Origin of the sequence: Agromyces agglutinans (assembly GCF_009647605.1) — a bacterium.
In the GTDB taxonomy this organism is placed as follows: Bacteria; Actinomycetota; Actinomycetes; order Actinomycetales; family Microbacteriaceae; genus Agromyces; species Agromyces agglutinans.
This window is the reverse complement of sequence record NZ_WJIF01000011.1, coordinates 1-55710: the sequence shown is the minus strand read 5'-3', so window position 1 is coordinate 55710 and position 55710 is coordinate 1. Positions and strand designations below refer to the sequence as shown.

The window sequence follows — 55710 nt, the reverse complement described above, 5'->3', positions numbered from 1 at the left end:
GGTGTTCAACTACCGGGTCGAGCGGCGCAGTCCCGCGGTCAAGCCCGGGCTCGTCGTGGCGATCGAGCCGATGCTCGTCGCCGGCTCGATCGACACGTTCGTCCGCGACGACGAGTGGACGGTCACGACCTCAGACGGCGCCGACGCCGCGCACGTCGAGCACTCGGTCGCCGTGCACGCCGACGGCATCTGGGTGCTCACCGCCGAAGACGGGGGAGCCGCCGCGCTCGCCCCGTACGGCGTCGTCCCGGTGCCGATCGCCTGACCCCGCGGGCTCCGACGGGGAGCGACTCGCCCCGCCCGCTCATTCGAGGTCGGCCGCCTGCATGAGCCGGGCCAGTTCTGCGACGAGCCCGGCGTGATCCTGCGCGCCGCGCACGAGTCGCAGCACGTTCTCGCGCTCGGAGAACGTCTCGACGAACTGGTCGAACAGTTCCTGGAACTCCGCTCGCCCGCTGTCCGCGAAGGCGATCAGGGCGACCAGGTGCACCGGGGTGCCGGCCCAGTCCACCGCGACCTCGTCGACGCCGATCGCGATCGCCGTGCGGGCCGCCGACATGGACATGGCGTGCGGAACGGCGATATGGTCGGCGAACGCCGTCGACGACATCCGCTCGCGCTCGACTGCGCCCTCGACGTACGCCCGGTCGATGACGCCGCCTTCGACGAGTCGTGCCCCGAGCATCCGGATGATGCCCTCGCGGTCCTGCCCGCGGAGGCCGCGCACGAAGAATCCGGGCTCGATGGTCTCCGCGAGCCGGGCCGCCAGGCGCGCGGTGCGCCGCGCCCGGCGCAGGCGCAGCACCTCGCCGCGCACGCGTTCGATCTCCGTGTCGGTCGGCAGCGGCGAGACGAGCACGAGGCGGTGCACGCTCGACGATGGCGGCACGACCGCGACGACGAGATCGGCGGTCGCGATGTCGCCGTCGCCCGACGCTGCGACCGTCGCCCAGTCTCCGACCGCGTGCTCGATGCGAGCACGGAGCGCCGTGCCCAGGTCGTGGTACTCGGGCGCGACGATCGCGATCCGGACGCGATCCGCGTCGGGACGTCGCCGGTCGAGGTGGGCCCCGAGATGCATCGCGAGGTAGGCGATCTCGTCGTCGTTCACGGTGATGCCCTCCTCGCGAGCGAGTTCGCTCGCGACGTAGACGCCGAGTTCGTAGATCAGCGGATAGGCCGCCTTGATCTGCGCGGTCAGCGGATTCCGTGAGAACGAGCGGTCGGCCGAGCGGGCCGCGAGGTTGTCGACGTGGAGCGCGAGCCGTTCGACGATGTCGTCGTCGTCCAGGTCGACCAGGTATTCGGATGCCGCCCGCCGGACGATCTCGCGGACCAGCGCCGTCCGCGGCGACCGCAGGTGATCGGCTTCGATCGCGTCGGGCCGGAGGGTGGCCGCGCGAGTACGGAGCAGGCGGGCGAGGTGGGCGGCGTCGGCGGGCGGCAGCCGCACCTGCAGGTGCGACTCGACCAGGCCGGCGAGCAGCGCCTCCAACGCGTCGGACCCCGACGCGCGAGCCGCGTCGCCGATCGTCCGGTCGCGACGCACGCGATCCGCGGCGATCGCGATGTGCAGGAGCACGTCGTCCAGCGCGTATTCGTTCGGCGCGTAGCCCGCCTCAGCGAGGCCCTCGATGAGGGCGGCCCGGAAGGCGCCGAGCTCGGGCAGGCGCCGACGCAGGGCGTCGACCGCGATCCGTCCGCGCGCGGTCTCCTCGCGCAGCAGGTCGCCGAGCATGCGGCGCTTGGCCGCCTCCGGGCCGACGAGGCGGATGGTCGGACCACGGCGTTCGATCGAGAGCGGCGTCCCCTCGAGCCGGGCGCGCACGCGGGCCAGGTCCGCCTCGAGCGTCGACTCGCTGACGTGCACGCGTGCGGCCAGTTCGTGGAGGTCGAAGCCGTCGTCGTCGCCCCGCTCGGCGTCGAGGTCGTCGACCAGGAGCCGGATGATCCGCACTGCGCGTCGTTCCGGGCGATCGGCGGGTGCGGAGTCGGCACCGACGGACCGGTCGGGGTCGGCGAGCTGCGCCAGGTCGACCCGGTATCCGCCCGGGCCGGAGCGGACGAGCGGGCCATCGGCGTTGGCGCGGGCGACCCAGCTGCGCACCGTGCGCGTCGTCACCCCGAGCCGGCCCGCGAGTTCGGAGGCCGTGGTCCAGCCGTCGGCGCGCGCGAGTTCGTCGAGGAGTCGCTGCCATTGCTCGGCCACAGGCCCAGTCAACCACCGAGGACGTGCTGCGGTCGCGGCCCCGCCGCGTTCTTCCTACCGGCCGGAAGCGAATCGGGTGGCATCCGCCCGTGCGAAGGGCGCAGGATCGGATGCAGCGGCGAGCGCCGCCGACGATCGACGAGGACACGACGGCGAGGAGGCCGACATGCGCATCATCGTGGTCTGCGGCGCCGGCGCCTCGAGCACCTTCGTAGCCCATCGCCTCCGCGCCCGCGCCGGTGAGCGCGGGCTCCGGGTCGAGGCGCGCGCGGCGACCGAGCCGGGGCTCCCCGACGCGCTCGACGGTGCCGACGTGCTCCTCGTCGGCGCCCACCTCGCATCGCGGATCGACGAGATCCGGAGGGTCGCCGACGCGGCATCCGTGCCCGTCGCGATCCTGCCCGAATCCGCAGCCGCGGACGACGGAGCAGCAGCCCTCGACCTCGCCATCGCCGTCGCTGGGGCGGGGTCGTGAACGGCCCGCGCGCGGTCGTGCCGAGCGTCGCGCTCGCGGGCTATGGTGAACACGGGGACGGACACCAGCGACGAGAACCGGGGTCATCGTGGAACGCACAGTTCGCATCGGGTCGACGCATGGACTTCATGCGCGGCCGGCAAAGCTCTTCACCCAGGCCGTCGTCGCTTCGGGGTCGGGGGTCACCATCGCCAAGGGCGACGGCGCACCCGTCAACGCTGCGAGCATCCTCGCGGTCATCGCTCAGGGCATCGATCACGGCGACGAGGTCACGCTCGTCGTCGACGGCGGCGACGAGGCGGCAGTCCTCGACGAGCTGGTCGAGCTCCTCGGCACCGACCACGACGGGTAGTCGGCGTCCGTCTCCCGGCATCGAGATCGGGAGGAACGCGTGAAGGAGATCCAGGGCACGGGCATCGGGCAGGGGGTCGCGGTCGGTCCGGTCGTACGGATGGCCGACCGGCTGCCGGAACCCGTCGACCGGCCGAGCCACCTCGACGCCGAACGCGAGGAGGAGCGGGCCCGCGCATCGCTCGCCGTCGTCGCCGACGACCTGCAGCGCCGGGGCGCGCGCGCCGGCGGTGCGGCGAAGGACGTGCTCGAGGCGCAGGCGATGATGGCCGAAGACCCGACGCTCGTCGAGGACATCGCGAAGCGGCTCGCGCAGGGCAAGACCGCCGAGCGCGCGGTGTTCGAGGCCTTCGCGTCGTTCCGCGAGATGCTCTCCGCCATGGGGGGTTACCTGGGCGAGCGCGCAGCAGACCTCGACGACGTCTCGCAGCGCGTGGTCGCCCACCTCCTCAAGCTCCCCGCGCCCGGGGTCCCCGATCCGGGGCATCCGTTCGTGCTGGTCGCGCGCGATCTCGCGCCGGCCGACACCGCGACGCTCGACCTCGACCGGGTGCTCGGCCTCGTGACGATCGACGGCGGACCGACCTCGCACACCGCGATCCTCGCCAGGGAGAAGTCGATCGTCGCGGTCGTGGGTGCGGCGGGTGCGGCGGAACTCGCCGACGGCGACTCCGTGATCGTCGACGCCGAACGCGACCTCGTCGTCGCGGACCCCACGATCGTGCAGGTGGGCGAGGCGCGCGAGCGGATCGCCGAACGCACCCGGGCCGCGACCGCGCCGGTGACGCCCGGCCGCCTGGCCGACGGCACGCCGGTGCCGCTGCTCGCGAACCTCGGCTCAGCGGCTGCCGCGGCCGAGGCGATCGCCCTCGGCGCCGAAGGCGTGGGCCTGTTCCGCACCGAGTTCCTCTTCCTCGACGCCGATCGCGCGCCCGGCATCACCGAGCAGCAGGCCCAGTACGAGAAGCTGCTCGCCGCGTTCCCGGGGCGCAAGGTCGTGGTGCGGGTGCTCGACGCGGGCGCGGACAAGCCGCTCTCGTTCCTGAACGACGCCGCCGAGGAGAACCCCGCACTCGGTCTGCGCGGCATCCGGGCGCTGCGCCGCACCGAGGCGATCCTGCGCGAACAGCTGACCGCGTTGGCGGCGGCCGATGCGGTGACGAACGCCGATCTGCAGGTCATGGCGCCGATGATCGCCACGGTCGAGGAGACCAGGTACTTCACCGCGCTCGCGAACGAACTCGGCGTGAAGACCGCCGGGGTGATGATCGAGGTCCCCTCGGCGGCGCTGCTCGCCGAGCGGGTGCTGGGCGCCTGCGACTTCGCATCCATCGGCACCAACGACCTGACGCAGTACACGATGGCGGCCGATCGCCTGCTCGGCACGGTCGCGAACCTGCAGGACCCGTGGCATCCCGCGGTCCTGCAGCTCATCGCCGAGGTCGGCCGGGCCGGCCGTGCGACGGGCAAGCCGGTCGGGATCTGCGGCGAAGCCGCCGCCGACCCGCTGCTGGCCGTGGTCCTCGTCGGCCTCGGCGCCACGAGCCTGTCGATGTCGCCATCGGCACTCGCCGACGTCCGCGCCTCCCTCGCGCGGTACGGCCCGGACGACGCGCACGCGATCGCCCGGGCGGCCCTGGCCGCCGAGGGAGCGGCCGAGGCCAAGCAGGCGGCCCGCGCGGTCGCCGAGTCCGCCATCACGGCCCGGCCACCGGCGCCCTGACCCCTTCCCACGAGAGGCACCTGCCATGACAACGACGTCCGACACGGCGAAGCGACCCGGGGGAGCCCGCGTCGCCGTCCAGCGGTTCGGCACCTTCCTCAGCGGCATGATCATGCCCAACATCGCGGCGTTCATCGCCTGGGGCTTCATCACCGCGCTGTTCATCGAGGCGGGACCGTTCCCGGTTCCCGCGCTCGGCGGATTCCCGAGCCCGGACGGCACCGAGAACGTCGGGCTCGTCGGGCCGATGATCACCTACCTGCTGCCACTGCTCATCGCCAACCAGGGCGGACGGATGGTCTACGACACGCGAGGCGGCGTCGTCGGCACGATCGCGACGATGGGCGTCATCGTCGGCGCCGGCATCCCGATGTTCATCGGCGCGATGATCATGGGACCGCTCGCCGCCTGGCTGATGAAGCAGGTCGACCGCATCTGGGAGGGCAAGGTCAAGGCGGGCTTCGAGATGCTCGTCAACAACTTCTCGGCCGGCATCCTCGGCCTGCTGCTCGCGCTCGCCGGCTTCTACGCGTTCGCGCCGGCCGTGGAGTTCGTGAGCAACGGGCTCGAGGCCGCGGTGAACTGGCTCGTGCTCGCGGGGCTCCTCCCGCTCGTCTCGATCCTGGTGGAGCCGGGCAAGATCCTCTTCCTGAACAACGCGATCAACCACGGCGTGTTCACCCCGCTCGGCGTCCAGCAGTCCGAGGAGACCGGCAAGTCGATCCTGTTCCTCATCGAGGCGAACCCGGGGCCGGGTCTCGGTATCCTGCTCGCGTTCGCGATCTTCGGCGTGGGCATGGCCCGGGCGAGCGCCCCCGGCGCGATCATCATCCAGTTCTTCGGCGGCATCCACGAGATCTACTTCCCCTACGTGCTCATGAAGCCGTTGCTCGTGTTCGCGGCGATCGCCGGCGGCATGGCCGGCGTCGCCACGAACGTGCTGTTCCAGTCGGGCCTGCGCGCACCGGCGGCACCGGGGTCGATCATCGCGGTGCTCCTGCAGACGGCGAACGACAGCTACGTCGGCGTCATCCTCTCGGTCGTGATCGCGGCGACGGTCTCGTTCGTGATCTCGGCGATCATCCTGCGGGCGAGCCGCAAGCGCGATCTCGCGAAGGAGGATGCGGGCGATCTCTCGGCCGCGATCGCGCGGACGGAGGCGAACAAGGGCAAGGAGAGCGGCGTGCTGCAGGGTCTCCAGGCCGAGGGCGTGGCCGGCGGCGCCGGGCTCGTCGCCGAGGGCGAGCAGGCCCCGTTCGAGCACCAGCCGATCCACTCGATCGTCTTCGCGTGCGACGCAGGCATGGGCTCGAGCGCCATGGGTGCCACGGTCCTGCGGAACAAGATCAAGAAGGCGGGCATCGATTCGGTCACCGTCACGAACGCCGCGATCGCGAACCTCCGCGACGACATCGACCTCGTCGTGACGCATCGCGACCTCACCGATCGCGCGAAGCAGCAGTCGCCGAACGCGCTGCACATCTCGGTGGAGAACTTCATGAACTCGCCCAAGTACGACGAGATCATCCACCTGCTCGAGTCCGAGGGAGTGCGCTAGCCATGACCGACCAGATCCTCGCCCCGGGCGACGTGCGCACGAGGCCGAGCGCGGCGTCGCGCGATGACGCGATCCGCGAAGCGGGGGGCATCCTCGTCGCCGCCGGAGCCGTGCGCCCCGAGTACGTGGACGCCATGCTCGAACGCGAGCAGTCGGTCTCCACGTTCATGGGCAACGGGCTCGCGATCCCGCACGGGACCAACGAGGCGAAGGACGCGATCGAGCGGTCGGCGCTCTCGTTCGTGCGGTACGACGAGCCCGTCGACTGGGGCGGCGGCGACCGGGCGCACTTCGTCGTCGGCATCGCCGGCATCGGCGACGAGCACTTGGAGATCCTCTCGAGGATCGCGATCGTCTTCTCCGACGAGGACGAGGTGCAGCGCCTCCTCGATGCGCCGTCGGCCGAGGCGATCGCCGAGCTGCTCGCGGAGGTCAACGGCTGATGAAGGCCGTGCACTTCGGCGCCGGCAACATCGGTCGCGGGTTCGTCGGGCTGCTGCTGCACGAAGCGGGCTACGAGGTGGTCTTCGCCGACGTCGATCGAGCGCTCATCGATCGCCTGTCGGCCGCCGACCGCTACACGGTGCACGAGGTCGGCCCAGGGGCTCGCGATCACGTCGTCACGCGCTTCCGCGCGATCGACAGCGGGTCGGATGCCGCGGGCCTCGTCGACGAACTCGCGACGGCCGACCTCGTGACCACCGCGGTCGGCCCGCGCGTGCTGCGCTTCATCGCGCCGCACGTGCTCGAGGCGCTCCGCCTGCGGCCCGCCGGCCTGCCGCCGCTCGGAGTCATGGCGTGCGAGAACGCGATCAACGCGACGGACGTGCTGCGCGACGAGGCGGCCGCGCTCACGACTCCCGACGAGTGGCGTGAGCTCAGCGGCCGCGCGGTCTTCGCGAACACGGCCGTCGACCGCATCGTGCCGGGGCAACCCGAGGGGGCGGGACTCGACGTCACCGTCGAGACGTTCTTCGAGTGGGCGATCGAGCTGCCGCCGTTCGGCGCGCATGCGCCGGAGATCCCCGGAGCCCACTTCGTCGACGAGCTCGCGCCGTACATCGAGCGCAAGCTGTTCACGGTGAACACGGGGCACGCCTCGGTCGCGTACCTCGGGTTCCTCGCCGGGCACGAGCGCATCAGCGACGCGCTCGCCGATCCCGCCGTCGGCGACGTCGTGCGGCGCGTGCTCGAGGAGACGTCGGCGCTCGTCGTCGCCGACCACGGCTTCGGCGCCGACGAGCAGGCGGCCTACCGGGCGCGCATCCTCGAGCGCTTCCGCAACCCCGAGCTGCCGGACACGGTCGAACGCGTGGGACGGCAGCCGATGCGCAAGCTCTCGCGCCGCGAGCGGTTCATCGAGCCGGCGGCGCGACTCGCCGAACGCGGCCAGCCCGTCGACGCGCTCCTCGAGGCGATCGGCGCCGCGCTGCGCTTCGACGTGCCGGCCGACCCCGAGAGCGCCGAGCTGCGACACCTGCTGGCGACCGAGGCCACGCCCGAGATCGTGCGGGGGGTCACGGGCATCGAGGCGGGGCATCCGCTCTTCGACCGCCTCGTCGCGGTCGTCGACGCAGTTCGCGACCTGACCTGACGGGCCGGTGCCGCCGCGTGCGCGCACAGGGGGGCCGACTGGCGATCGGCGACGGAATCGCCTATAGTAGACCCTTGGTGCTCTGCACGCTCGGTTCGGCATGCCCGACGGGTGTCCCGAGGCGCGCGCAGCATCATCGCACGACTGATCATCCCGCACCCTAAGCGATAGTGAGGCTATGGCCAAGAAAGACGGTGTCATCGAGATCGAAGGTTCGGTCATCGAAGCGCTCCCGAACGCCATGTTCCGGGTCGAGCTGACGAACGGACACAAGGTCCTCGCCCACATCTCGGGCAAGATGCGCCAGCACTACATCCGCATCCTCCCCGAGGACCGCGTGATCGTGGAGCTGAGCCCCTACGACCTCACCCGCGGTCGCATCGTCTATCGCTACAAGTAACGGCTGACCGGAAAGTAACGGCCCGCGGCATCCCGCGGGTACGAGGACAGCGAACGAAGGAACCACGACTGTGAAGGTCAACCCCAGCGTCAAGCCCATCTGCGATCACTGCAAGGTGATCCGCCGCCACGGCCGCGTCATGGTCATCTGCAAGTCGAACCCGCGCCACAAGCAGCGCCAGGGTTGAGCGGCAGGTTGACGCCGCGAAGCGGCCTCAACCGAAGGCTCGAGGTCGAGTAAGGCGCCGCGGCGCCGCATCAAGACCCTCGACGACGAGCAGGCTTCACCACGAGCCATCCGCTCGCACAACTGAACACGAGATCGGCAACGCCAGAACCCTCGCATCCACGGATGCCAGGGGGACACCTCGGGAGGAGGCCTGGGCACCGGCGTTGCTCCACACCTCCACTCACTCACAGGAGAAGCCAACATGGCACGTCTGGCAGGAGTCGACATCCCGCGCGAGAAGCGCGTGGAGATCGCACTGACCTACATCTACGGCGTCGGCCGCACTCGTGCGCTGCAGACGCTCGCGGAGACCGGCATCGACGGGAACATCCGCGTCAAGGACCTCACCGACGACCAGCTCGTCGCCCTCCGCGACTACATCGAGGGCAGCTACAAGGTCGAGGGCGACCTCCGCCGCGAGGTGGCCGCCGACATCCGCCGCAAGGTCGAGATCGGCTCGTACGAGGGCATCCGCCACCGCAAGGGCCTGCCCGTGCGCGGCCAGCGCACCAAGACGAACGCTCGTACCCGCAAGGGCCCGAAGCGCACCGTCGCGGGCAAGAAGAAGCCCGGCCGCAAGTAACCGCTCGTTCGCCAGTCTCAGGAGATTTCAACAATGGCAGCACCCAAGGCGGCTACTCGCAAGCCGCGCAAGAAGGAAAAGAAGAACATCGCCGTGGGCCAGGCCCACATCAAGTCGACGTTCAACAACACCATCGTGTCGATCACCGACACGACCGGTGCCGTGATCAGCTGGGCCTCGTCCGGCGGCGTCGGCTTCAAGGGCTCGCGCAAGTCGACCCCGTTCGCCGCGCAGCTCGCGGCCGAGTCGGCGGCGCGTCAGGCGCAGGAGCACGGCATGAAGAAGGTCGACGTCTTCGTCAAGGGCCCGGGCTCGGGCCGCGAGACCGCGATCCGTTCGCTCCAGGCCGCGGGCCTCGAGGTGGGCAGCATCACCGACGTGACGCCGCAGGCGCACAACGGCGTTCGCCCGCCGAAGCGCCGCCGCGTCTAGTTCTCCGACGCCAGTCGCCTGCCGGCGCCCGTGAGGGTGCCGGCCAGGCGGCCGGCGAGCGTTCTCTCCAACTCAAGATCCTCTGACTCGCGAGGCGTCATATAGCGGACGCCCTGCCGAAAGGAATCACACCGTGCTGATCGCACAGCGCCCGACGCTCACCGAAGAGAACATCTCGGAGTTCCGTTCGCGGTTCGTGATCGAACCCCTCGAGCCGGGCTTCGGTTACACCCTGGGCAACTCGCTCCGTCGCACCCTCCTCTCCTCGATCCCCGGCGCAGCCGTGACGAGCATCCGCATCGACGGCGTGCTCCACGAGTTCTCGACCGTCCCGGGCGTCCGTGAGGACGTCACGGAGATCATCCTCAACATCAAGAACCTGGTCGTCTCCAGCGAGCACGACGAGCCGATCACCGCCTACCTGCGCAAGCAGGGCGCCGGCGAGGTCACCGCCGCCGACATCTCCGCTCCGGCGGGCGTCGAGGTGCACAACCCCGAGCTGGTCATCGCGACGCTCAACGACTCGGCGAAGTTCGAGCTCGAGCTCACGATCGAGCGCGGCCGCGGCTACGTCTCGGCCAGCCAGAACCGCAACGAGTACTCCGAGGCCGGCCAGATCCCGGTCGACTCGATCTACTCGCCGGTCCTGAAGGTCACCTACCGCGTCGAGGCCACCCGTGCCGGCGAGCGCACCGACTTCGACCGCCTCGTGGTCGACGTCGAGACGAAGCCGGCGATCTCGCCGCGCGACGCCATCGCCTCGGCCGGTCGCACCCTCGTCGAGCTGTTCGGCCTCGCCCGCGAGCTGAACACCGCGGCCGAGGGCATCGAGATCGGCCCGGCGCCGGTCGACGCCGTCCTCTCGAGCGAGCTCTCGATCCCGATCGAAGACCTCGACCTCTCGGTGCGCAGCTACAACTGCCTCAAGCGCGAGGGCATCAACACGGTGTCCGAGCTCGTCGCCCTGTCGGAGTCGCAGCTGATGAACATCCGCAACTTCGGCCAGAAGTCGGTCGACGAGGTCAAGGACAAGCTCACCGAGATGGGCCTGTCGCTCAAGGACTCGGTCCCCGGCTTCGACGGCGCCCACTTCTACACGGGCTTCGACGACGAGAACTAGGCCCTGAAGGCCCGCACCAACCCCCACTACCTGGAGACACAACATGCCGAAGCCCACCAAGGGCCCCCGCCTCGGAGGCGGACCCGCGCACGAGCGGCTGATGCTCGCGAACCTCGCTGCCGCGCTCTACACGCACAAGCGCATCACCACCACCGAGACGAAGGCCAAGCGGCTCCGCCCGCTCGCCGAGCGCCTCATCACCTTCGCGAAGCGCGGCGACCTGCACGCGCGCCGTCGCGTGCTCGCCGTGATCGGCGACAAGGCGGTCGTCCACGAGCTCTTCGCCGTGATCGCGCCGCAGGTCGCCGACCGTGAGGGCGGCTACACCCGCATCACGAAGATCGGCAACCGCAAGGGCGACAACGCGCCCATGGCGGTCATCGAGCTCGTGCTCGAGCCCGTGGTCAAGAAGGAGCGCGCGGCCAAGCCCGCCGCCGAGACCGCCCCGGTCGCCGACGAGGCGCCGGCCGAGGTCGTCGAGGATGCCCCCGAGGCCGAGGCCGAGGTCGTCACCGAGTCCGAGGCCGCGGTCGATGAGGCCGCCGGCGCCGAGGCATCCGAGGAGTCCGCCGAGGCGGAGGCCAAGTAACCTCTCCGAACGCTCGAAGGGCCCCGACCGCGCATCGCGCGATCGGGGCCTTCGCCGTTCGTGGCGCATCGCGCCGAGCGGCGACGGGCGCCGCCGCGCCGCGCCTCCGGCGCGCCGGTTCGAGCGGCAGCGCGCCACTTCTCGTGGCGCGACACCCGCGAACCGGCGCGGAGCGGAGTGTGCGAAGGTGGTCGGATGAGTGAGATGAAGGGGGATGCCTCGGGCCCGGCATCGGACGCCGTGCGCGTGCTGCCCGCGGCCGAGGTCGTGCGGATTCGGCTCGGCATCGCGTACGACGGCACCGACTTCCGCGGCTGGAGCACCCAGCCCGGGCTGCGCACCGTGCAGGGCGTGCTCGAGGAGGCCCTCGGCACGCTCTTCCGCCGCGAGGGCGTCGCGCCCCGCCTGACGGTCGCCGGGCGCACCGATGCGGGCGTGCACGCCCTCGGACAGGTCGCGCATGTCGACCTGCCGGCATCCGCACTCGACGGCGTCACCCGCCCGCGGCGGGGCGACGCCCTTCGTGGGCTCGACGCCGAACCGGCCGCGGCGCTCCTCCGCCGGCTCACCGGCATCCTCGGCGCTTCGGAGAATGATGTGGTCGTCACCCGCGCGACCATCGCGCCGCGCGGGTTCGACGCCCGGTTCTCGGCCGTGTGGCGGCGCTACGAGTACCGCATCGCCGATGCCGGGGCGCTGCGCGACCCGCTGGCCCGACACCGTACCGTGTGGTTTCCGCGCGAACTCGATGTCGCCGCGATGGATGCGGCGGCCGGGTCGCTGACGGGGCTGCACGACTTCGCGGCGTACTGCAAACCGCGGGTGGAGGCGACGACGATCCGCACGCTGCAGTCCTATCGATGGACGCGACGGTCCGACGGCGTGCTCGAGGCCTCCATCCAGGCCGACGCGTTCTGCCACTCGATGGTGCGCGCCCTGGTCGGCGCGTGCGTCGCGGTCGGCGAGGGCCGGCTCGACGCGGGCGACCCGTTCGCGCTGCTCGAAGCCGCCGAGCGCACGAGCGCGTTCAAGGTGATGCCGGCGAAGGGACTCGTCTTGACCGAGGTCGGATACCCGCCCGACGGCGAACTCGCCGCGCGCGCCGAGCAGACTCGGGCGCGCCGCGAACTGCTCGCGGCGCCCGTCGACGACCCCTCTGCCTGGACCACCTGACCGCCATCCGGTTCGGTCAGCTGATCGCGGACGCGAAGTCGAGGACCTCACGGGCGAAGGCGTTCGGCCGGGTCATCGGCAGGTAGTGTCCGCCCCTGAGCACGACGAGCGCCGCGTCCTCGGCGGCCGCCGAGAACCGGCGTTCCTCGACGCGGAGATGGTCATGCCGTCCGTTCACGAACCGAACCGGCCCCGGATACGCGGCGAGGTCGTCGAGCGGGCGGGACGAACGGAGTGCAGCGACCGCGTCCGGGATCACCTCCGACGCGATGCCGGCCCGAGCGACCGCATCGGCTGTCCTCCGAGGCAGGACCGCCCGAAGGATGCGGGCGCTGACCCGTTCGCCACCGTCGGCGAAGGTCGAGAGCAGCCGGTGCGCGGCGAGGAATGGCTGGGTCGCGCCGCTGGTGGGTGCGCACGTGGCACCGGCCACCACGAGTCCCGCGACCCGATCCGGCTCCCGCGAGCTGAAGGCCATCGCCGCGTAGCCGCCGAGCGAGTGGCCGACGAGGATGGCGCGACCGCCGGCACGATCGATCGCATCCCGCACGACGGCCCGGGCCGCCTCGAACGAGAACCGCTCGCCGCGACGTGAGCCGTGGCCGGGGAGATCGACTGCCGCCGCCATGTACTCCCGCGGAACCTGGGGGAGCACCTCGACCCAGCACGCGGCATTCAGCCGAATCCCGTGGATGAAGACGATCGGCAGTCGCGACATGGGTACCTCCGGAGAAGGGTGAGTGCGTCGCCATGACAGCAACGCAACGGTGCGTTGCACGTTAGCAAGCCGGCGAGGCGCGACGCAACGCAACGTCGCGTTCTAGGATGGGAACGATGCAGACGAACGAGCTCCGCCGCGGCCCGCGGATGGCGCAGGCGATCCACGACGCGGCCCTCCGCCTCCTCGTCGAACGGGGATACGACGGACTCACGATCGAGGGCATCGCGAGCCGTTCGGGCGTGAACAAGACGACCATCTACCGATGGTGGCCGTCGAAGGATGCCGTGCTCGCCGCCGCGCTCACCGCGAGCGACGCACTCGCGCTCGCCATACCCGACACCGGCTCGCTGCGCGGCGACCTGCGGGCGCTCGCCCGGCGGATCGCCGAGCTGGTGACCGACCCGGCGACCGCGCCGATCGCCGGGGCGCTGCTCGCCGCCGGTGCCGATCGGCCGCAGCTCGCCGTCGTCGCGCGCGAGTTCTTCGCCGATCGCCTGCTGCAGGAACGGGCGATGCTCGACCGCGCGTCGGAGCGGGGGGAGGTGGCCGCCGCGGTCGACCCGCGCTCGCTCATGGATCTCCTCGCCGGAGCGATCTGGTTCCGCGTGTTCGTCCGGGGTGAGGCGCCGACCGAGGCCGACCTCGATGCCGTCGTCGACACCGTGCTGTATGGATTGGACGGGCGGGCGGAGGTCGGCTAAGCTTGCTCTTTGGTGCCGTCACTGCGCGGCACCCGAAGTTGAGCCCTCCACCGGCGACGTTCGTTCCGCATCGCGGACGAACACCCATCGGAGTGGGATTCACGAACCCCTCACTCGATCAGAAAGCAGCACTACTGTGACGCGCACGTACACCCCGAAGGCGAATGAGATCCAGCGCGACTGGGTCGTCATCGACGCCACCGACATCGTCCTCGGCCGCCTCGCGAGCCACTCCGCAGCCCTGCTGCGCGGCAAGCACAAGCCGATCTTCGCGAACCACGTCGACACCGGCGACTTCGTGATCATCGTCAACGCCGACAAGGTGGCCCTCACCGGCCAGAAGCTCGAGCAGAAGAAGGCGTACCGCCACTCGGGTTACCCGGGCGGCCTCAAGGCCGTCGGCTACGCAGAGCTCCTCGAGAAGAACCCCGTCCGCGCCGTCGAGAAGGCGATCCGCGGCATGCTCCCGAAGAACTCGCTCGGTCGCCAGCAGCTGAAGAAGCTGAAGGTCTACGCCGGCCCGGAGCACCCGCACCAGGCTCAGCAGCCGAAGTCGTACACCCTCACCCAGGTCGCCCAGTAGCCCGGCGCCGACGCGAAAAAGGATTCAGACACCACCATGGCGAAGATCGCAGACCAGATCGACCAGGCTCCCGAGAGCTACACGACCGAGACCCCGGCCTCGGAGGCCGCCTCGGCTCCCCGCCCCGTGCTGAACGTGTCGGGCGCGGCCGTCGGCCGCCGCAAGGAGGCCATCGCGCGCGTGCGCGTCACGCCCGGCTCGGGCAGCATCACGGTCAACGGCCGTGAGCTCGCGGCCTACTTCCCGAACAAGCTGCACCAGCAGCTCATCACCGACCCGTTCACCGTCCTCGAGCTCGTCGGCTCGTACGACGTCGTGGCGCGCATCACCGGCGGCGGCCCCTCGGGTCAGGCCGGCGCGCTGCGCCTCGCGATCGCGCGTGCGCTCAACGAGATCGACCGCGAGAACAACCGGGCCACCCTGAAGAAGGCCGGCTTCCTCACGCGCGACGCCCGCGTCATCGAGCGCAAGAAGGCCGGTCTCAAGAAGGCCCGCAAGGCGCCGCAGTTCTCGAAGCGCTAATCGGCTTCGGGTAACCCGCTTCCATGCCTCGGCTCTTCGGAACCGACGGGGTCCGGGGCCTGGCCAACCGTGAACTCACGGCTGACCTGGCCCTGGGCCTCGCCCAGGCGGCTGCCGCCGTCCTCACGCAGGGGCGGCACGCCGACGCGATCCGCGCGGCAGGCCGCCGGCCCGTGGCCGTCGTGGCCCGCGATCCGCGGGTCTCGGGTGAGTTCATCGCCGCCGCCGTTGCGGCCGGCCTCGCCTCGTCGGGCGTCGACGTGCTCGACGCCGGCGTCATCCCGACCCCGGCGACGGCTTTCCTGATCGACAGCATCCGCGCCGACTTCGGCGTCATGGTGTCGGCCTCGCACAATCCCGCGCCCGACAACGGCATCAAGTTCTTCTCCTTCGGCGGCACCAAGCTGCCCGACGAGGTCGAGGACCGCATCGAGAGCTTCCTCGGGCGGCAGAAGCTCGCACCGATCGGCGACGGCGTCGGTCGCATCCGCCGCTTCGCCGACGCCGAGGACCGCTACGTGGTCCATCTGCTCGGCACCCTGCCGCACCGACTCGACGGCCTGAAGGTCGTGCTCGACTGCGCGCACGGCGCCGCTGCCGGCGTCTCGCCCGACACCTTCGCCGACGCGGGCGCCGAGGTCGTCGTGATCGGCGCCGATCCCGACGGCATCAACATCAATGACGGCGTCGGCTCGACCCACCTCGAGGGCCTCCAGCGCGCCGTCGTCGAGCACGGCGCCGACCTCGGCATCGCGCACGACGGCGACGCCGATCGCTGCCTCGCCGTCGACGCCGACGGCAACGTCGTCGACGGCGACATGATCATGGCGATCCTCGCGCTCTCGATGAAGGAGCGCGGCACCCTCACCGACGACACGCTCGTCGTCACGGTCATGTCGAACCTCGGCCTGAAGAAGGCGATGGCCGAGCACGGCATCCGCGTGGTGGAGACCAAGGTCGGCGACCGCTACGTGCTCGAGGCGCTCGCCGAGCACCGCCTCGCCCTCGGCGGCGAGCAGTCGGGCCACGTCATCATGAGCGAGTTCGCGACGACCGGCGACGGCGTGCTCACGGGCCTCCACCTGGCCGCCGAGATGGCGCGTACCGGCCGATCGCTGGCCGAGCTCGCGTCCGTCATGACGGTGTACCCGCAGGTGCTCGTGAACGTGCGAGGCGTCGACCACCACGCCCTCGGCGACGATTCGACGATCGCCGAGGCGGTCGCGGCCGCCGAGGCGGAACTCGGCGACTCCGGACGCGTGCTGCTGCGCCCGTCGGGTACCGAGCCGATGGTTCGGGTCATGGTCGAGGCATCCGACCAGGCGACCGCCGATCGGCACGCGAACGCCCTCGCCGACGTCGTCCGCGAGCGCCTCGCGATCTGACGCACGCGTCGCGACCTCGCGACCTGCCCCACCCGCCGGGGACCCTTCGGCTGCGACGGACGCCCTCCGCGGGGTCAGAGCTTGCGCAGGAGGACGCTCGACACCGTGTGGTCGGCGCCCTTGCGCAGCACGAGGCTCGCGCGCGAGCGCGTCGGCCGGATGTTCTGGAGCAGGTTCGGCTCGTTGATCGACCGCCAGATCTCCCGTGCGCGCGTGCGCGCCTCGTCCTCGGAGAGCGACGCGTACCGGTGGAAGTACGACTTGGGGTTCGCGAAGGCGCCGCGCTGGAGCTTGAGGAACCGGTCCTCGTACCACCGCGCGATGTCGGTCGTGCGCGCGTCGACGTAGATCGTGAAGTCGAACAGGTCGCTGACCGCGAGCCGATGCCCGGGAGCGGGCGGCTGCAGCACGTTCAGTCCCTCGACGATCAGCACGTCGGGCCGGCGCACCGTGATCTGCGCGTCGGGCACGATGTCGTACGCGAGGTGCGAGTAGAAGGGCGAACGCACCTCGGCCGCCCCCGCCTTGACCTCGCTGACGAAGCGCAGCAGGGCGCGGCGGTCGTACGACTCGGGGAAGCCCTTGCGGGTCATCAGGCCGCGCCGCTCGAGCTCGGCGTTGGGGAAGAGGAAGCCGTCGGTGGTGACGAGCTCGACCCGGGGCGTGTGCTCCCAGCGGACCAGCAGTTCGCGCAGGAGGCGCGCGATCGTCGACTTGCCGACGGCGACGGAGCCCGCGACGCCGATGACGAACGGCGTCGACTCGGTGCGTTCGCGCAGGAACTCGCTCGTCACTCGGTGCAGCGCCTTCGTGCCGCCGACGTAGAGGTTCAGCAGCCGCGAGAGCGGCAGGTACACCTCGGCGACCTCGCGGAGGTCGAGCGGCTCGCCGAGCCCGCGCAACTGCACGATCTCGTGCTCGGTGAGCGGTGCCGGGATGGACGGGGCGAGGTCGGACCAGTCGGCGCGATCGAGTTCGATGAACGGCGACAGCTGCCCGGCGGGTGACCCGTTGCGTTCCAGCACCTCGACAGTTTAGTGGCGGGCGGAGGCGCCGCCGGCGGGGCGCCCGGCCGATCGGCCGAATGCCCAGCATCGCCCGCCTAGAATCGAGCCCATGTGTGGAATCGTCGGATACGTCGGTGGCCGTGAGAGCCTCGACGTCCTCATGGGCGGCCTTCGCCGCCTCGAATACCGTGGCTACGACTCGGCGGGCGTCGCCGTCATCGACGACGGGGGGAACCTCGAGACGGCCAAGCGAGCGGGCAAGCTGCAGGTGCTCGCCGACGAGCTCGCGCGGCACCCGCTCGCGGGCGGCACCACGGGCATCGGCCACACGCGCTGGGCGACGCACGGCGGGCCGACCGACCGCAACGCGCACCCGCACCTCGGCGACGAGGGGCGGCTCGCGCTCATCCACAACGGCATCATCGAGAACTTCTCCGAGCTGAAGAACGAACTGCTCGCCGAGGGCTTCGCATTCGAGTCCGAGACCGACACCGAGGTGGCCGCCGTGCTGCTCGGCCGCGAGGTGCACGCCACGGGCGATCTCCGCGAGGCCTTCCGGCGCACCGTTGCCCGGCTCGAGGGCGCCTTCACGCTCCTGGCCGTGCACCGCGCCGAGCCCGGCCTGGTGGTCGGGGCCCGCCGGAACTCGCCGCTCGTCATCGGTCTCGGCGATGGCGAGAACTTCCTCGGCTCCGACGTCGCCGCATTCATCGAATACACCAAGCGCGCGGTGGCCATCGGCCAGGACCAGATCGTCGCGATCACCGCGGACGCCGTCACGGTGACCGATTTCGGCGGCGCCGCCGTCGAGGTCGAGCCGTTCGAGGTGGCGTGGGATGCCGCGGCCTCGGAGAAGGGCGGATGGTCCTCGTTCATGCGCAAGGAGGTGCAGGAGCAGCCCGACGCGGTCGCGAACACCATTCGGGGTCGCATCGTCGACGGCCAGGTCGTGATCCCCGAGCTCGAGGGGCTCGGCGACGATGTGCTCCGAGGCATCCGCCGCATCACCGTCATCGCGTGCGGCACCGCCGCCTACGCCGGCATGGTCGCGAAGTACGCGATCGAGCAGTGGGCCCGCATCCCCGTCGAGGTGGAGCTCAGCCACGAGTTCCGCTACCGCGACCCGGTGCTCGAGGCCGACACGCTCGTCGTCTCGATCTCGCAGTCGGGCGAGACGATGGACACGCTCATGGCGGTCAAGTACGCGCGCGAGCAGGGCGCCCGCACGATCTCGATCTGCAACACGCAGGGCGCGACGATCCCGCGCGAGTCCGATGCGGTCGTGTACACGCACGCGGGACCCGAGGTGGCCGTGGCCTCGACGAAGGCGTTCGTCGCCCAGATCACCGCGCTCTACCTCTTCGGCCTGCGCCTCGCGCGCGTGCGCGGCACGCTCGGCGACGCCGCGCTCGCCGAGCAGCTGGCCGAACTGCAGGCCGTGCCCGAGAAGCTGGGCGAGGTGCTCGAGGAGTCGGACCGCGTCGCGCAGCTGGCGCACTGGATGGCCGACACGCGGTCGGTGCTGTTCCTCGGCCGCCACGTCGGGTACCCGATCGCGATGGAGGGTGCGCTCAAGCTCAAGGAGCTCGCGTACATCCACGCCGAGGGGTTCGCGGCCGGCGAGCTCAAGCACGGCCCGATCGCGCTGATCGAGCCGGGCCAGCCGGTGTTCGTGGTCGTGCCGAGTCCGCGCGGCTCGGCGACGCTGCACCCGAAGGTCGTCTCGAACATCCAGGAGATCCGCGCGCGCGGCGCACGCGTCATCGCGATCGCCGAGGCCGGCGACGCCGCGGTGCTGCCGTTCGCCGATGAGGTCATCCGCATCCCGCTCGCGGGCCCGCTGTTCGAGCCGTTGCTCGCGGTGGTGCCCCTGCAGGTGTTCGCGATGGAGCTCTCGACCGCGAAGGGCCTCGACGTCGACCAGCCGCGCAATCTCGCGAAGTCCGTGACGGTCGAGTAGCGGCGGCACGGTGGGCGAGGGGCGAGCGTGATCGCGGGCATCGGCGTCGACGTGGTCGACATCGCTCGGTTCGAGCGGTCGCTCGCCCGCACCCCGCGCCTCATCGAGCGCCTGTTCGCCGAGAGCGAACGCGGCCGCTCGGCCCGTTCGCTCGCCGCTCGCTTCGCGGCGAAGGAGGCGCTGATCAAGGCGCTCGGCGGGGCATCCGTCATCCGCTGGCACGACATGCGCATCGTGCAGAGCACCGAGGGCGACCCCGACTTCGCGCTGTCGGGCGCGCTCGCCGAGCATGTCGCCGCACTCGGTATCTCGCGGGTGCACCTCTCGATGAGCCACGACGCGGGCATCGCGAGCGCCTTCGTCGTGCTCGAACGATCCGGCGAGGCGACGTGACGATGGATGCCTCCAACGACGCACCCGCCCCGCCCGCGGACCGACCCGGCACGCCGCGCCCGTTCCGCGAGGCGATCGTCGACCTCGACGCGATCGCGGCCAACGTGCGCACCGTGGCGGCGCGCACGGCGCCCGCAGAACTGGTCGCGGTCGTCAAGGCGAACGCGTACGGGCACGGCGCCGTGCCCGTCGCACGGGCAGCTCTCGCCGGAGGAGCGACCCGGCTCGGCGTCGCCGACCTCGACGAGGCGCTCGAGCTGCGTGCGGCGGGCCTCGCCGCACCGATCATCGCCTGGCTGCACGACCCCTTCGCCGACTTCCGCCCGGCGCTCGCCGCGGGCATCGAGCTGGGCGTATCGAGCCTCGACCAGCTCGAGCGCATCGCCGACGCGGCCGCGCGGCGGGGCGCCGAGGCGGCGCGCATACACCTGAAGATCGACACCGGCCTCAGCCGCAACGGCATCGCCGAGACCGATTGGGCGGGCGTCTGCGCCCGGGCGGCCGAACTCGAGCGGCAGGGAACCGTCTCCGTCGTCGGCGTCTTCAGCCACTTCGCGAACACGTCGCGCGAGGCCGACGCCGCCCAGCTCCGCGCCTTCGAGCACGCGCTCGAGGTCACCGCTGCGGAAGGCCTGAGGCCGCCGCTGCGGCACATCGCGTCGTCCGAGGAAGCGCTGCGGGATCCCGCGGCCCGCTACGACGCCGTGCGGATCGGCATCGCGATGTACGGGCTGACGCCGTTCGGCGACGGCACGACCTCGACCGACCTCGGCCTCGTGCCCGCGATGACGCTTCGCACGCGCGTCGCGGCCGTCCGTCGCGTCGAGGCCGGCACCGGTGCGTCGTACGGCCATCTCTGGCGCGCCGACCGGGCGACCACGCTCGCGCTGGTGCCGCTCGGCTACGCCGACGGCATCCCGCGCCACGCGACCGGAGGCGGAGCGGAGGTCCGTATCGGCGGTCGCCTGCGGCCCATCGCCGGACGGGTCGCCATGGACCAGTTCCTCGTCGACGTGGGCGACGATCTGGTCGCCGTCGGCGACGAGGTCGTGGTGTTCGGCGACCCGGCGACGGGCGCCCCGACGGCCGACGACCTGGCGGCGGCGGCGGGCACGATCGGCTACGAGGTCGTGACCCGCATCGGACCGCGCGTCGTACGCAGCCACGTCGGGGGAGCGGGAGCATGACCCGCCTCGAGGTGCCCGACACCGAGGCCATGGAGGCGTTCGGGCGGGAACTCGGCGCGATGCTGCGCGCCGGCGACCTCGTCGTGCTGACCGGTCCGCTCGGCGCGGGCAAGACGACCCTCACGCGCGGCATCGGCGAGGGGCTCGGCATCCGCGGGCCGGTGCAATCTCCGACGTTCGTGCTCGCCCGGACGCATCCGAGCCTCATCGGCGGCGCGCCGCTCGTGCACGTCGATGCGTACCGACTGGGCTCGGCCGTCGAGCTCGAGGACCTCGACCTCGACTTCGACGGCTCGGTGGTCGTGGTCGAGTGGGGTGCGGGCCTCCTCGACGGCGTCAGCGACTCGTGGCTCGAGGTCGAGATCGAACGACGCGTCGGGGAGGTCGATGCCCCAGCCGATCCCGCAGCCGAGCTCGACGCCGACGAGCCGCGGCTCATCGTGGCGACCGGGCACGGTCCGCGGTGGGCGCGCACGCCGTTCGCGGCCGGGGCATCCGCCGGCGGGGCATCCGCCGCCGACGCGTAGGCTGGACGCATGCTGCTCGCGATCGACACGTCGACCGGCACCTCCGTCGCGGTCGTCGACCACGACGGCGGAGTGCTCGCCGAACGCTCGACCGACGATCCCATGCGCCACGCCGAGGTGATCGGCACGTTCATCCGCGACGCCCTCGCCGAGTCCGGAGCCGCGCCGGCCGACCTGTCGGGGGTCGCGGCCGGCATGGGCCCCGGGCCGTACACGGGCCTGCGGGTCGGCATCGCCGCCGCACACGCGTTCGCGATCGGCATCGGACGACCGTTCGTGCCCGTGCCGAGCCACGACGCGATCGCCTGGTCGTGGTACCGGGCCGGCGGCTCCGGACCGGTGCAGGTCGTGACCGACGCGCGGCGCCGCGAGTCCGCGGTCTCGGAGTTCGACGGGCTCGACGGCGACGGGCTCCCGAGCAGGCTCGCGGGCCCGGCCCTCTTCCCGCGCGACGCGGTGCCCGACGGCCGCGGAACCCGGCACGAGGCGTCGATCGTGCACGCGGGCGCCGTCGGCATGCTCGCCGAGCTCGCCTTCGCGGCGAGCCGGCTCCCGCTCGCGGCCGACGAGCCGCTCTACCTGCGTGCGCCCGACGTGACGCCGTCGGCGGGCAAGCCGGTGTTGCGATGAGCCGGATGCTCCGCCGCGCGCGTCTCGCGGATCTCGAGGGCATCATGGCGCTCGAGCGCACCACGTTCCCCGGCGACGCGTGGTCCGACGACCTCATGCGCCGGGAGCTCGAGCACGAGCACTCGCACTACCTGGTCGCGGTCGACGACACCGCGCCCGACGCGGTGCTCGGGTACGCCGGCCTGCTGGCCGCGCGCGGCTCGGGCGAGGGTGACATCCAGACGATCGCGGTCTCGCCCGCGGCGCGCGGCGAAGGGCTCGGCCGCGCGCTCATGCAGGCGCTCATCGCCGAGGCGCGCCGTCGCGGCGCGGCGCGGATCTTCCTCGAGGTGCGCGCCGACAACCCGCCCGCACGGACACTGTACGACTCGCTCGGGTTCGTCGAGCTCGGGGTTCGCCCGCGGTACTACCGCGACGGCGCCGACGCGGTGAGCATGCGACTCGACGTGCCCGAGCCCGAGAACGCGCCGGCCGGTGCCGGCGCATCCGCCGCCGTCGACGGCCCCGAACAGGAGGCGCCGTGAACCGCGAGACCCCCCTCGTGCTCGGCATCGAGACCAGCTGCGACGAGACTGGCGTGGGCATCGTCCGCGGCACCGACCTGCTCGCCAACGCCATCGCGTCCTCCATGGACGAGCACGCGCGGTACGGCGGCGTGGTGCCCGAGGTCGCCGCGCGCGCCCACCTCGAAGCGTTGGGGCCGACGATCCGGGAGGCGCTGGCCGAGGCATCCGTCTCGCTCGACGAACTCGACGCCGTCGCGGTCACGAGCGGACCCGGGCTCGCCGGCGCGCTCATGGTGGGCGTCGGCGCCGCCAAGGCGCTCGCGCTCTCCCTCGGCAAGCCCGTGTACGCCGTCAACCACCTGGTCGGCCACGTCGGCGCCGACCTGCTCGACGACGCCGCTCCGCTGGAGACGCCGACGATCGCGCTGCTCGTCTCGGGCGGCCACACGTCGCTGCTGCTCGTGCGCGACCTGGTCGGCGACGTCGAGATGCTCGGCGAGACCATCGACGACGCGGCGGGCGAGGCGTTCGACAAGGTCGCGCGCCTGCTCGGGCTGCCGTATCCCGGCGGCCCCGAGATCGACCGCGCGGCCGAGGGCGGCGACCCCGAGGCGATCCGGTTCCCCCGGGGACTCACGCGGCCGAAGGACCTCGAGCGGCACCGCTACGACTTCAGCTTCTCGGGGCTGAAGACGGCCGTCGCGCGCTGGGTCGAGCAGCGCCGCGCGGCGGGGGAGTCCGTGCCCGTGGCCGACGTCGCGGCGAGCTTCCGCGAGGCCGTCGTCGACGTACTCGTCGGCAAGGCGCTCGCCGCGTGCAGCGACCTCGGGGTGCCTCGCCTGCTGCTGGGCGGCGGCGTGGTCGCCAACGCCCGGTTGCGCCGCGTCGCCGAGGAGCGGTCGGCGGCCGCCGGCGTCGATCTACGGATCCCGCCGCTGCCGCTGTGCACCGACAACGGCGCCATGATCGCGGCGCTCGGCTCGAAGCTCATCATGGCGGGATACGAGCCCTCGGGCCTGGACTTCGGCGCCGATTCGACGCTGCCGGTCACCGACATCCGGGTCTGACGGGGCGGGCGGTCGCCCGTTCCGGGGGAAACCCACCCTCGCCGCCGATCGGCGGCCCGCGGTATGGTGAGGCGAGACCGAGGTGTTCACGCGCCGCCGGCGCCCATCGCGAGCGAGATGCCGCGAGACACAGCACACCACGTACGAGGGGACCTATCGACGTGACCGATCCCAACGCACCAGAACAGCCCGACCGCGGGGCGGCGCAGACGCCCGGCGCCGCAGAGACGCCTTCGGCCCCGCCCGTCTCGGAGCCGGCTGCCCCGGCGTACGGCTCAGCCGCGCCTGCCGCGCCGGCGTACGGAGCGCCCGGCTACGGTGCGCCCGGCTACGGTGCGCCCGCGTACGGCGCGGCCGCGCCGGCGAAGACCAACACGCTCGCCATCGTGTCGCTCATCGCGTCGATCGCGGGCATCGTCATCGTCTACTTCATCGGCTCGGTCGTGGGCGTGATCTGCGGCCACATCGCGATCAACCAGATCAAGAAGACGGGCGAGCAGGGCCGCGGCATGGCGATCGCCGGCCTCATCGTCGGCTACGTCGGCATCGTGCTCTCGATCATCGGCGTGATCCTGCTGATCGCGTTCAGCGCCTGGCTCTTCGCGACCTACCCGACGACGCCCACCTACTGACACCGACCCTGCCGACGCCCGACCCGACCGAGGAGAACCCCATGACCGACCCCAAGGAGCCGGGCACCGAGCCCGACGCCCCGAACCCCGCCGAGCCCCCGGTGCCGGGCGCCCCCGAGCCGACGGTGCCCGACGCGCCCGAGCCGACCCTGCCCGACGTGCCGGAGCCCACGGTGCCGCAGCCGCCGGCCGCGCCCGAGCCGCNCCCCGCCGAGCCCCCGGTGCCGGGCGCCCCCGAGCCGACGGTGCCCGACGCGCCCGAGCCGACCCTGCCCGACGTGCCGGAGCCCACGGTGCCGCAGCCGCCGGCCGCGCCCGAGCCGCCGAGCGTGCCCGAGGTGCCGAGCGCGCCCGTGCCGCCCTCGGCGCCCGAGCCGCCCGCCGCGCCCGAGCCGCCGGCTCCGCCGGCGCCTCCCGCCACGCCCTCCTACGAGGCGGCGACGGCATCCGGGTACGAGTCCGCGCCCGCCGCGGCATCCGCGTACGGATCGGCGCCGGCCGCCCCGCCCGCCTACGGTGCCCCGCCCGCCTACGGTGCGACCGACGCCGCGCCCGCCTACGGTGCCGCTCCGCCGGCACCGCCCGCCTACGGTGCGACGGCCTACGGTGCTCCCACGACGGCGAAGCCGACGCCGGTGCTGAGCCTGATCTCGCTCATCGCGGGCATCGTCGGCGTCGTCTTCTCGCTCGCCGTGGTGTGGATCCCCGTCGTCGGCGGCATCCTGCAGCTGTTCATCCCCGCCGCCGCCGTCGTGCTCGGCTTCCTCGGCAAGCGCAAGGAACCGCAGGCCAAGGGCATGTGGCTGACCGGCATCATCCTCGGATTCGTCGGGGTCGCGATCGGCCTGCTGTCGATCCTCCTCTGGGCCGTCTTCTTCGCCTCGATCGGCAGCTCGCCCGACCTGGTGTACTGAGAGCGGTGCGATGAGCGATGCGCGTGAGGGGGTCCCGCCTGCCGGCGGGGCCCCCGACCCGTCTCACGACGCGGCCGCGCCGGGCGCCCCGGCCGCGCCGGCGCCCGAGACGACGCCGGAAGGGTCGTCGCCCGGCGGAGCGATCTCCGACGGAACCGCGCCCGGCGGAGCGATCTCCGACGGAACCGCGCCCGACGGAGCGCCACTCGATCCGCTGACGCACGACCCGCTCGCCGCCGATCCGCTCGCGCCGTACCGGCCGGGAGGGCCCACCTTCCAGGCCGACCCGGCCATCCGGGAGTTCGACGAACCCCTCGACACCGGGCGCCTGCAGCGGCTGCCGACCGGCCAGCTGCTCATCGTGCATCGCGCCGCCGCGCCCGCTCCCGCCGTCTCCTTCGACGACGAGGACGAGGAGACGCAGCGGCGGGTGTACAGCTGGGTCGGAGCGGTCGTCGGCTCGCTCGGCGCGCTCGCCTCGCTCTTCGTGGGTTGGATGCTGCCGCTGTCGATCGCCGCGATCGTGTTCGGCGTCCTCGGGCTTCGCCGCGAGGAGCACGGGCGCACGCTGGCGTTCACGGCCATCGGCACGGGCATCACGGGCCTCGTCTTCTCGGCCGTCTGGATCGGCTACTACGCGATCGTCTACGGGGCGATCCCGGCCTGAGCCGTCAGAGGCGTTCGACGAGCAGTGTCACGCGCTGGCCCTGTTCGCGCGTCACGGCGAGCGTCGCGGATGCCTCGCCCTTCAGCTTGAGGCTCGTGCGGAGCCGTGCCGGATCGACGTCGACGCCGCGCTTCTTGATCTCGAGGGTTCCGATGCCGCGCTCGGCGAGCGCCTGGCGGAGTCGTCGCTCGTCGTTGGGCAGGCGCTCGAGCACCCGGAACCCGCGTGCGAACGGCGATTCGAACGCTCGGTCGGCCGTGACGTAGGCGATGCCGTCGGAGAGCATCCAACCCGCGTTCGCCCGGGCGAGGTCGCCGATGAGGCGGGCGCGGATGACGGCTCCGTCGGGTTCGTAGAGGTAATCGCCCAGCGGACCGGTCGGGGCATCCGCGGAATCGGCGGCGGCGGTCAGCTCGAACGCCTGGTCGCCGCGGATGACGAGGGCGGCGCGCCCCACTCCCGGGCGCGCGAGCGGGCCGAACCACACGCCGAGCTCGACGACGTCGCCGTCGACCGACACCCACTGCGCCTCGCTGCCCGCCGGGATGACCTCGCGGTCGGTGCCCGGCCCGAGCTTCACGCCGACGGCCATTCGGTCGGCGAGGCCGAACGCGAAGTCCAGCGGCGGCGTGTACGCCGAGGCATCCGCGAGGCGCGTCGTTCGACCGCCGGAGGTCGTGCGGCGGGCGGGGTCGAGCCACGCACCGCCGATGCCGCCCAGCGGCACCTCCTCGGCCCTGGCATGGAGGACCCGGGCCTTCGGGAAGGGCGTGAGGTTGAACGCCGCGACCGCCGCCGTCACCTCGTCGGCGTCGGCGGCGGTCACCTCGAGGTCGACGGCGGCGAGGGCGAGCGAGTCGCCGCCGATGCCGCAGCCGAGGTCGGCGACGTGGCCGATGCCCGCGCGAGCGAAGCGGCCGGCGTGCAGGGCGGCGACCTTCAGCCGCGTCGCCTGCTCGAGGCCCGCCTCGGTGAACAGCATCCGCTGGGCGAACTCGCCGAACTTGGCGCGAGCCTTCTGCCGGAGCCTCGCCTGGCCGAGCACGGCGGCGACGAGGCCGGGCGAGTGGCCGAGCTTGCGGAGGTCGGCGACCGTGCGCACGACATCGGCCTTCGAGTCCCACTCGGGCAGCGAATCGAGCAGCCGGAGCCCCTCGGGCGAGAGGAGTTCGACGAGTTCGGCGCGATCCACCCGGCCACGCTAGCACCGCCGTCGGGATGCCTCGCCCGAGGGTTGGCACTCACGTTGCATGAGTGCCAGAGACTGCCTAGACTCTGGTTAGCACTCTCAGCGTGAGGCTGCTAACCAAGTCTTCGTCAAGACAGAGTTCTACAACGAGAGAAGGGGTCAACCGTGTCGGTTTCCATCAAGCCGCTCGAGGATCGCATCGTCATCAAGCAGGTCGAGGCCGAGCAGACCACCGCGTCGGGTCTCGTGATCCCCGACACTGCGAAGGAGAAGCCCCAGGAGGGCGAGGTCGTGGCCGTGGGCCCCGGCCGCATCGACGACAACGGCAACCGCGTTCCGCTCGACGTGGCCGTCGGCGACAAGGTGATCTACTCCAAGTACGGTGGCACCGAGGTCAAGTTCGGTGGCGAGGACTACCTCGTGCTCTCGGCTCGCGACGTGCTCGCGGTCGTCGTGCGCTAGTCCACGGCACCTCGTACGAGGCCCGGCCGCCCTTCGGGGCGACCGGGCCTCGTCGTCGTTCGGGCGTAGGCTGCATCGGTGAGCACACCCCCGACGTCCGCAGTGAGCGGTCCGGCCTCGCCGGCCGCAGGCATCAGCCGCAGCGGGCTCGCGTACGCGGTCAGCGCCTACCTGCTGTGGGGCGTCCTGCCCCTCTACTTCCTCGCGCTGGCGCCGACCGGGGCCTTCGAGATCGTCGCCTGGCGCATCCTGCTCTCGCTCGTGTTCTGCGCGCTGCTGCTGACCGTCACGCGCACCTGGCGCTCGCTGGCCGCGCTGTTGCGCGACCGCCGCGTGGTGTTCACGATGGGGCTCGCGGGCGTGCTGATCTTCGTGAACTGGCAGGCGTACGTGTACGCCACCCTCTCGGACCAGGTCGTCGAAGCGGCGCTGGGCTACTTCATCAACCCGATCGTCACCGTGTTCCTCGGCGTGCTCGTGCTCCGCGAACGGTTGAACCCCACGCAGTGGGTCGCGGTCGGCATCAGCCTCACTGCGGTGGTCGTGCTGGCCGTCGGCTACGGGAGGATGCCGTGGATCGCGCTCGTGCTCGCCTTCTCGTTCGGCTTCTACGGGCTCATCAAGAAGCGGGTCGGCCCGAAGGTCGACGCCGTCTCGGGTCTCACGCTGGAGACGGCGTGGCTGGCTCCGGTCGCCGCGGTGCAGTTGATCGTCGTCGCAACGACCTCGGGCCTCACCCTCGGTGCGAACGGCGCCTGGCACGCGGTGCTGCTGCTGCTCGCGGGGGCGGTGACGGCCGTGCCGCTGCTCCTGTTCGCGGCCGCCTCGAGGCGCCTGCCGCTCATCCACATGGGCTTCATCCAGTATTTCGCGCCGTTCATCCAGTTCCTCGTCGGCGTCTTCGTGCTGCACGAGCCGATGCCGCCGGAGCGGTGGGTCGGATTCGGGCTCGTGTGGCTGGCGCTGATCGTGCTGACGTTCGACCTCGTGCGCGGCGCGAGGTCGGCCAGGCGCGAGGTCGTCGACCTCGTCTGAGCGCTCGTCGGAGACGCCCGACCGATGGTCGCCGGAATGCGCGATCGTTGCGTGCGTCGGCGAGAACGTGCGCGTGATCGCGCGTGAGGCCGCCGAATGTGTCGAATTCGTAACGCTTCGGCCGGTGTTATCGGGTTGTGATCGGGATTCCTTGTTCAGCGTGCGGGGCCGAACTACTGTGACAGGACGGCGCCCCGTCGGGGGCGCAAGAGAACCAATCCTTCAGTCCCAAGGAGCAACATGAGCGTTTTCGGCACTTCACGCCCCGCTCGTTCGCGCGGCAAGGTCTGGGCGGGTGTCGCGGTCACCGCGACGAGCGCCCTCCTCCTGTCCGCATGCGCGAGCGGCGAGACCGGGTCCGGTGAGGAGAGCCAGGGTCCCCGCGACGAACTGGCGCTCACGATCGGTACGGCGCTGCCGCAGACCGGCAACCTCGCCTTCCTCGGCCCGCCCGAGGAGGCCGGCGTCGCGTACGCCATGTCGCAGATCAACGAGGTCTCCGGCGACACCGGCCTCACGCTCGACGTCGTCTACGGCGACTCCGGCGACACCGACAACAAGGCCTACGAGACCGAGATCCCCCGCCTCCTCGGCGAAGACGTCTCGGCCATCATCGGTGCGGCATCGTCGGGCACGTCGCTGCAGTTCATCGACCAGGTGGTCGGCGCCGGCGTCATCCAGTTCTCCCCGGCGAACACGTCCGACGCGTTCACCACGTACGACGACAACGGCCTGTACTTCCGTACCGCACCGTCCGACGTGCTCCAGGGCGAGGTCCTCGGCAACCTGATCGCCGAAGACGGCAACCAGACGCTCGGGCTCATCGTGCTGAACGACTCGTACGGCACCGGTCTCGCGAAGTACGTGACCGAGGCGTTCGAGGCGGCCGGCGGCGAGGTCGTCGCGGCCCCCACCTACAACACCGGTGACACGACGTTCGACGCGCAGATCGGCGAAGTCCTCGCGGCCGACCCCGACGCGATCGCGCTGATCACGTTCGACGAGGTCTCGACGATGCTGCCGAGCCTGTTCGGCCAGTTCCCCGCCGACAAGCTCTACTTCGTCGACGGCAACCTGAAGAACTTCGCCGACCAGGGCTTCCCCGCGGGCGCGCTCACGGGCGCCAAGGGCACCCTGCCCGGTCTGACGATCGACTCGATCTCGGACTTCACGGGTGAGCTCGACGCCTTCCTCGAGGAAGAGGGCGACGCGCCGCTCGAGGACTACAGCTACGCGGCTGAGTCCTTCGACGCGACCGTCCTGCTCTCCCTCGCGGCGCTCGCCGCGAACTCGACGGACTCGGCCGACATCGCGGCCAAGCTCATCGAGGTCTCCGGCGGCGAGGGCGACGGCGAGAAGTGCACGACGTACGCGGAGTGCGCCGAGATCATCGTCGGCGGCGGCACGGCCGACTACGACGGCATCTCGGGCCCGATCACGTTCGACGAGGTCGGCGACCCCACCGAGGCGTCGATCGGCATCTATCAGTACGCCGAGGACAACACGTACGCGGCGTACGAGGGCTGATCTGAATCCAGCCTGACCCGAACACGGACGGGCCCCGGTCTTCGGACCGGGGCCCGTTTCGTGTGCGCCGGAGTGGTCGGAGGGCCCGGGTGCGGCCGGATCGGGCCGTATCGTGTGGGCCGCGCACGGTGCACGCCGTCGGGAAGCCGGGGACGGAACGCTGAGGAGGCCTCCCATCCGGCCCGCGCAGCACCCTCGGCCCACACTCGCGGGCAGGCGGCCCTGGTCGCGAACGGACGCCAGGTGTGCACCCGGGCCCCGCCATCACGCCGTTGGAGTCCGTTCGCGATCAGGGAGCGCCGCGGCGCGCTGGAAGCGCACGCGGCGCGCGCCGCATGCGCCCGAGGCGCGCGCCGATGAGGCACGCACTGCGTTCCGCGAGCCGTGCGAGCCGCGTGCGCTGAACCCAAGCAGGGCACACGCCACGCACGCCGAAGGGGCGGGTCCCGCGATGCGGGACCCGCCCCTTCGTGTCGACGTCGGCGCCCGCCGACGACCGACCGGCGACCGGCCGGCGCCGGCGCCGCTCAGGTGCCGAGCGTGCCGAGGTACAGCTCGGTGACCTTCGGGTCGTTGAGCAGGTCGCGGCCCGAGCCCGTATAGGCGTCGCGGCCCTGGTCGAGCACGTAGCCGCGGTCGCAGATCTGCAGGCAGCGCCGGGCGTTCTGCTCGACCATGATGCAGGTCACCCCGGCCTTGTTGATCTCGGACACCCGGATGAACGCCTCGTCTTGACGGACGGGCGACAGGCCGGCCGAGGGCTCGTCGAGCAGCAGCACCTTCGGGTCCATCATCAGCGCGCGGCTCATGGCGACCATCTGGCGCTCGCCGCCCGAGAGCGAGCCCGCGCGCTGCTTCAGGCGCTTGCCGAGTTCGGCGAAGATGCCGGTGACGAACTCGAGCCGCTCCTTGTAGATGCCGGGGTTCTGGTAGAGCCCCATCTGCAGGTTCTCCTCGATGGTGAGGCTCGGGAACACGTTGTTCGTCTGGGGGATGAAGCCCACCCCGCGCGAGACGAGCTTGTTGGCCTTGAGCCCCGTGATCTCCTCGCCCTCGAGCGTGATGCTGCCCTCGCGCACGTTGACCTGTCCGAAGATCGCCTTCAACAGCGTCGACTTGCCGGCGCCGTTGGGGCCGATGATGCCGATCAACTCGCCCTGGTGGGCGACGAGGGAGCATCCGTTCAGGATGTTGACACCGGGCAGGTAGCCCGCGTGCACCTCGTCGACGACGACGACGGGGGTTGCGGTCTCGACGGTCGTGCTCACTTCTCCTCCTCCTCGAGCTCGGCGATGCCCGCGGCGAGGAGCTTCTCCTGCACCTCGGCATCGGGTGCCGCCTCCGCGCCCTCGGGCGCGTAGCGCCCGGTCACGACGCCGAGGTCGAGCTCCTGGTGCGCGCCCAGGTACGCGTCGATGACGGCCGGGTCCTGCATGACCGAGTACGGGTCGCCCTCGGCGACCACGCGGCCCTCGGCCATGACGACGACCCAGTCGGCGATGTGGCGCACCATGTGCATGTCGTGCTCGACGAACAGCACGGTCATGCCCTCGTCCTTCAGGTCGAGGATGTGGTCGAGCAGCGACTGGGTGAGCGCCGGGTTGACGCCCGCCATCGGCTCGTCGAGCATGACGAGCTTCGGCTGGCTCATGAGCGCCCGAGCCATCTCGAGGAGCTTTCGCTGCCCGCCCGAGAGGCTCGCCGCGAAGTCGTTCGACTTCGCGTCGAGCTTGAACTTCGCGAGGAGCTTCATGGCGCGCTCCTCGATCTCGTCGTCCTGCTTGCGCCAGGCCGCCGGGATGAGGCTCGACCAGAAGCGCTCGCCGCGCTGGCCCTTGGCGCCGAGCTTCATGTTCTCGACGACCGTGAGCAGGCCGAGGGCCTTGGTCAGCTGGAAGGTGCGCACCTGGCCCATGCGGGCGACCTTGTACGCCGGAACGCCCGAGATCGACGTGCCGTCGAAGGTCCACGAACCCTCGTTGGGCTTGTCGAAGCCGGTGAGCAGGTTGAACAGGGTCGTCTTGCCGGCTCCGTTGGGGCCGATCAGCGCCGTGATGACCCCGCGCGGGATCTCGAGGTGCTCGACGTCGACGGCGGTGAGGCCGCCGAACGTGCGGCGCACGCCGTCGACCACGATGATCGGGTCGATCTTCGCGACACCGGGCTTGGCGTCGCCGACGTGGAGTCCGGTGGACTTGGGGCGTTCGACGGGCGACGCGGGCATCGCCGTCGTGGGCTCGTCGGGAGCCGGGAACTCACTTGACAAAGGTCAGCTCCTTCTTGTTTCCGAGGATGCCCTGTGGCATGAAGATCACCAACAGCATGAGCGCGACTCCCACGAGGATGAAGCGCAGCGTGCCGGCCTGGATCTGCGACATGAACGGCAGGACACCCGCCTGGACGAGTGCCGGCAGGAAGTTCGAGAGGAACGTCTGCAGCACCCAGAAGATGAGCGAGCCGAGCAGCGGCCCGAACACGGTCGCCGCACCGCCGAGCAGCAGCGCGGTCCACACGAAGAACGTGAGCGAGGTCACGTACACGCCGGGGCTCGCGGCACGGTCGAGGGCGTAGACGATGCCGCCGGCCGCGGCGAGCACGCCGCCGAGCACGAGGGCCTGCATCTTGTACGCGAACGCGTTCTTGCCGAGCGCGCGGACCGCGTCCTCGTCTTCGCGGATGCCCTTGAGCACGCGGCCCCAGGGGCTGCGCATGAGCATCCAGACGACGAGCACCGCGATCGCGAGCGTCACGAGGCCCATGATGCGGACCCACCATTCGTTGGCGGTGTACATCCACGGGCCGAACCCGTAGATGCCGTCGGGGATCGGGTTGGCGTCGCGGAACGAGCCCTGGTACCCCGAGAGGCCGTCGGCCGAGCCGGTGTACTCGTCGAACGCCGTCGTGAGGAACAGCAGGCGCACGACCTCGGCCGCGGCGATCGTCACGATGGCGAGGTAGTCGCCGCGCAGCCGCAGGGTCGGCACACCGAGGATGAGCGCGAAGATCGCGGATGCCCCGAGCCCGACCAGGATGGCGAGCCACCACGGGAACCCGAAGCTCAGCGAGGAGATCGCGTACCCGTAGGCCCCGATGGCCATGAAGCCGGCGATGCCCATGTTGAGCAGGCCCGCGTAGCCGAAGTGCACGGCGAGGCCGAGCGCGGCGAGCGCGTAGCCGATCGTCGCCGGGCTGAGGATCGACGAGAGCGAGTTGGAGAAGATCTGAAGCCAGTCCATGATGCGCGCCTACCCGATTCTCTCTCGACGGCCGAGGATGCCCTGCGGTCGGAACAGCAGGATCACGATGAGGATGACGAGCGCACCCGCGTACTTGAGGTCGTCGGGAATCCAGAGCCCGGAGACCTCGACGAGCACGCCCACGATCAGCGAGCCGATGAGCGCGCCGAACGCGGTGCCGAGACCGCCGAGGGTCACCGCGGCGAACATGAGCAGCAGCACCTGCGCGCCCATGTCCCACTTGATGCCCGGACGGTAGTAGGCGTACAGCACGCCGGCGAGGCCGGCGAGGCCGCCGGCGACGATCCACACGATCCGCACGACGTAGTCGACGTCGATGCCGGATGCCGCCGCCAGGGGCGAGTTGTCGCTGATGGCGCGCGTCGCCTTGCCGAGGCGGGAGTACGTGAGCCAGAGCGCGAACCCGACGATCACGAGGATCGAGAGGATGATCGAGGCGATGTCGATCCAGCTGAGCTGCACGGGGCCGAAGGCGAGCTTCGGCGCCGACGAGTACGGCAGCTGCGTCGTGCCGCCGCCGATGAAGAACTGGTAGATGTACCGCATCGCGAGCGAGAGGCCGATGCTGACGATCATCAGCTGGACGACGCCGACGCGCTTGCGACGGAGCGGTCGCCAGAGGATGACGTCGAGCACGAGGCCGAGCACGGCGCTCAGCACGACCGCGAGCGGCAGGCCGATCCACAGCGGCAGCGCGAGCGAGCCCGCGCTGACCAGGAAGGATGCCGCGACGGCGCCGAAGGTCACCATCTCGCCGTGCGCGAAGTTCGAGATGCCGGTCGTGCCGAACACGAGCGACAGGCCGACGGCCGCGAGCCCGAGCATGAGACCGAAGTTCAGGCCCTGCACGAGGCGCTGGAGGAACTGGTCCCACACGCTCGTGACGTTGCGCTCGCCCTCGCCGATGAAGAAGTTCACGGTCACGCGCCCGCCGGCGCCGACGGTGACGTCCTTCTCGTTGGGGCTGTCGTCTTCGGGATCGACCACGGCGATGCCCTCGGGCAGGGTCTCCTCGTCGAGCGTGACTGTGTAGTCGTCCTTCTCGGGGACGCTGACCCGCCATTGGCCGTTCTCGTCGGTCTCGACCTCTTGTTCACCCCCCGGGCCGTCGATGACGAGGCGGACGCCCTCGAGGGGTTCTCCATCGAGTTGGACGTTGCCGCTGATGCGATACGGGTCGCCCTCTGCGGCGGCCGCCGGGCCCGCGGTGAGGGTCACCACGGCGATCACGGCGGCCAACGCGGCGATGAGGACGCCGATCAGCCGGAACAGGCGTCCGGGTGGGGACGCGACGACAGGGGATGGGGATCTCACGAAACCTCCAGTCGGGACACCGCGGCCGACGTCGGTCTCGTCGGCTGCGAAGGAGACGGTATGAGCGTAGTGTGTCCGCGGTGTTTCATCGGCGCGTCCGACGACAACCGGTGCCGAATCGTGAACATCCTGCGAAGGGATGCCACGCCGGCGCGTGATCGCCGCGGCGGTGGCCCGCGGGCGGGAATATCCGCACACTCTGCGCGATTACAATCGGTACACACCGCGCGAGGCAGATCCCGTCGGCTGCGGTGCAACCCGATGCCGATCACGCGGACGGTATCTGTCGAACAGCGGAGGCGCGCCCACATGGACCAGCACGACCCCTTCGGATTCACGGGGCTCACCTACGACGACGTGCTCCTGCTGCCAGGGCACACCGACGTGATCCCGAGCGAGGCCGATACGAGTTCGCGGCTGACCCGCCGGATCACGGTCGCGACGCCGCTGCTGTCGGCGGCCATGGACACCGTGACCGAGGCGCGCATGGCGATCGCGATGGCCCGCCAGGGCGGCATCGGCATCCTGCATCGCAACCTCTCGATCGCCGACCAGGCCGACATGGTCGACCGCGTGAAGCGCTCCGAGTCGGGCATGGTGTCCAATCCGGTGACGACGTCGCCCGAGGCATCCGTCGCCGATGTCGACCGCCTCTGCGCGACGTACCGCGTGAGCGGCCTGCCGGTCGTCGACGACGACGGCGTGCTCGTCGGCATCATCACGAACCGCGACATGCGGTTCGTCTCCGACTTCGAGAAGGCGTCCACGACCGTCGCCGACGTCATGACCAAGGCGCCGCTGATCACGGGGCGCGTGGGCATGAACCCCGACGAGGCGCTCGCGATCTTCGCCCAGCACAAGATCGAGAAGCTGCCGCTCGTCGACGACGCCGGCCGGCTCACCGGTCTCATCACCGTGAAGGACTTCGACAAGTCCGAGCAGTACCCGAACGCCACCAAGGACGCCGAGGGGCGCCTGCGCGTCGGCGCGGCGATGGGCTTCTTCGGCGACGCGTGGGAGCGGGCCGAGGCGCTGCGCGACGCGGGCGTCGACGTGCTCGTGGTCGACACGGCCAACGGCGAGTCGGCGGGCGTGCTCGACATCATCCGCCGGCTGAAGAGCGACGAGAGCTTCGCGCACATCGACGTGATCGGCGGCAATGTCGCGACCTACGAGGGCGCGAAGGCGCTCGTCGAGGCGGGCGCCGACGCCGTGAAGGTGGGCGTCGGCCCCGGTTCCATCTGCACGACCCGCGTGGTCGCGGGCGTCGGCGTGCCGCAGGTGACCGCGGTGTACGAGGCATCCAAGGCCACGCGGCCCGCCGGCGTCCCGCTCATCGCCGACGGCGGCCTGCAGTACTCGGGCGACATCGCGAAGGCGCTGGTCGCCGGCGCCGACACGGTCATGCTCGGTTCGCTGCTGGCGGGCACGGCCGAGAGCCCCGGCGAGCTCGTCTTCCAGAACGGCAAGCAGTTCAAGACCTACCGCGGCATGGGCTCGCTCGGCGCGCTCCAGACGCGCGGCAAGAAGACCTCCTACTCGAAGGACCGCTACTTCCAGGCCGATGTCCCGAGCGACGACAAGCTCATCCCCGAGGGCATCGAGGGCCAGGTCCCGTTCCGAGGGCCGCTCTCGGCGGTGGCGTACCAGCTGATCGGCGGGCTGCGCCAGTCGATGTTCTACGTGGGTGCGCGCACGGTCGAGGAGCTCAAGGCGAAGGGCCGGTTCGTGCGCATCACGCCGGCCGGCCTCAAGGAATCGCACCCGCACGACGTGCAGATCGTCGTGGAGGCGCCGAACTACACGAGGTGACCGGCCCGGGCGTTTCGGGCAGACTGGTCACCGTGACCACGCCTGCCTCGCCCGCCGCCCCCGCCAAGCGCCCCTCGCCCTACTCGACCTCCTACCTGCTGACCGCAGCCGCGATCGCCGCGGCGACCGCGATCCTGCTCGTCGTCGGCAACTGGGTGGCGTACGCCACCGCCGCCGTGCCCTGGATGAACGGCGTGACGCTCGGCCTCTGGGTGCTGCCGTTCGCGCTCGCGCTGCGGCTGCTGCCGCTGCCGGGCACGACGCTGCTCGTGGCGCTGTTCGCGGGCATCGTGATGGGCCCGTTCCAGCCCGACGGCTTCCGCGCGATCCTCGTGAACCTCTGGTTCGCCCTGTTCTTCGAGATCGTCTTCGCGGTGACCCTGTACCGCGTCCGCGCGTTGTGGCTCTTCATCGTCGGCGGCGTCCTCACGGGCGGCGTGTGGGGAGCGACCCTGGCACTCTCGCTCGACGCGACCTCGATGGTGCCCGGCGTGATCGCGGCGACCGTCCTCATCCCCACGGCGAGCGGGGCGCTCGGCGCCTGGCTCGGCGTCGTCATCGCCGACGGCCTGATCGCGCGGGGCGTCGGGTCGACCACGCGCAAGCGGCTCGAGCAGCGTCGCGCCGCGCGGGTCGCCGCGGCTGCGCCGGCGCCCGAGGCAGCGCCCGAAGCGGGCTGACCGCCGGCTCCGGCCGGGGCCTCAGCCGCGCGCGTCGGCCAGCCGGGTGATCGCCTCGCCGAGCACCTCGGGTGAGCAGGCGAAGTTCAGCCGGGCGTGCCCCGCGCCGGCGGATGCCCCGAACTGCGGTCCGTTGGCGAGCGCGACCCGCGCGTGCTCGAGCGCGTGGACGGCCGGGTCGTCGCCCCAGCCGAGCGCGCTGAGGTCGAGCCAGGCGAGGTAGGTGGCGTCGGGGATGCGGTAGCGCACGCCCGGCAGTTCATCGGCGAGCAGGTCGGCGAGCAGACGCCGGCTGTCGTCGAGGCTCGCGAGCACGCCGTCGAGCCAGGGGCCGCCCTCCCGGAACGCGGCCACGGTCGCGATCGAGCCGAACTGGCTCATCCGCCACTCGACCTCGTACGGGAACCCCCGACGGATCGCATCGCCGCGCTCGCTCGCGGTGACGATGAGCGCCGCCTTGAGTCCCGCGAGGTTGAACGCCTTGGTCGCCGCGGTGACGGCGACGCCGACCTCGCGCGCGGTGTCGGAGACGGTGAGGAACGGCGTGTAGCGCGACGTCGGCTGCGACAGCGGGCCGTGCACCTCGTCGCTCACGACGGTCGCGCCGAACCGCTCGGCGAGATCGGCCAGCGCGCGCAGGTCGGATGCCTCGTGCACCAGGCCGATCGGGTTGTGCGGGTTGCAGAGCAGGATCGCCCGGGCGCCGCCGGCGAGGGCCGACTCGATGCCGGGCAGGTCGAGCGACCAGCCCTCGTCGATGCCGCCGGACATCGGCACCTCGACGAGGCGGGCCCCCGCCTCGGTGACGAGGTCGAAGAACGGCGGGTAGATGGGCGGCATCACGATCACGCCGTCGCCCGGCCCGACGCACCGGCGCAGCACCTCGACGATGCCCATGCTGACGTCGGCCGTGCAGGTGACCCGCTCGGGATCGACGTCCCAGCCGAAGCGCTGCGCGGCGAACGGGGCGAAGGCCTCGGCGACCGGCCGGCTGCCGGCGGCGTAGCCGGTGTCGGATCGTCGGATCGCCGCGTGCAGCGCCTCGGCGATCGGCTCGGCCAGCGGGTAGTCCATCTCGGCCACGGGCAGCGGCAGCACGTCGTCGGGGTAGAGCGCCCACTTCGCACTCGTGCGGGTGCGGAGGAGGTCGATGGGGTCTGCGGGCACGCGCTGCATGCCTCCCATCCTGCACCCCGGCGCCCGGCGCGGGACGCTATTCTGGTCGGCTGCCTACCGAACGGATGCTTCGCCATGGGATTCCTCGACGTCAACGGCGTCTCCTTCTCGCTGCCCGACGGTAGGCCCCTGCTCGCCGACATCGCGTTCCGCGCCGCCGACGGCCGGACGACCGCGCTGATCGGCGCGAACGGGGCGGGCAAGACGACGCTGCTGCGCATCGTGCGCGGCGAGCTGCGGCCCGACGAGGGCAGCGTGCAGGTCGACGGCGGCCTCGGCGTGATGGACCAGTTCGTGGGCACGGGCCGGGTGATCGCGGGCGTCGACACGACGGTGGGAGGGCTGCTCGTCTCGGTGGCGCCGGCGCGCGTGCGGTCCGCCGCCGTCGAGCTCGAGGCATCCGAAGCCGCGCTCATCGAGCGCGACGACACCGCGAACCAGATGCGGTACGCGACCGCGCTCGCCGAGTACGCCGAGGCGGGCGGCTACGACCAGGAGGTCGTCTGGGACCACTGCACGGCCGCGGCGCTCGGCATCCCGTGGGAGCGTGCGCGATGGCGCGACCTGTCGACACTGTCGGGCGGCGAGCAGAAGCGGCTGGCGCTCGAGGCGCTGCTGCGCGGTCCCGAGCAGGTCCTCCTGCTCGACGAGCCCGACAACTCGCTCGACGTGCCGGGCAAGCGCTGGCTCGAGCGGCAGCTGCGCCAGACGCCGAAGACCGTGCTGCTCGTGTCGCACGATCGGGAACTGCTCGCCGCGGCGGCCGACCGCATCGTGACCCTCGAGGCGAGCCCGGCGGGCAGCAGCGCCTGGGTGCACGGCGGCGGCTTCGAGGGGTACCACGCGGCGCGCGAGGCGCGATTCGAGCGCCTCGACGAGCTGCGGCGGCGATGGGACGAGCAGCACCAGCAGTTGAAGACGCTCGTGGCCACCCTCAAGGTGAAGGCGACCTACAACGACGGCATGGCGTCGCGGTACCAGGCGGCCGTGACGCGGCTGCGCAAGTTCGAGGAGGCGGGCCCGCCCGAGGAGCGGCCGCCCGCCCAGGCCGTGTCGATGCGCCTGCGCGGATCCCGCACGGGCAAGCGTTCCGTCGTCGCCGAGCGGCTCGAGCTCACCGGGCTCATGCGGCCCTTCGACCTCGAGGTCTGGTACGGCGACCGGGTCGCCGTGCTGGGGTCGAACGGTTCGGGCAAGTCGCACTTCCTGCGGCTCCTCGCCGCCGGAGGCAGCGACCCCGACCCGATGCAGGGGCACGTCACCGATCGAGGCGCGCGTATCGCGCCGGTCGCGCACACGGGCGGGGCGAGGCTCGGCGCCCGCGTGGTGCCGGGCTGGTTCGCGCAGGGCCACGAGCTGCCGGAGCTCCGGGGGCGGACGCTCCTCGACATCCTGCATCGCGGCGACGCGAACCGCGCCGGCATGGCGCGCGAGCAGGCGAGCTCGGCGCTCGATCGCTACGGACTCGCCGCCGCGGCGCACCAGGTCTTCGACTCGCTGTCGGGCGGGCAGCAGGCGCGGCTGCAGATCCTCCTGCTCGAGCTCTCGGGCGCGACGCTGCTGCTGCTCGACGAACCGACCGACAACCTCGACCTCGTCTCCGCAGAGGCACTGGAGGACGCGCTCACCCGGTTCGACGGCACCGTGCTCGCGGTGACGCACGACCGCTGGTTCGCGCGCGGGTTCGACCGGTTCCTCGTGTTCCGCGCCGACGGCGAGGTCGTCGAGACGGATGCCCCGACCTGGGAGGAGGGGCGGGTCGAGCGGGTCCGCTGACCGCGGCCACGCCACTGACGGCGGCGGGGTGCGGCGCCGCGCTGCCGGTGCCCTCCGGCCCGCGCCCCGCGCCAGGGGTTCGGTAGGGTTGTCGGGTGACCCAGGAGATCGAGATCGGCCGTGCCAAGCGGGGCCGACGTGTCTACGCGTTCGACGACATCGCGATCGTGCCGAGCCGGCGCACGCGCGACCCCGAAGACGTCTCGGTCGGGTGGTCGATCGATGCCTACCAGTTCGACATCCCGTTCCTCGCGGCGCCGATGGACTCCGTCGTGTCGCCGACGACGGCGATCATGATGGGCCGCCTCGGCGGCCTCGGCGTGCTCGACCTCGAGGGCCTCTGGACCCGGTTCGAGAACCCCGAGCCCGCGCTCGCGGAGATCCGCAACCTGAACCCCGAGCGTGCGACCCAGCGCATGCAGGAGCTGTACTCCGAGCCCATCAAGCCCGAGCTGGTCACCGCGCGCCTGGCCGAGATCCGCGCCGCCGGCGTCACCGTCGCCGGTGCGCTGTCGCCGCAGCGCACGCAGGAGCTCTACGAGACCGTCGTCGCCGCGGGCGTCGACCTGTTCGTGATCCGCGGCACCACGGTGTCGGCCGAGCACGTCTCGAAGAACCAGGAACCGCTGAACCTCAAGAAGTTCATCTACGAGCTCGACGTGCCCGTCGTCGTGGGCGGCGCCGCGACGTACACCGCGGCGCTGCACCTCATGCGCACGGGGGCCGCAGGCGTGCTCGTCGGATTCGGCGGGGGAGCCGCGTCCACGACGCGCGGCTCGCTGGGCATCCACGCGCCCATGGCGACCGCGGTCGCCGACGTCGCCGGCGCCCGCCGCGACTACCTCGACGAGTCGGGCGGTCGCTACGTGCACGTCATCGCCGACGGCGGCGTCGGGGCATCCGGCGACATCGTGAAGGCGATCGCGTGCGGCGCCGACGCGGTGATGCTGGGTGCGGCCCTCGCGCGGGCGACGGATGCCCCGGGCGGCGGCTGGCACTGGGGCGCCGAGGCGCACCACCCGAAGCTCCCGCGGGGCCAGCGCGTGCAGGTGGGCCAGGTGGCGCCGCTCGAGGAGATCCTCTACGGCCCGGCGCCCGGCGCCGACGGCACGGCGAACCTCGTGGGTGCGCTGAAGAAGTCGATGGCGACGACCGGGTACTCCGACCTCAAGGAGTTCCAGCGGGTCGAGGTCGTCGTCGCGCCGTACCAGGGGGCGTAGCGGCCGCAGCCTTCTGCTGCCCCCTCCCCGGCCGTCCGAATCCTCGGGTAGCGTGGGAGTGCAGGGCGGCGCCCGCCGTGGCGTCGCCGGATTGGGGGCTACGGTGGCCGAAGACAGGTCGGTGGCACGTTCGACGAAGCTCGGACCCGAGGAACGGCGCGCGGCGATCGAGCGGTTGCGCGACAAGGAACTCGACATCCTCGTCGTGGGCGGCGGCATCGTCGGCACCGGCGCGGCGCTCGACGCCGTCACGCGCGGCCTCTCGACGGGACTGCTCGAGGCGCGCGACTGGGCGTCGGGCACCTCCAGCCGGTCGTCGAAGCTCGTGCACGGAGGCATCCGGTACCTCGAGCAACTCGACTTCCGGCTGGTGCGCGAGGCGCTCATCGAGCGGGGACTCCTGCTCCAGCGCATCGCGCCGCATCTCGTGAAGCCCGTGCGCTTCCTGTATCCGCTGCAGAAGCGCGTCTTCGAGCGCTTCTACGTCGGCGCGGGCATGCTGCTCTACGACGTCTTCAGCTACACGGGCGGGCGCCCGCCCGGCGTGCCGCACCACCGCCACCTCACGAAGCGGCAGGTGCACCGGGCGATCCCGTCGCTGGCATCCGACGCGATGGTCGGCGGCCTCACGTACTACGACGCGCAGGTCGACGACGCACGGTACGTCGCGAGCCTCGCGCGCACCGCGAGCTCGTACGGCGCGCACGTCGCGAGCCGCGTGAAGGTCGAGGGGTTCCTCAAGGTCGGCGAGCGCGTCGTGGGCGTGAAGGCGCACGACCTGCAGACCGACGAGCACTTCGAGGTGCGCGCCAAGCAGGTCGTGAACGCGACCGGGGTCTGGACCGACGACACCCAGCGCATGGTGGGCGAACGCGGCACCTTCAAGGTGCGCGCGTCGAAGGGCATCCACCTCGTCGTGCCGCGCGACCGCATCCAGTCGGCCATGGGCATGATCTTCCGCACCGAGAAGAGCGTGCTCTTCGTGATCCCGTGGGGCCGGCATTGGCTCATCGGTACGACCGACACCGACTGGAACCTCGACAAGGCGCACCCGGCGGCCACCGCAGCCGACATCGACTACCTGCTCGAGCACGTGAACCGGGTGCTGAACATCCCGCTCACGCGTGAAGACGTCGAGGGCGTGTATGCGGGCCTGCGGCCGCTGCTCGCCGGCGAGAGCGAGGAGACGTCGAAGCTCTCGCGCGAGCACGTCGTGGCGCACACGGTACCTGGTCTCGTGGTCGTCGCGGGCGGCAAGTGGACCACCTACCGGATCATGGCCAAGGACGCGATCGACGCGGCCGCCGACGCCCTCGACGGGCGCGTGCCGGCGTCGACGACGCAGGACATCGCACTGCTGGGCGCCGAGGGCTACCAGGCGGCGTGGAACAAGCGCGGCAAGATCGCGCGCGCGTTCGACGTGCACAAGGTGCGCATCGAGCACCTGCTGAACCGCTACGGCACGCTGACCGACGAACTGCTCGACCTGATCCGCAGCGACCCGCGGCTCGGCGAGCCGCTGCCCGGAGCCGACGACTACCTCGCGGCGGAGGTCGTCTACGCGGCGAGCCACGAGGGCGCCCTCCACCTCGACGACGTGCTCGCGCGCCGTACGCGCATCTCGATCGAGGCGTGGGACCGCGGCGTGTCGGCAGCCCCGGTGGCCGCGGAGCTCATGGGCGAGGTGCTCGGCTGGGATGCCGCGCGGGTCACCCTCGAGGTCGAGCGCTACCTCCAGCGCGTCGAGGCCGAACGGGCATCGCAGCAGCAGCCCGACGACGAGTCCGCCGATCGCGTGAGGCTCGGAGCGCCCGACATCGTGAAGGTGGACTGAGGGGGCGTCGAGCCGGAAGGACGGGGGCCATGGTCGAGGTGCGGCGGGTGGACCTGCCCGGCGTCGGCGTGCTGCACTCGTTCACGACTTCGGCGGGCATCGAGGTGTCCGTGATCGCGCATCGCATGGGTTCGCGCGACCTCGTGACGCGCCTCGCCGGTGAGGAGCACGCGGTCGCGAGCCTCCGGCTCGACGAGGACGAGGCCCGCGTGCTCGCCGACCTGCTCGGCGGCACTCGCATCGTCGAGGCGATCGCCGAACTCGTCGACCTGCCCGGCGTGCCGATCGGCTGGGTGACGGTGGACCGCGACGATGCCCTGGCCGGCAAGACGCTCGGCTCGCTGCACCTTCCGGACGGGGTCTCGATCGTCGCGCTGGTGCGCGACGACGACGCAGTGCCCTCGCCGCCGGGCGATCGGGTCGTGCTCGCGGGCGACATCCTCGTGGCGGTCGGACCCGACGAAGGGGTGCAGCGGGTCTTCCGCGAGGTGGCATCGGGGTACGGCACGGTCGAATCCTGAAGACGGCGACCTGCGCTCTCGCGGCGCCGGCCGCCGTGCAGGCTCGCAGGCAGCCGACGGTAGGCTGGACAACCGTGTCGACCGCCTCCCGCCCCGTGCTGCGCATGATGGTGCGCCCCCGGTGGATCGCGGCGCTCGTGCTCGCCCTCGCCGTCGCCGCGGCGTTCGCGCTGCTCGGCCAGTGGCAGGTCGAGCGCGCGGTCGAGCAGGCGGTCGTCGCCGACCGGCCGACGGAAGAGGTGCGGCCCTTCGACGGGCTCGTCGAGCCCGACGAGCCGACGCCGCAGTCGGCGACCGGCCAGCGGGTCGAGGTCGCCGGAACGTGGGTCGCCGGTGACACGGTGCTCGTCGACGGTCGCCTGAACGACGGCACGCCGGGTACCTGGGTGGTCGCCCACCTCGAGGTGGCGGATGCCCCGGCCGGCGGCCTGCCGGTCGCGCTCGGTTGGGCGGAGGAGCGCGCCGACGCCGAGGCCGCGCTCGAGCGGTTCGACGCCGAAGCCGGTGCGGCCGCCGGTGCCGACGAGGCCGTCACGGTGACCGGGCGCTTCCTGCCGAGTGAAGCGCCGATGCTGCCGGGCGACGACGCCGACCCGCAGCGCATGCAGACCGTCGCGGTGGCCCAGCTGATCAACGTGTGGGAGGGGTACGACGATCGCCCCGTGTACTTCGGGTACGTCACCGCCGCCGAGCCGTTCGAGGGCCTCGAGGCGATCGTCTCGCCGCCGCCCGAGCAGACGGCCGAGCTGAACTGGCTCAACGTGTTCTACGCGGTCGAGTGGGTGGTGTTCGCCGCGTTCGCGATCTACCTCTGGTACCGGCTCGTGCGCGACGCCGTCGAGCGCGAGCGCGAGGAGGCCGAGCAGGCCGCGAACGCGTCAGCCGGTACGCCCGTCGCCTGAACCCGGCGCACCACGGCCGGGCGGGTCGCCGGTCATCGCCTGCGCGGACTCGCCGACCCGGCGGTCGCCCGGTGCGAGCCCGTCGGCGAACCCGGCCTTCACGGGTGAGATCGCGGAGCCGAGGCCGATCACGGCTCCGATGAGGATCGCTGCCATCGTGCGTCGCTGCATACCAACCCCCTCGTCGGTGCCGTCACGCTACGCCGATCCGGTGACGCCGGCGAGCGGGCACGCCGGGCGAGCGCGCCTCAGCCTTCGGCGTACGCAGCCGCGAACTCGGGTGACGGCTCGATCGGGGTGATCACGTCGACGAGCACGCCGCCGGGGTCGCGGACGATGACGTGCCGCTGCCCGAACGGCTCGTCGCGGAGGCCCTGCACGACCGGAACACCGGCCTCGGCGAGGCGGGCCGCGACGGCGTCGACGTCGTCGAGCTCGAAGGTGACGAGCACGCCACGCGCGACCTCGCCGTAGCCGGCGGGAACGGAGGAGTGCTCCGGATCGAGCAGCGCGAGTTCGTGACCCGCGTCGGGGTGGCGCAGGCTCACGTACCAGTCGGCTTCGAACGTCGTGTCGAAGCCGAAGTGCTCGCGATAGAACGCGGCGCTCGAGGCGACATCGCGGGTGCACAGGACGGCGTAGCTGCTGTTGAGCATGGGTGGTTCCTCTCGTCGGGATGAGGACGGCGACGATCGCCGAAGATGCATACAGGATGTATGTATGTGAGCCATGGTCACTGACGTACAGTGTGTATGTCAAGCATCGGAGGACCCATGGCGACCAAGGCGGAGCAGCGCGAACGCACGCGCGCCGACCTGGTGCGCATCGCGACGAGGCGATTCGCCGAGCGCGGGTACGCGGGCGTGGCGCTCGAGGACCTGGTCGCCGAGGCCGGCCTGACCCGCGGGGCGCTCTACCACCACTTCGGCAGCAAGGCGGGCCTGTTCCGCGCGGTGGTCGAAGCCGCGCAGATCCGCGTGGCCGAACTCGTCGAACTCGCGGTCGAGGGCTGCGACGAGACCCTCGTCGAGGGCTTCCTCGCCGGGTGCCGTGCATTCCTCGAGGCGAGCCTCGCGCCCGAGGCGCGACGCATCCTGCTCGTCGACGGGCCGGCGGTGCTGGGATGGGACGCGTGGCGCGAGGGCGACCTCGAGACGAGCGTCGGCCTGCTGGAGGCGGGCGTCGCCGAACTCGCCGACGCCGGTGTGATCGCCGACCGCTCGCTCGGCACGGTGAGCACGATGGTCTCGGGTGCGCTCAACGAGGTCGCGATCGCGAATGCGCACACCGCGGATCCCGCCGCGGGCATCGACGAGGCCATCGACCTCCTGCGGCGCATGCTCGGAGGGCTCGCACCGGGCGCCGCATCCGCGCCGGCCGCGCGGCGTGCCGCCGAGCCCGCCCCCGCGCCCGGACGTGCGCGCGCGACGTAGACTGGTCGCATGCCCCTCGAGCCCAAACTCGCCGATCTGCCGCGCATTCGCGGGGCGCTGAAGTTCTACATGGTCGCCTCGGCGATCACGGGCGTCATGCTGCTGCTGCTGTGCGCCGAGATGCTGCTCAAGTACGTCTGGCACCTCGAGCTCTTCGCGTTCGGGCCCAACGGGCTGCTGAGCTTCGAGCCCGTGCTCGAGACCGCGGCCGGCCTCGAGTCGACCGGCGCCGGCGTGAACCTCTCGACCGGCATCCTCATCGCCCACGGATGGTTCTACGTCGTCTACCTCTTCAGCGACTTCCGGCTCTGGAGCCTCATGCGGTGGCGGTTCCCGCGATTCATCCTGATCGCCCTCGGCGGCGTCATCCCGTTCCTGTCCTTCTTCCTCGAAGCGCGCATCGCGCGCGAGGTCAAGGGCTACCTGGCCGGTCGCGAGGCGGATGCCTCGGCTGCGGCCTCCGACGACGGCGCCGCGGGCGCCGACACCGACCCGACCGCCGTGGAGGCCGCCCAGTGACCACCGACTCGCCGAACAGCACCGCGAACAGCACCGACCAGCGCCCCGTCCTCGTCGTCGACTTCGGCGCGCAGTACGCGCAGCTGATCGCGCGGCGCGTGCGCGAGGCATCCGTCTACTCGGAGATCGTGCCGCACACCATCACGGCCGAAGAGGTCGCCGCACGCAACCCCGTCGGCATCGTGCTCTCGGGCGGGCCCAGCTCGGTCTACGAGGAAGGGGCGCCGTCGCTCGACGAGGGGATCCTCCAGCTCGGCGTCCCGACGCTCGGCATCTGCTACGGCTTCCAGGTGATGGCGCGCCAGCTGGGCGGCGAGGTCGCGCACACCGGCCAGCGCGAGTACGGGGCGACCGCCGTGACGGCCCGCACCGACGACAACCGGCTGCTCGGCGGCCAGCCCGAGCACCAGACCGTGTGGATGAGCCACGGCGACTCGGTCGCGGTCGCGCCCGAGGGCTTCGAGGTGCTCGCCTCGACCGCCTCGACGCCGGTCGCCGCGTTCGCCAACGACGAGAAGCAGTTCTACGGCGTGCAGTGGCACCCCGAGGTGAAGCACTCGGAGTACGGCCAGGACGTGCTCGAGAACTTCCTCCACCGGGCGGCCGGCATCCCGGCCGACTGGAACGCCGGCAACGTGATCGCCGAGCAGGTCGCGCGCATCCGCGAGCAGGTCGGCTCGGCACGCGTCATCTCCGCACTCTCGGGCGGCGTCGACTCGGCCGTCTCGACCGCGCTCGTGCAGCAGGCGGTCGGCGACCAGCTCACGGCGGTGTTCGTCGACCACGGGCTGCTCCGCAAGGGCGAGCGCGAGCAGGTGCAGCAGGACTACGTGCAGGCCACCGGCGTGCGGCTCGTGACGGTCGACGCGGCCGACACCTTCCTCGCGGCGCTCGAGGGCGTCAGCGACCCCGAGCAGAAGCGCAAGATCATCGGCCGCGAGTTCATCCGCGCGTTCGAGCAGGCCGAGCGCGACCTCATCGCCGAGGCTGCGGCCGAGGGCGAGCCGATCCGCTTCCTCGTGCAGGGCACGCTCTACCCCGACGTGGTGGAGTCGGGCGGCGGCACCGGCACGGCCAACATCAAGAGCCACCACAACGTCGGCGGCCTCCCCGAAGACCTGCAGTTCGAGCTCGTCGAACCCCTTCGCACGCTCTTCAAGGACGAGGTGCGCCAGATCGGCCGCGAGCTGGGCCTGCCCGAGGCGATCGTGGGCCGGCAGCCGTTTCCGGGGCCCGGCCTCGGCATCCGCATCGTGGGCGAGGTCACCCGTGATCGTCTCGATCTGCTCCGCGAGGCCGACGCGATCGCGCGCGAGGAGCTGAGCGCCGCGGGCCTCGATGGCGAGATCTGGCAGTGCCCCGTCGTGCTGCTCGCGGACGTGCGCTCGGTCGGCGTGCAGGGCGACGGCCGCACCTACGGGCATCCGATCGTGCTGCGGCCGGTCTCGTCCGAAGACGCGATGACCGCCGACTGGACCCGCCTGCCGTACGACGTGCTCGCGAAGATCTCGAACCGCATCACGAACGAGGTGCGCGAGGTCAACCGCGTCGTGCTCGACGTCACGTCGAAGCCGCCGGGAACCATCGAGTGGGAGTGAGCGCGAGGGCGCGGGCCGCGAGGTCCGCGCCCTCCGTCGTTCCGGCCGCTCTCGTTCGAGGAGTCGGAAGGCCGTTCAGTCGAGCAGCCGCCGGATGGCGACGCGGTGCGGCTCGAGGTCGAGCGGCTCGTCGCGTCGCGCCGTGACCTGGTGCAGGAGCATGCCGTCGCAGTAGTCGGCGAGCCAGCGCGCGCGCATCGCGGGTTCGGGGATGCCGGCCGCCTCGAGCATCGCCCGCGCGACGCCCATGAAGCGCGCGTGCCCTTGGCGGACGGCGTCGGGCTCGCCGAGCGAGACGGCGAAGCGGGCCCGCGTGAGCTCGGCCTGCGGCCCCGCGAACACGCCGAGGTAGCGGGCCAGGCGATCGGCCAGCTGCTCGGCGTCCGCGGGCACCGGGGTGCCGCGGTCGGCCTCCCAGAGGGCGAGGTCGCGCTGCTCGAGGCGTGCGACGACGGCGTCGACGAGTGCGGCGCGGGTGCGATGGAGGTTCGAGGTGGAGCCCGCCGGGAGCCCGGCGCGCTGGTCGACCGCGCGGTGGGTGAGGCCCTTCAGTCCGTGCTCGGCCACGAGCTCGAGCGCCGCGTCGGCGATGCGGGTGGGGCGTTGGGCCGGCGCCGGCGCGCCGCGATCGGGTCGGGCCTGGCGTTCGGACATGCCTCGATCCTATCCGTGCGACTACTTCTGTAGTGACATCGGACTACAAATGTAGTATCGTCGCGGCCATGTCCACGCGACAACCCATCACCGTCATCGGCGGCGGCATCGCCGGCCTCGCCCTGGCCGCCTGCCTGCCGCCCGACCGATTCGAGGTCACGCTCGTCGAGCAACGCGACGCACTGCCCGCCACGGGCACCAGCCTCGCGATCTGGGAGGAGGCGCAGGCCGCGCTCGAGCGCCTCGGCGTACTCGACGCGCTGCGCACCGCGAGCCCCGTGATCACGCGCTTCCCGATCCGCCGCGGCGACGGGCGCATCCTCGCGGCCACGTCGACCGAACCGTCACCGGTCGTGTCGCGCCTCGACCTGCTGCAGGCGCTCGAGGCGGCCGTGCCCGCGGGCGTTCGACGCGTGCGCGCGCGTGTCGACGAGCGCACCGACCTCGACGCGCTCGGCGGCGCCCCCGGCGCGCTGGTCATCGGCGCCGACGGCGTGCACAGCGCCGTGCGGCGGGCACACTGGGGAGCGGCCGGCGCGGCGATCGCGACGCCGTACCTGGCCGTGCGCGGGGTCATCGGGCGCGCGAGCGCGGTCGAGGCGATGGGCGAGTACTGGGCGCGCGGTCGCCTCTACGGCGTCGGCCCGCATCGGCTCGGCACGAACTGGTACGCCGCGTTCCGGTCCGACCTCGGCCCGAGGAACGTCGATGTCGCCGAGGCGCTCGCCGCAGCACGCCGCGACGCCGACCGCGATGCCGGGCTCGCACCCGCTGTCGCCGACGTGCTGCACACCGCGACCGCAGACGGGACCCTCGCCCAGCGCATCCACGTCACGCCGAGGCTGCGGTCGTACGTCCGCGACCGGTACGTGCTCGTCGGCGACGCCGCACACGCCATGACGCCGAACCTCGGCCGGGGCGCGGGCGAGGCGCTCGTCGATGCGACGACGCTCGCCGCCCTGCTCGCCGACCGGCCCGTCGAGGATGCGCTCGCCGCCTACGACGCCGCGCGGTGTCGGCGCACCACGGCGCTGGCCGCGGCATCCGCCCTGCTCATGCGCGTCGCGCTCGCCGAGCGGATGCAGCCGCTTCGCGATGGGGCGCTGGCGGTCGCCGGCCGGGGATCGCGTCGCCGAGCAGGCACCGCGGACCCCACCCAGGCGACGCGCCGCGCCGACCAGCCCGCGCCCGCCGACTCGCGCTGAGGGCGATCGATCCAGCAGGATGGCCGCATGGGGGTCATCGAGAACTCGAAACTGACGGTCGTCGGCGCGGGAGCGGTGGGCACGAGCCTCGCCTACGCGGCGCTCATCCGCGAGTCGGCGAGCGAGGTCGCGCTGTACGACATCGCGAGGGAGAAGGTCGAGGCCGAGGTGCTCGACCTCGCGCACGGCACGCAGTTCACCGGCTCGAGCGTGTCGGGCGGCGCCGACCTCGCCGTCGTCGAGGGCTCGCACGTCGTCGTGATCACCGCCGGCGCGAAGCAGGAGCCCGGCCAGACCCGGATGGACCTCGCGGGCACGAACGTCCGCATCCTCGAGCGGCTGCTGCCCTCGCTCGTCGAACGCGCTCCGGGCGCCGTGTTCGTGCTCGTCACGAACCCCGTCGACGTGCTGACCCTCGCGGCGCAGCGGATCTCGGGCCTGCCGCCCGAGCGCGTCTTCGGCTCGGGAACCGTGCTCGACACGTCGCGCCTGCGCTGGCTGCTCGCCCGGCGCGCCGGCGTGTCGACGTCGAGCGTGCACGCCGCGATCGTCGGCGAGCACGGCGACACCGAGTTCCCGCTGTGGTCGGAGGCGCGAATCGGCCCCGTGCCGATCCTCGACTGGGCGGGGGAGCGGCCGTTCCACCGCGAGGAGCTCGACGAGATCGCCCGCGACGTGCGCGATGCGGCGTACACGGTCATCCGCGGCAAGGGCGCGACGAACTACGCCATCGGCCTCACGGGCGCCCGCATCGTCGAGGCGGTGCTCCGCGACGAAGACGCCGTGCTCCCCGTGAGCACGGTGCACGGTGCGGACGACCTGCCCGCCCTCGACGGCGTCGCGCTGTCGCTGCCGTCGGTCGTGAACGGCGAGGGCGCGCGAGCGATCGGCGGCATCCCGATGGCGGACGACGAGCGCGCGAAGCTGGCCGCGTCGGCCGACGCGATCCGCGCCGCGGCATCCGCGCTCGGCCTCTGAGATCTTCGGCCGAGATTTCTTCGGCCGGATGTCGATTCCGGGGGTTCCCCGTTCGACGCTGCAGTGAGAGGGTCGAGACGGACCCGGACACCGAGGAGAGAACCACCATGTCGAAGTACATGCTGATCATGCGAGCCGACGACCGGGGCGTCGCGGCGTACGAGGAGATCCCGTTCGAGCAGGTCATCGAGGCGATGGGCCGCTACAACGAGTCGATGATGAAGGCCGGGGTGCTCCTGGCCGGCGAGGGGCTGTCCGACGCGAGCGAGGGCTTCGTCGTCGACTTCTCGGGCGAGACCCCGCTCATCACCGACGGCCCCTACGGCGAGACGAAGGAACTCTTCAACGGGTTCTGGATCATCGACGTCGCGACGCGCGAGGAAGCGGCCGAGTGGGCGAGCCGCGCACCGCTCGGGCCCGGTGCGTACCTCGAGGTGCGCCGCGTGCACGACGAGAGCGACTTCCCGCAGGACAACGAGTGGATCGAGAAGGAAGCCGGCTGGCGCGAGGAGCAGGCCGAGCGGGCGGCGGGCTCCTGAACGGCGCCGACCGCCGATGACGGATGCCACGCCCGGGCGCCGCGCCGACGACGAGTCGGCGCGGCGCTCCGTCGTCGCCGTCTGGCGCATCGAGTCGGCACGCATCGTCGCGACGCTCACGCGCATGGTCGGCGACTTCGGACTCGCCGAGGATCTCGCGCAGGACGCCCTCGTCGACGCGCTCGCGCAGTGGCCCGTCGACGGCGTGCCGAAGAACCCCGGGGCGTGGCTCACCGCCGTGGCCAAGCGCAAGGCCATCGACGGCTGGCGCCGCCGTGAGCGCTACGACGATCGGCTGGCCGCGATCGCGCACGATCTCGCCGACGAGCAGCAGCGAGCGGCGGATGCCCCGCCCTGGGATCCCGACGCGATCGACGACGACGTGCTTCGCCTGGTCTTCGTCGCGTGCCATCCGGTGCTCTCGCGCGAGGCCAGGGTCGCGCTGACCCTGCGGGTGGTGGGCGGGCTCACCACCGAGGAGATCGCGCGGGCGTTCCTCGTGCCCACCTCGACCGTGCAGCAGCGCATCGTGCGTGCGAAGAAGGCCCTCGCCGATGCCGGCGTCGGGTTCGAGGTTCCCGACCGCGAGGAATTCCCGCAGCGGCTCGGCACCGTGCTCGGCGTGCTGTACCTGATCTTCAACGAGGGATACGCGGCGAGTTCGGGCGACGACTGGATGCGGCCCGAGCTCAGCCGCGAGGCGCTGCGGCTCGCCCGCGTGCTGGCCGGGCTCGTGCCGCGCGAGCCCGAGGTGCACGGCCTCGTCGCGCTCATGGAGCTCACGGCGGCGCGGTTCCCGGCACGGCTCGACCGAGACGGCGAGCCGATCCTGCTGGCCGACCAGGACCGCACGCGCTGGGATCGATCGGCCATCACGCGCGGACGTACGGCGCTTCAGCGAGCCGACGCCCTCGGACGCGGACGCGGCCCCTACGCCCTGCAGGCCGCGATCGCCGAGCAGCACGACGTCGCGGCATCCGTCGACGACACCGACTGGAACGCGATCGTCGCCATCTACGACGCACTCCTGCGACTCGCGCCCTCGCCGGTGGTCGAACTCAACCGAGCCGTCGCGGTGTCGATGGCGTCGGGTGCGGCGGCCGGCCTCGACCTCGTCGACGCGCTCGCCGGCGATCGGCGGCTCGCCCTGTCGCACCTGCTGCCGAGCGTGCGCGGCGAGCTCCTCGCGAGGCTCGGCCGCGACGACGAGGCGCGCGCCGAGTTCGAGCAGGCGGCCGATCGCACCGAGAACGCGCGCGAGCGCGCCGTGCTGCTCGCGAAGGCGACCGCGCGGCGCTGACTCGACGAACGCGAACGGGCCGCCCCCGAGGGGACGGCCCGTTCGATGAGACGCGCGTGCGTCGGTCGCTGGACGGCGTCAGTCGCTGGACTGGGCGATCGCGAGGATGCGCAGGATCTCGAGGTACAGCCAGATGACCGTGACCATGACGCCGAATGCGCCGGTCCACGAGTACTTCTTCGGGGCGCGGTTGCGCACGCCCTGCTGGATGAAGTCGAAGTCGAGCACGAGCGAGTACGCGGCCATGATCACGACGAGGATGCCGATGATGACGCCCCACGGGATGCCGAAGATGAAGCTCGGCTCGCTGCGCAGGCCGAACGCGTTGTCGGTCGCGCCGAAGAGCATCATGCCGAGGTTCACGAGCGAGAACACGAGGTAGCCGACCATCGCGACGAGGAAGATCTTCGTCGCCTTGGCGGAGGCCCGGATCTTGCCGGAGGCGAACAGTGCGAGCGTGACGCCGACCACGACGAGCGTCGCGATCACGGCCTGGCCGACGATGCCGTCGCCGAAGACCAGCTCGTACCACTGGGAGATCGCACCCACGAACACGCCCTGCACGGCGGCGTAGATGAGGATGAGCGCGGGCGAGGGCTCGCGCTTGAACGAGTTGACGAGGCCCAGCACGAAGCCGGCGATCGCCGCGCCGATCCAGAGGGCGGGCATGCTCTCGGCCGTGAACCAGCCGATCGCGGCGCCGACGAGCATCACTCCGAACGAGATCGCGGACTTGGCGATCGCGTCGTCGTAGGTCATGACCTCGCGGTCGTTGAGCGTCGCGGGACGCTCGTACATCTCCTGCAGCTGGGACGCGGAGACGTCTTGCGCGGCAGCGACGGCCCCCTGCTTCGAGAATGCCTCGTTGCGAGAGAAGGCGGGGTTGTCGAGAGCCATTGCGGTGGTTCCTCTGCTTTCGGCGGTCGTCGGGTGGAGGGGAATCACGCGGACCCGGTTGTCCGCGCCTCTCCAATCTACCCGTTCCATCACGAGAGAACGCCGTGAGATCCCGCGCTATTCCGGCCGTGGCATCCGTTCGCGTCGGTACGCTGGCGACATGCTGCGCGACTCGGCCGACCGCCCGCTCGTCATCGGCCATCGCGGCGCGCCCGGCTACCGCCCCGAGCACACGGCGCCGTCGTACGAACTCGCGTTCCGCCTCGGCGCCGAGGCCGTCGAGCCCGACCTCGTCGCGACCCGCGACGGCGTGCTCGTGCTGCGCCACGAGAACGAGATCAGCGGCACGACGGATGTCTCGTCGAGGCCCGAGTTCGCCGCGCGCCGCACGACGCGCGAGATCGACGGCACGGAGCTCACCGGATGGTTCACCGAGGACTTCACCTGGGCGGAGCTGTCGACGCTGCGCGCGACCGAGCGGCTCGGCGCGCTGCGGCAGGCGAGCGCGTCGTTCGACGGACGCTACCCGGTCATCCGCTTGCGCGACCTCCTCGCGATCGTCGACCGCGCGTCCGACGAGGGCGACCGGATGCTCCGCCTCGTCGCCGAGTTCAAGCACGCGAGCCACTTCGATGCGCTCGGACTCCCACTCGACGAGCTGTTCGCCGCTGAGCTCGACTCGGCGGGCTGGGGCCGCGGCGACGAACGGCTGATCATGGAGGCGTTCGAGCCGACCGTGCTCGATCGCCTCGGCGTGCGGGGCGTGCGCGGTTCCCGGGTGCTGCTCATCGAGGACACCGGGACGCCGTGGGACCTCGTACTCGCCTCGGGGCGCCAGGCGCCGCCGTACGACTCGTTCGCGACCGAGTCGGGCCTGTACGCGCTCGCCGGGCGGTTCGACGGCGTGAGCGTCGGCAAGCGCCGGCTCGTGGGGCCCGCGCGACGCGGTACGCCCGCCGAGGTGCTGGGCGGCGCCGACCTCGTCGACGCCGCACACGGCGCGGGACTCTCGGTGTTCACCTGGACGCTGCGCCCCGAGAACCGCTTCCTCGCCCCGGCCCGACGGCACGGCGCCGCTCGCGGCGTGTGGGGGGACTGGCTCGGGGAGTTCCGTGCCGTGATCGAGACGGGCGTCGACGGGATCTTCGTCGATCACCCGGACCTCGGACTCGAGGCGCGGGCCGTGCACGGCGCCCCGTAGCGGGGTTGTGGACGACCGTCGGCCGAGTGCCGGTGCGTCGCTATGGTGAGGGCACCACCACGCATCGCCCCATCGAAGGAGTACCGATGACCACGACGACGACGCCCCCGCGGCGCACGCGGGCCGCCACCGCGGCCCTCTCCCTCGCGATCGGCATGCTGGTCGCCGCGGCGCTCCTCGGCGGGTTCTTCATCATCGTCGGCGACCAGGCCAACGTCGCCGCCCGCGCGTGGATGACCCTGTTCCTCGTCGCGGCCTTCGCCGGCGTCGTGCTCCTCGACGCGAGCGTCGGCGACGGGCCGAACCGCTGGTACCTCGCCGCCTCGACCGTGACCAACGTCGTGCTCGTCGCGGTCGGCCTGCTGAAGATCTGGAACGGGTGGGGCCAGCCCGCCGATACGGCGGACGCCGGGGTGTGGGCGGAGCAGATCGGCCGCTTCGTGCTGGTCGTGCTGCTGCTGCGGGTGGCGCTGCTCGTCACGCAGCTCTACGGGCTGTACTTCGTCGCACGCGCGAAGTCGACCGCGAGCGCGGTCGCGGGGGTCGTCACGCTCGTCCTGGTGTGGGTGACCGCGCTCATCCTCGCGATCCCCGCGGCGTTCCCCGCGCTCGATTGGCCGGACTGGTGGTGGCGCACGGCCGGGGCGACCTCGCTCGTCGCGCTCGTGTCGGCGATCATCCCGATCCTCGTCAAGGCGTTCGAGCCGAAGCCGCCGCGGCCCGCGCCCGCACCCGTCCAGGCGCCTGCCGCGCCGTTTGCGCACCCGACCGGTGCGCCCGTGCCGCCGGCTGCGCAGCCTGCGCCGCCGGTCACCCCGCCGACCGCGCCGCCGGCCGCGCCGCC

59 protein-coding genes (1 of these 59 only partly in view) are annotated in these 55710 nt (G+C 71.8%); 46 read left to right on the top strand and 13 right to left on the bottom strand.

All coding sequences use genetic code 11. The features are described from left to right. Positions 1 to 265 carry the 3' end of a type I methionyl aminopeptidase gene (gene map, locus GE115_RS15725; protein WP_312855255.1) on the top strand. 563 nt of this gene lie to the left of the window's left edge, so only the last 265 of its 828 coding nucleotides appear in the window; the start codon falls outside the window, past its left edge; its stop codon occupies positions 263 to 265. A gap of 39 nt (positions 266 to 304) precedes the next feature. Here the strand turns inward: map and GE115_RS15720 are convergent, their stop codons facing one another. After that, positions 305 to 2209 carry a BglG family transcription antiterminator gene (locus GE115_RS15720; RefSeq protein WP_172979971.1) on the bottom strand — a complete coding sequence of 635 codons (1905 nt, stop codon included), beginning with the start codon at positions 2207 to 2209 and terminating at the stop codon, positions 305 to 307. A gap of 166 nt (positions 2210 to 2375) precedes the next feature. Here GE115_RS15720 and GE115_RS15715 point away from each other — a divergent pair, with 166 nt between their 5' ends. The 13 genes from GE115_RS15715 (at position 2376) to GE115_RS15655 (ending at position 12435) form a co-directional block, all read left to right on the top strand. Next, complete coding sequence (locus tag GE115_RS15715) at positions 2376 to 2684, top strand: PTS sugar transporter subunit IIB (protein WP_153685717.1); 309 nt, start codon at positions 2376 to 2378, stop codon at positions 2682 to 2684. Positions 2685 to 2769: 85 nt separating this feature from the next. Further along, a complete protein-coding gene (locus GE115_RS15710) occupies positions 2770 to 3036 on the top strand; it encodes an HPr family phosphocarrier protein (protein WP_312855263.1) in 267 nt (88 codons plus the stop codon). A gap of 39 nt (positions 3037 to 3075) precedes the next feature. Next, complete coding sequence (gene ptsP / locus GE115_RS15705) at positions 3076 to 4758, top strand: phosphoenolpyruvate--protein phosphotransferase (RefSeq protein WP_312855254.1); 1683 nt, start codon at positions 3076 to 3078, stop codon at positions 4756 to 4758. 25 nt (positions 4759 to 4783) lie between these two features. Beyond that, a complete protein-coding gene (locus GE115_RS15700; protein WP_153685716.1) occupies positions 4784 to 6316 on the top strand; it encodes a PTS mannitol transporter subunit IIBC in 1533 nt (510 codons plus the stop codon). Positions 6317 to 6318: 2 nt separating this feature from the next. Then, positions 6319 to 6759 (top strand): PTS mannitol transporter subunit IIA, encoded by a 441-nt coding sequence (locus GE115_RS15695; RefSeq protein WP_153685715.1) that lies wholly within the window; start codon positions 6319 to 6321, stop codon positions 6757 to 6759. After that, complete coding sequence (locus GE115_RS15690) at positions 6759 to 7910, top strand: mannitol-1-phosphate 5-dehydrogenase (RefSeq protein ID WP_153685714.1); 1152 nt, start codon at positions 6759 to 6761, stop codon at positions 7908 to 7910. Before GE115_RS15695 ends, GE115_RS15690 begins: the two co-directional genes overlap by 1 nt. 178 nt (positions 7911 to 8088) lie before the next feature. Beyond that, entirely contained in the window at positions 8089 to 8310 is a 222-nt protein-coding gene (gene infA, locus GE115_RS15685) for a translation initiation factor IF-1 (RefSeq protein WP_011186713.1), read from the top strand. Positions 8311 to 8380: 70 nt separating this feature from the next. After that, positions 8381 to 8497, top strand: coding sequence for a 50S ribosomal protein L36 (gene rpmJ / locus GE115_RS15680; RefSeq protein WP_005050492.1), 117 nt, complete (start codon positions 8381 to 8383; stop codon positions 8495 to 8497). A 243-nt stretch (positions 8498 to 8740) separates the two neighbouring features. Then, positions 8741 to 9121: a 30S ribosomal protein S13 gene (gene rpsM / locus GE115_RS15675; RefSeq protein ID WP_153685713.1), complete on the top strand. Its 381-nt coding sequence runs from the start codon at positions 8741 to 8743 to the stop codon at positions 9119 to 9121. Positions 9122 to 9154: 33 nt separating this feature from the next. After that, positions 9155 to 9553, top strand: coding sequence for a 30S ribosomal protein S11 (gene rpsK / locus GE115_RS15670; RefSeq protein ID WP_127794222.1), 399 nt, complete (start codon positions 9155 to 9157; stop codon positions 9551 to 9553). Between the two features lie 133 nt (positions 9554 to 9686). Then, a complete protein-coding gene (locus GE115_RS15665; protein ID WP_312855253.1) occupies positions 9687 to 10673 on the top strand; it encodes a DNA-directed RNA polymerase subunit alpha in 987 nt (328 codons plus the stop codon). 43 nt (positions 10674 to 10716) lie between these two features. After that, positions 10717 to 11262: a 50S ribosomal protein L17 gene (rplQ, locus tag GE115_RS15660; RefSeq protein WP_153685711.1), complete on the top strand. Its 546-nt coding sequence runs from the start codon at positions 10717 to 10719 to the stop codon at positions 11260 to 11262. Positions 11263 to 11529: 267 nt separating this feature from the next. Next, positions 11530 to 12435 (top strand): tRNA pseudouridine synthase A, encoded by a 906-nt coding sequence (locus GE115_RS15655; RefSeq protein WP_312855262.1) that lies wholly within the window; start codon positions 11530 to 11532, stop codon positions 12433 to 12435. A 16-nt stretch (positions 12436 to 12451) separates the two neighbouring features. Here the strand turns inward: GE115_RS15655 and GE115_RS15650 are convergent, their stop codons facing one another. Next, the gene (locus tag GE115_RS15650) at positions 12452 to 13153 is read right to left on the bottom strand and encodes an alpha/beta fold hydrolase (protein WP_153685710.1); all 702 of its coding nucleotides are present in this window, start codon (positions 13151 to 13153) and stop codon (positions 12452 to 12454) included. 116 nt (positions 13154 to 13269) lie between these two features. Here GE115_RS15650 and GE115_RS15645 point away from each other — a divergent pair, with 116 nt between their 5' ends. From GE115_RS15645 to glmM, 4 genes are all read left to right on the top strand, one after another. Next, complete coding sequence (locus tag GE115_RS15645) at positions 13270 to 13857, top strand: TetR/AcrR family transcriptional regulator (RefSeq protein ID WP_153685709.1); 588 nt, start codon at positions 13270 to 13272, stop codon at positions 13855 to 13857. Between the two features lie 136 nt (positions 13858 to 13993). Continuing rightward, complete coding sequence (rplM, locus tag GE115_RS15640) at positions 13994 to 14440, top strand: 50S ribosomal protein L13 (RefSeq protein ID WP_312855252.1); 447 nt, start codon at positions 13994 to 13996, stop codon at positions 14438 to 14440. Positions 14441 to 14476: 36 nt separating this feature from the next. After that, the gene (rpsI, locus tag GE115_RS15635; protein WP_153685707.1) at positions 14477 to 14962 is read left to right on the top strand and encodes a 30S ribosomal protein S9; all 486 of its coding nucleotides are present in this window, start codon (positions 14477 to 14479) and stop codon (positions 14960 to 14962) included. A gap of 23 nt (positions 14963 to 14985) precedes the next feature. Beyond that, positions 14986 to 16347: a phosphoglucosamine mutase gene (gene glmM, locus GE115_RS15630; RefSeq protein ID WP_153685706.1), complete on the top strand. Its 1362-nt coding sequence runs from the start codon at positions 14986 to 14988 to the stop codon at positions 16345 to 16347. A 74-nt stretch (positions 16348 to 16421) separates the two neighbouring features. Here glmM and coaA read toward each other — a convergent pair whose 3' ends face one another. Further along, on the bottom strand, positions 16422 to 17372 hold the full coding sequence (gene coaA, locus GE115_RS15625; RefSeq protein WP_312855251.1) for a type I pantothenate kinase: 951 nt from the start codon (positions 17370 to 17372) through the stop codon (positions 16422 to 16424). 91 nt (positions 17373 to 17463) lie between these two features. Between coaA and glmS the strand changes: the two genes are divergently transcribed. The 9 genes from glmS to GE115_RS15575 all read left to right on the top strand — a co-directional run bounded on the left by glmS (position 17464) and on the right by GE115_RS15575 (position 25837). Beyond that, entirely contained in the window at positions 17464 to 19314 is a 1851-nt protein-coding gene (gene glmS / locus GE115_RS15620; RefSeq protein WP_153685705.1) for a glutamine--fructose-6-phosphate transaminase (isomerizing), read from the top strand. Positions 19315 to 19341: 27 nt separating this feature from the next. After that, positions 19342 to 19707 (top strand): holo-ACP synthase, encoded by a 366-nt coding sequence (locus tag GE115_RS15615; protein WP_312855250.1) that lies wholly within the window; start codon positions 19342 to 19344, stop codon positions 19705 to 19707. 2 nt (positions 19708 to 19709) lie between these two features. Next, a complete protein-coding gene (gene alr, locus GE115_RS15610; protein ID WP_153685704.1) occupies positions 19710 to 20894 on the top strand; it encodes an alanine racemase in 1185 nt (394 codons plus the stop codon). Further along, positions 20891 to 21421 (top strand): tRNA (adenosine(37)-N6)-threonylcarbamoyltransferase complex ATPase subunit type 1 TsaE, encoded by a 531-nt coding sequence (gene tsaE / locus GE115_RS15605; protein ID WP_153685703.1) that lies wholly within the window; start codon positions 20891 to 20893, stop codon positions 21419 to 21421. The genes alr and tsaE overlap by 4 nt, the downstream gene beginning before the upstream one ends. Before the next feature lie 9 nt (positions 21422 to 21430). Beyond that, positions 21431 to 22051: a tRNA (adenosine(37)-N6)-threonylcarbamoyltransferase complex dimerization subunit type 1 TsaB gene (tsaB, locus tag GE115_RS15600; RefSeq protein WP_153685702.1), complete on the top strand. Its 621-nt coding sequence runs from the start codon at positions 21431 to 21433 to the stop codon at positions 22049 to 22051. Further along, a complete protein-coding gene (gene rimI / locus GE115_RS15595) occupies positions 22048 to 22575 on the top strand; it encodes a ribosomal protein S18-alanine N-acetyltransferase (RefSeq protein ID WP_153685701.1) in 528 nt (175 codons plus the stop codon). The genes tsaB and rimI overlap by 4 nt, the downstream gene beginning before the upstream one ends. Further along, a complete protein-coding gene (tsaD, locus tag GE115_RS15590) occupies positions 22572 to 23624 on the top strand; it encodes a tRNA (adenosine(37)-N6)-threonylcarbamoyltransferase complex transferase subunit TsaD (RefSeq protein ID WP_312855249.1) in 1053 nt (350 codons plus the stop codon). Before rimI ends, tsaD begins: the two co-directional genes overlap by 4 nt. 161 nt (positions 23625 to 23785) lie before the next feature. Further along, positions 23786 to 24256, top strand: a complete 471-nt coding sequence (locus GE115_RS15585) for a DUF4190 domain-containing protein (RefSeq protein ID WP_312855248.1) — start codon at positions 23786 to 23788, stop codon at positions 24254 to 24256. A 924-nt stretch (positions 24257 to 25180) separates the two neighbouring features. Continuing rightward, positions 25181 to 25837, top strand: coding sequence for a DUF4190 domain-containing protein (locus GE115_RS15575; RefSeq protein WP_153685700.1), 657 nt, complete (start codon positions 25181 to 25183; stop codon positions 25835 to 25837). 4 nt (positions 25838 to 25841) lie between these two features. Here the strand turns inward: GE115_RS15575 and GE115_RS15570 are convergent, their stop codons facing one another. Then, positions 25842 to 27029 (bottom strand): class I SAM-dependent methyltransferase, encoded by a 1188-nt coding sequence (locus GE115_RS15570; RefSeq protein WP_312855247.1) that lies wholly within the window; start codon positions 27027 to 27029, stop codon positions 25842 to 25844. Between the two features lie 162 nt (positions 27030 to 27191). On the opposite strand from GE115_RS15570, the gene groES reads away from it, so the two are divergent. From groES to GE115_RS15555, 3 genes are all read left to right on the top strand, one after another. Next, positions 27192 to 27488 (top strand): co-chaperone GroES, encoded by a 297-nt coding sequence (gene groES / locus GE115_RS15565; RefSeq protein ID WP_055894868.1) that lies wholly within the window; start codon positions 27192 to 27194, stop codon positions 27486 to 27488. Between the two features lie 78 nt (positions 27489 to 27566). Beyond that, on the top strand, positions 27567 to 28523 hold the full coding sequence (gene rarD, locus GE115_RS15560) for an EamA family transporter RarD (protein WP_376765725.1): 957 nt from the start codon (positions 27567 to 27569) through the stop codon (positions 28521 to 28523). Between the two features lie 240 nt (positions 28524 to 28763). Beyond that, positions 28764 to 30050, top strand: coding sequence for an ABC transporter substrate-binding protein (locus GE115_RS15555; protein ID WP_153685699.1), 1287 nt, complete (start codon positions 28764 to 28766; stop codon positions 30048 to 30050). A gap of 527 nt (positions 30051 to 30577) precedes the next feature. On the opposite strand, the gene GE115_RS15550 is transcribed toward GE115_RS15555, so the two are convergent. From GE115_RS15550 to GE115_RS15535, 4 genes are read right to left on the bottom strand one after another with little or no spacing between them, the layout of a single operon-like run. Then, complete coding sequence (locus GE115_RS15550; protein ID WP_312855246.1) at positions 30578 to 31318, bottom strand: ABC transporter ATP-binding protein; 741 nt, start codon at positions 31316 to 31318, stop codon at positions 30578 to 30580. Continuing rightward, positions 31315 to 32274: an ABC transporter ATP-binding protein gene (locus tag GE115_RS15545; protein WP_153685755.1), complete on the bottom strand. Its 960-nt coding sequence runs from the start codon at positions 32272 to 32274 to the stop codon at positions 31315 to 31317. Before GE115_RS15545 ends, GE115_RS15550 begins: the two co-directional genes overlap by 4 nt. A 31-nt stretch (positions 32275 to 32305) precedes the next feature. Beyond that, the gene (locus tag GE115_RS15540; RefSeq protein ID WP_153685698.1) at positions 32306 to 33286 is read right to left on the bottom strand and encodes a branched-chain amino acid ABC transporter permease; all 981 of its coding nucleotides are present in this window, start codon (positions 33284 to 33286) and stop codon (positions 32306 to 32308) included. 9 nt (positions 33287 to 33295) lie between these two features. After that, positions 33296 to 34567 (bottom strand): ABC transporter permease subunit, encoded by a 1272-nt coding sequence (locus GE115_RS15535; RefSeq protein ID WP_376765726.1) that lies wholly within the window; start codon positions 34565 to 34567, stop codon positions 33296 to 33298. A gap of 363 nt (positions 34568 to 34930) precedes the next feature. On the opposite strand from GE115_RS15535, the gene guaB reads away from it, so the two are divergent. Together guaB and GE115_RS15525 are read left to right on the top strand one after the other, a co-directional pair. Next, positions 34931 to 36433, top strand: coding sequence for an IMP dehydrogenase (gene guaB, locus GE115_RS15530; RefSeq protein ID WP_153685697.1), 1503 nt, complete (start codon positions 34931 to 34933; stop codon positions 36431 to 36433). Between the two features lie 32 nt (positions 36434 to 36465). After that, positions 36466 to 37113 (top strand): ECF transporter S component, encoded by a 648-nt coding sequence (locus GE115_RS15525; RefSeq protein ID WP_172979969.1) that lies wholly within the window; start codon positions 36466 to 36468, stop codon positions 37111 to 37113. A 21-nt stretch (positions 37114 to 37134) separates the two neighbouring features. On the opposite strand, the gene GE115_RS15520 is transcribed toward GE115_RS15525, so the two are convergent. Next, positions 37135 to 38289, bottom strand: coding sequence for a MalY/PatB family protein (locus GE115_RS15520; protein WP_153685695.1), 1155 nt, complete (start codon positions 38287 to 38289; stop codon positions 37135 to 37137). A 75-nt stretch (positions 38290 to 38364) separates the two neighbouring features. On the opposite strand from GE115_RS15520, the gene GE115_RS15515 reads away from it, so the two are divergent. From GE115_RS15515 to GE115_RS15495, 5 genes are all read left to right on the top strand, one after another. Next, positions 38365 to 40065, top strand: a complete 1701-nt coding sequence (locus GE115_RS15515; protein ID WP_153685694.1) for an ABC-F family ATP-binding cassette domain-containing protein — start codon at positions 38365 to 38367, stop codon at positions 40063 to 40065. Positions 40066 to 40160: 95 nt separating this feature from the next. Then, positions 40161 to 41285, top strand: a complete 1125-nt coding sequence (locus GE115_RS15510; protein WP_312855244.1) for a GuaB3 family IMP dehydrogenase-related protein — start codon at positions 40161 to 40163, stop codon at positions 41283 to 41285. A gap of 121 nt (positions 41286 to 41406) precedes the next feature. After that, on the top strand, positions 41407 to 43119 hold the full coding sequence (locus GE115_RS15505) for a glycerol-3-phosphate dehydrogenase/oxidase (RefSeq protein ID WP_312855243.1): 1713 nt from the start codon (positions 41407 to 41409) through the stop codon (positions 43117 to 43119). 29 nt (positions 43120 to 43148) lie between these two features. Next, the gene (locus tag GE115_RS15500; RefSeq protein WP_153685693.1) at positions 43149 to 43640 is read left to right on the top strand and encodes a cation:proton antiporter regulatory subunit; all 492 of its coding nucleotides are present in this window, start codon (positions 43149 to 43151) and stop codon (positions 43638 to 43640) included. A gap of 74 nt (positions 43641 to 43714) precedes the next feature. Continuing rightward, on the top strand, positions 43715 to 44542 hold the full coding sequence (locus GE115_RS15495; protein ID WP_153685692.1) for an SURF1 family protein: 828 nt from the start codon (positions 43715 to 43717) through the stop codon (positions 44540 to 44542). On the opposite strand, the gene GE115_RS15490 is transcribed toward GE115_RS15495, so the two are convergent. Together GE115_RS15490 and GE115_RS15485 are read right to left on the bottom strand one after the other, a co-directional pair. After that, positions 44519 to 44713, bottom strand: a complete 195-nt coding sequence (locus tag GE115_RS15490) for a hypothetical protein (protein ID WP_153685691.1) — start codon at positions 44711 to 44713, stop codon at positions 44519 to 44521. The genes GE115_RS15495 and GE115_RS15490 overlap by 24 nt on opposite strands. Before the next feature lie 77 nt (positions 44714 to 44790). After that, on the bottom strand, positions 44791 to 45198 hold the full coding sequence (locus tag GE115_RS15485; protein ID WP_153685690.1) for a VOC family protein: 408 nt from the start codon (positions 45196 to 45198) through the stop codon (positions 44791 to 44793). Between the two features lie 117 nt (positions 45199 to 45315). On the opposite strand from GE115_RS15485, the gene GE115_RS15480 reads away from it, so the two are divergent. The 3 genes from GE115_RS15480 to guaA are packed head-to-tail and all read left to right on the top strand — an operon-like array spanning position 45316 to position 48092. Further along, positions 45316 to 45975, top strand: a complete 660-nt coding sequence (locus GE115_RS15480) for a TetR family C-terminal domain-containing protein (RefSeq protein WP_172979968.1) — start codon at positions 45316 to 45318, stop codon at positions 45973 to 45975. A 9-nt stretch (positions 45976 to 45984) separates the two neighbouring features. Continuing rightward, the gene (locus tag GE115_RS18600) at positions 45985 to 46494 is read left to right on the top strand and encodes a DUF3817 domain-containing protein (protein WP_153685688.1); all 510 of its coding nucleotides are present in this window, start codon (positions 45985 to 45987) and stop codon (positions 46492 to 46494) included. Next, positions 46491 to 48092: a glutamine-hydrolyzing GMP synthase gene (gene guaA, locus GE115_RS15470; RefSeq protein WP_312855242.1), complete on the top strand. Its 1602-nt coding sequence runs from the start codon at positions 46491 to 46493 to the stop codon at positions 48090 to 48092. The genes GE115_RS18600 and guaA overlap by 4 nt, the downstream gene beginning before the upstream one ends. Before the next feature lie 75 nt (positions 48093 to 48167). Here the strand turns inward: guaA and GE115_RS15465 are convergent, their stop codons facing one another. Continuing rightward, positions 48168 to 48746 (bottom strand): TetR/AcrR family transcriptional regulator, encoded by a 579-nt coding sequence (locus GE115_RS15465; protein WP_153685687.1) that lies wholly within the window; start codon positions 48744 to 48746, stop codon positions 48168 to 48170. Between the two features lie 68 nt (positions 48747 to 48814). On the opposite strand from GE115_RS15465, the gene GE115_RS15460 reads away from it, so the two are divergent. The 4 genes from GE115_RS15460 to GE115_RS15445 all read left to right on the top strand — a co-directional run bounded on the left by GE115_RS15460 (position 48815) and on the right by GE115_RS15445 (position 52768). Next, entirely contained in the window at positions 48815 to 49951 is a 1137-nt protein-coding gene (locus GE115_RS15460) for an FAD-dependent monooxygenase (RefSeq protein ID WP_153685686.1), read from the top strand. Between the two features lie 27 nt (positions 49952 to 49978). After that, positions 49979 to 50929: an L-lactate dehydrogenase gene (locus tag GE115_RS15455; RefSeq protein ID WP_153685685.1), complete on the top strand. Its 951-nt coding sequence runs from the start codon at positions 49979 to 49981 to the stop codon at positions 50927 to 50929. Between the two features lie 107 nt (positions 50930 to 51036). After that, positions 51037 to 51468 carry a YciI family protein gene (locus tag GE115_RS15450; RefSeq protein ID WP_153685684.1) on the top strand — a complete coding sequence of 144 codons (432 nt, stop codon included), beginning with the start codon at positions 51037 to 51039 and terminating at the stop codon, positions 51466 to 51468. 16 nt (positions 51469 to 51484) lie between these two features. Next, complete coding sequence (locus GE115_RS15445) at positions 51485 to 52768, top strand: RNA polymerase sigma factor (RefSeq protein ID WP_153685683.1); 1284 nt, start codon at positions 51485 to 51487, stop codon at positions 52766 to 52768. Positions 52769 to 52846: 78 nt separating this feature from the next. On the opposite strand, the gene GE115_RS15440 is transcribed toward GE115_RS15445, so the two are convergent. Beyond that, positions 52847 to 53665: a Bax inhibitor-1/YccA family protein gene (locus GE115_RS15440; protein ID WP_153685682.1), complete on the bottom strand. Its 819-nt coding sequence runs from the start codon at positions 53663 to 53665 to the stop codon at positions 52847 to 52849. Positions 53666 to 53825: 160 nt separating this feature from the next. Between GE115_RS15440 and GE115_RS15435 the strand changes: the two genes are divergently transcribed. Then, positions 53826 to 54866: a glycerophosphodiester phosphodiesterase family protein gene (locus GE115_RS15435; RefSeq protein WP_153685681.1), complete on the top strand. Its 1041-nt coding sequence runs from the start codon at positions 53826 to 53828 to the stop codon at positions 54864 to 54866. A gap of 86 nt (positions 54867 to 54952) precedes the next feature. Beyond that, positions 54953 to 55710 (top strand): hypothetical protein (locus GE115_RS15430; RefSeq protein ID WP_153685680.1); only part of this gene is annotated, 758 nt, incomplete at its 3' end.

What these genes read in the sequence shown, in the direction of transcription:
- GE115_RS15715 (WP_153685717.1), top strand. Translation starts at nt 2,376, where the DNA reads ATGCGCATCATCGTGGTCTGCGGCGCCGGCGCCTCGAGCACCTTCGTA.
- GE115_RS15700 (WP_153685716.1), top strand. Translation starts at nt 4,784, where the DNA reads ATGACAACGACGTCCGACACGGCGAAGCGACCCGGGGGAGCCCGCGTC.
- GE115_RS15695 (WP_153685715.1), top strand. Translation starts at nt 6,319, where the DNA reads ATGACCGACCAGATCCTCGCCCCGGGCGACGTGCGCACGAGGCCGAGC.
- GE115_RS15690 (WP_153685714.1), top strand. Translation starts at nt 6,759, where the DNA reads ATGAAGGCCGTGCACTTCGGCGCCGGCAACATCGGTCGCGGGTTCGTC.
- infA (WP_011186713.1), top strand. Translation starts at nt 8,089, where the DNA reads ATGGCCAAGAAAGACGGTGTCATCGAGATCGAAGGTTCGGTCATCGAA.
- rpsM (WP_153685713.1), top strand. Translation starts at nt 8,741, where the DNA reads ATGGCACGTCTGGCAGGAGTCGACATCCCGCGCGAGAAGCGCGTGGAG.
- rpsK (WP_127794222.1), top strand. Translation starts at nt 9,155, where the DNA reads ATGGCAGCACCCAAGGCGGCTACTCGCAAGCCGCGCAAGAAGGAAAAG.
- rplQ (WP_153685711.1), top strand. Translation starts at nt 10,717, where the DNA reads ATGCCGAAGCCCACCAAGGGCCCCCGCCTCGGAGGCGGACCCGCGCAC.
- GE115_RS15650 (WP_153685710.1), bottom strand. Translation starts at nt 13,153, where the DNA reads ATGTCGCGACTGCCGATCGTCTTCATCCACGGGATTCGGCTGAATGCC.
- GE115_RS15645 (WP_153685709.1), top strand. Translation starts at nt 13,270, where the DNA reads ATGCAGACGAACGAGCTCCGCCGCGGCCCGCGGATGGCGCAGGCGATC.
- rpsI (WP_153685707.1), top strand. Translation starts at nt 14,477, where the DNA reads ATGGCGAAGATCGCAGACCAGATCGACCAGGCTCCCGAGAGCTACACG.
- glmM (WP_153685706.1), top strand. Translation starts at nt 14,986, where the DNA reads ATGCCTCGGCTCTTCGGAACCGACGGGGTCCGGGGCCTGGCCAACCGT.
- glmS (WP_153685705.1), top strand. Translation starts at nt 17,464, where the DNA reads ATGTGTGGAATCGTCGGATACGTCGGTGGCCGTGAGAGCCTCGACGTC.
- alr (WP_153685704.1), top strand. Translation starts at nt 19,710, where the DNA reads ATGGATGCCTCCAACGACGCACCCGCCCCGCCCGCGGACCGACCCGGC.
- tsaE (WP_153685703.1), top strand. Translation starts at nt 20,891, where the DNA reads ATGACCCGCCTCGAGGTGCCCGACACCGAGGCCATGGAGGCGTTCGGG.
- tsaB (WP_153685702.1), top strand. Translation starts at nt 21,431, where the DNA reads ATGCTGCTCGCGATCGACACGTCGACCGGCACCTCCGTCGCGGTCGTC.
- rimI (WP_153685701.1), top strand. Translation starts at nt 22,048, where the DNA reads ATGAGCCGGATGCTCCGCCGCGCGCGTCTCGCGGATCTCGAGGGCATC.
- GE115_RS15575 (WP_153685700.1), top strand. Translation starts at nt 25,181, where the DNA reads ATGAGCGATGCGCGTGAGGGGGTCCCGCCTGCCGGCGGGGCCCCCGAC.
- GE115_RS15555 (WP_153685699.1), top strand. Translation starts at nt 28,764, where the DNA reads ATGAGCGTTTTCGGCACTTCACGCCCCGCTCGTTCGCGCGGCAAGGTC.
- GE115_RS15545 (WP_153685755.1), bottom strand. Translation starts at nt 32,274, where the DNA reads ATGCCCGCGTCGCCCGTCGAACGCCCCAAGTCCACCGGACTCCACGTC.
- GE115_RS15540 (WP_153685698.1), bottom strand. Translation starts at nt 33,286, where the DNA reads ATGGACTGGCTTCAGATCTTCTCCAACTCGCTCTCGTCGATCCTCAGC.
- guaB (WP_153685697.1), top strand. Translation starts at nt 34,931, where the DNA reads ATGGACCAGCACGACCCCTTCGGATTCACGGGGCTCACCTACGACGAC.
- GE115_RS15520 (WP_153685695.1), bottom strand. Translation starts at nt 38,289, where the DNA reads ATGCAGCGCGTGCCCGCAGACCCCATCGACCTCCTCCGCACCCGCACG.
- GE115_RS15515 (WP_153685694.1), top strand. Translation starts at nt 38,365, where the DNA reads ATGGGATTCCTCGACGTCAACGGCGTCTCCTTCTCGCTGCCCGACGGT.
- GE115_RS15500 (WP_153685693.1), top strand. Translation starts at nt 43,149, where the DNA reads ATGGTCGAGGTGCGGCGGGTGGACCTGCCCGGCGTCGGCGTGCTGCAC.
- GE115_RS15490 (WP_153685691.1), bottom strand. Translation starts at nt 44,713, where the DNA reads ATGCAGCGACGCACGATGGCAGCGATCCTCATCGGAGCCGTGATCGGC.
- GE115_RS15485 (WP_153685690.1), bottom strand. Translation starts at nt 45,198, where the DNA reads ATGCTCAACAGCAGCTACGCCGTCCTGTGCACCCGCGATGTCGCCTCG.
- GE115_RS15480 (WP_172979968.1), top strand. Translation starts at nt 45,316, where the DNA reads ATGGCGACCAAGGCGGAGCAGCGCGAACGCACGCGCGCCGACCTGGTG.
- GE115_RS18600 (WP_153685688.1), top strand. Translation starts at nt 45,985, where the DNA reads ATGCCCCTCGAGCCCAAACTCGCCGATCTGCCGCGCATTCGCGGGGCG.
- GE115_RS15465 (WP_153685687.1), bottom strand. Translation starts at nt 48,746, where the DNA reads ATGTCCGAACGCCAGGCCCGACCCGATCGCGGCGCGCCGGCGCCGGCC.
- GE115_RS15460 (WP_153685686.1), top strand. Translation starts at nt 48,815, where the DNA reads ATGTCCACGCGACAACCCATCACCGTCATCGGCGGCGGCATCGCCGGC.
- GE115_RS15455 (WP_153685685.1), top strand. Translation starts at nt 49,979, where the DNA reads ATGGGGGTCATCGAGAACTCGAAACTGACGGTCGTCGGCGCGGGAGCG.
- GE115_RS15450 (WP_153685684.1), top strand. Translation starts at nt 51,037, where the DNA reads ATGTCGAAGTACATGCTGATCATGCGAGCCGACGACCGGGGCGTCGCG.
- GE115_RS15445 (WP_153685683.1), top strand. Translation starts at nt 51,485, where the DNA reads ATGACGGATGCCACGCCCGGGCGCCGCGCCGACGACGAGTCGGCGCGG.
- GE115_RS15440 (WP_153685682.1), bottom strand. Translation starts at nt 53,665, where the DNA reads ATGGCTCTCGACAACCCCGCCTTCTCTCGCAACGAGGCATTCTCGAAG.
- GE115_RS15435 (WP_153685681.1), top strand. Translation starts at nt 53,826, where the DNA reads ATGCTGCGCGACTCGGCCGACCGCCCGCTCGTCATCGGCCATCGCGGC.